This window comes from Chitinophaga sp. (assembly GCF_036569185.1).
In the GTDB taxonomy this organism is placed as follows: Bacteria; Bacteroidota; Bacteroidia; order Chitinophagales; family Chitinophagaceae; genus Chitinophaga.
In genome coordinates this window covers 1-49,173 of sequence record NZ_DATCRD010000183.1, presented here as the reverse complement: position 1 = coordinate 49,173, position 49,173 = coordinate 1, and the positions used below count along the sequence as shown (strand labels likewise).

General features: G+C 46.3%; 33 protein-coding genes. 28 read left to right on the top strand and 5 right to left on the bottom strand.

What is annotated here, in order from left to right:
• The coding region (locus tag VIM72_RS14100; RefSeq protein ID WP_332003462.1) for a glycoside hydrolase family 97 C-terminal domain-containing protein at positions 1-313 on the top strand (313 nt) is incomplete at its 5' end.
• Between the two features lies 1 nt (position 314).
• Here the strand turns inward: VIM72_RS14100 and VIM72_RS14095 are convergent.
• On the bottom strand, positions 315-2,753 hold the full coding sequence (locus VIM72_RS14095; RefSeq protein WP_332003461.1) for an outer membrane beta-barrel protein: 2,439 nt from the start codon (positions 2,751-2,753) through the stop codon (positions 315-317).
• Between the two features lie 180 nt (positions 2,754-2,933).
• On the opposite strand from VIM72_RS14095, the gene VIM72_RS14090 reads away from it, so the two are divergent.
• From VIM72_RS14090 to VIM72_RS14075, 4 genes are all read left to right on the top strand, one after another.
• The gene (locus VIM72_RS14090; RefSeq protein WP_332003460.1) at positions 2,934-3,962 is read left to right on the top strand and encodes a sensor histidine kinase; all 1,029 of its coding nucleotides are present in this window, start codon (positions 2,934-2,936) and stop codon (positions 3,960-3,962) included.
• A gap of 3 nt (positions 3,963-3,965) precedes the next feature.
• Positions 3,966-4,688, top strand: coding sequence for a response regulator transcription factor (locus tag VIM72_RS14085; RefSeq protein ID WP_332003459.1), 723 nt, complete (start codon positions 3,966-3,968; stop codon positions 4,686-4,688).
• Between the two features lie 756 nt (positions 4,689-5,444).
• Positions 5,445-7,853, top strand: a complete 2,409-nt coding sequence (locus VIM72_RS14080; RefSeq protein WP_332003458.1) for a sugar-binding domain-containing protein — start codon at positions 5,445-5,447, stop codon at positions 7,851-7,853.
• Between the two features lie 119 nt (positions 7,854-7,972).
• Positions 7,973-9,901 carry a glycoside hydrolase family 97 protein gene (locus VIM72_RS14075; RefSeq protein WP_332003457.1) on the top strand — a complete coding sequence of 643 codons (1,929 nt, stop codon included), beginning with the start codon at positions 7,973-7,975 and terminating at the stop codon, positions 9,899-9,901.
• Between the two features lie 99 nt (positions 9,902-10,000).
• On the opposite strand, the gene VIM72_RS14070 is transcribed toward VIM72_RS14075, so the two are convergent.
• Entirely contained in the window at positions 10,001-10,366 is a 366-nt protein-coding gene (locus VIM72_RS14070; RefSeq protein WP_332003456.1) for a chorismate mutase, read from the bottom strand.
• Between the two features lie 141 nt (positions 10,367-10,507).
• Between VIM72_RS14070 and VIM72_RS14065 the strand changes: the two genes are divergently transcribed.
• The 19 genes from VIM72_RS14065 to VIM72_RS13975 all read left to right on the top strand — a co-directional run bounded on the left by VIM72_RS14065 (position 10,508) and on the right by VIM72_RS13975 (position 35,835).
• Positions 10,508-11,083, top strand: coding sequence for an RNA polymerase sigma-70 factor (locus VIM72_RS14065; protein WP_332003455.1), 576 nt, complete (start codon positions 10,508-10,510; stop codon positions 11,081-11,083).
• A 42-nt stretch (positions 11,084-11,125) separates the two neighbouring features.
• Positions 11,126-12,268 (top strand): FecR domain-containing protein, encoded by a 1,143-nt coding sequence (locus tag VIM72_RS14060; protein ID WP_332003454.1) that lies wholly within the window; start codon positions 11,126-11,128, stop codon positions 12,266-12,268.
• A gap of 197 nt (positions 12,269-12,465) precedes the next feature.
• On the top strand, positions 12,466-15,801 hold the full coding sequence (locus VIM72_RS14055) for a TonB-dependent receptor (RefSeq protein WP_332003453.1): 3,336 nt from the start codon (positions 12,466-12,468) through the stop codon (positions 15,799-15,801).
• Positions 15,802-15,812: 11 nt separating this feature from the next.
• Positions 15,813-17,462 (top strand): RagB/SusD family nutrient uptake outer membrane protein, encoded by a 1,650-nt coding sequence (locus VIM72_RS14050; protein WP_332003452.1) that lies wholly within the window; start codon positions 15,813-15,815, stop codon positions 17,460-17,462.
• A gap of 93 nt (positions 17,463-17,555) precedes the next feature.
• On the top strand, positions 17,556-18,713 hold the full coding sequence (locus VIM72_RS14045) for a glycoside hydrolase family 130 protein (protein ID WP_332003451.1): 1,158 nt from the start codon (positions 17,556-17,558) through the stop codon (positions 18,711-18,713).
• 552 nt (positions 18,714-19,265) lie between these two features.
• On the top strand, positions 19,266-20,855 hold the full coding sequence (locus VIM72_RS14040; protein ID WP_332003450.1) for a tetratricopeptide repeat-containing sensor histidine kinase: 1,590 nt from the start codon (positions 19,266-19,268) through the stop codon (positions 20,853-20,855).
• Between the two features lie 187 nt (positions 20,856-21,042).
• A complete protein-coding gene (locus tag VIM72_RS14035) occupies positions 21,043-21,597 on the top strand; it encodes a helix-turn-helix transcriptional regulator (RefSeq protein WP_332003449.1) in 555 nt (184 codons plus the stop codon).
• A 77-nt stretch (positions 21,598-21,674) separates the two neighbouring features.
• The gene (locus VIM72_RS14030; RefSeq protein ID WP_332003448.1) at positions 21,675-23,948 is read left to right on the top strand and encodes a heavy metal translocating P-type ATPase; all 2,274 of its coding nucleotides are present in this window, start codon (positions 21,675-21,677) and stop codon (positions 23,946-23,948) included.
• 25 nt (positions 23,949-23,973) lie between these two features.
• Positions 23,974-25,026 carry an iron-sulfur cluster-binding domain-containing protein gene (locus VIM72_RS14025; RefSeq protein WP_332003447.1) on the top strand — a complete coding sequence of 351 codons (1,053 nt, stop codon included), beginning with the start codon at positions 23,974-23,976 and terminating at the stop codon, positions 25,024-25,026.
• A 106-nt stretch (positions 25,027-25,132) separates the two neighbouring features.
• A complete protein-coding gene (locus VIM72_RS14020) occupies positions 25,133-25,345 on the top strand; it encodes a heavy-metal-associated domain-containing protein (protein WP_332003446.1) in 213 nt (70 codons plus the stop codon).
• Between the two features lie 296 nt (positions 25,346-25,641).
• Entirely contained in the window at positions 25,642-27,006 is a 1,365-nt protein-coding gene (locus VIM72_RS14015) for a hypothetical protein (protein ID WP_332003445.1), read from the top strand.
• Between the two features lie 139 nt (positions 27,007-27,145).
• Positions 27,146-27,544 (top strand): HYC_CC_PP family protein, encoded by a 399-nt coding sequence (locus tag VIM72_RS14010; RefSeq protein WP_332003444.1) that lies wholly within the window; start codon positions 27,146-27,148, stop codon positions 27,542-27,544.
• A gap of 163 nt (positions 27,545-27,707) precedes the next feature.
• Positions 27,708-28,997: an efflux RND transporter permease subunit gene (locus VIM72_RS14005; protein ID WP_332003443.1), complete on the top strand. Its 1,290-nt coding sequence runs from the start codon at positions 27,708-27,710 to the stop codon at positions 28,995-28,997.
• 2 nt (positions 28,998-28,999) lie between these two features.
• On the top strand, positions 29,000-30,934 hold the full coding sequence (locus VIM72_RS14000; RefSeq protein ID WP_332003442.1) for an efflux RND transporter permease subunit: 1,935 nt from the start codon (positions 29,000-29,002) through the stop codon (positions 30,932-30,934).
• Positions 30,918-32,171: a TolC family protein gene (locus tag VIM72_RS13995; protein ID WP_332003441.1), complete on the top strand. Its 1,254-nt coding sequence runs from the start codon at positions 30,918-30,920 to the stop codon at positions 32,169-32,171. The genes VIM72_RS14000 and VIM72_RS13995 overlap by 17 nt, the downstream gene beginning before the upstream one ends.
• Positions 32,149-33,348 carry an efflux RND transporter periplasmic adaptor subunit gene (locus VIM72_RS13990; RefSeq protein WP_332003440.1) on the top strand — a complete coding sequence of 400 codons (1,200 nt, stop codon included), beginning with the start codon at positions 32,149-32,151 and terminating at the stop codon, positions 33,346-33,348. The genes VIM72_RS13995 and VIM72_RS13990 overlap by 23 nt, the downstream gene beginning before the upstream one ends.
• A 17-nt stretch (positions 33,349-33,365) precedes the next feature.
• On the top strand, positions 33,366-34,583 hold the full coding sequence (locus VIM72_RS13985; protein ID WP_332003439.1) for an efflux RND transporter periplasmic adaptor subunit: 1,218 nt from the start codon (positions 33,366-33,368) through the stop codon (positions 34,581-34,583).
• A gap of 27 nt (positions 34,584-34,610) precedes the next feature.
• Positions 34,611-35,162: a DUF3347 domain-containing protein gene (locus VIM72_RS13980; RefSeq protein WP_332003438.1), complete on the top strand. Its 552-nt coding sequence runs from the start codon at positions 34,611-34,613 to the stop codon at positions 35,160-35,162.
• A gap of 49 nt (positions 35,163-35,211) precedes the next feature.
• A complete protein-coding gene (locus VIM72_RS13975; RefSeq protein WP_332003437.1) occupies positions 35,212-35,835 on the top strand; it encodes a DUF3347 domain-containing protein in 624 nt (207 codons plus the stop codon).
• Positions 35,836-36,042: 207 nt separating this feature from the next.
• Here VIM72_RS13975 and VIM72_RS13970 read toward each other — a convergent pair whose 3' ends face one another.
• Complete coding sequence (locus tag VIM72_RS13970) at positions 36,043-36,957, bottom strand: hypothetical protein (RefSeq protein WP_332003436.1); 915 nt, start codon at positions 36,955-36,957, stop codon at positions 36,043-36,045.
• A 651-nt stretch (positions 36,958-37,608) separates the two neighbouring features.
• Between VIM72_RS13970 and VIM72_RS13965 the strand changes: the two genes are divergently transcribed.
• From VIM72_RS13965 to VIM72_RS13955, 3 genes are all read left to right on the top strand, one after another.
• Entirely contained in the window at positions 37,609-38,712 is a 1,104-nt protein-coding gene (locus VIM72_RS13965; protein WP_332003435.1) for a glycoside hydrolase family 88/105 protein, read from the top strand.
• 412 nt (positions 38,713-39,124) lie between these two features.
• Entirely contained in the window at positions 39,125-42,415 is a 3,291-nt protein-coding gene (locus VIM72_RS13960; protein ID WP_332003434.1) for a SusC/RagA family TonB-linked outer membrane protein, read from the top strand.
• Positions 42,416-42,425: 10 nt separating this feature from the next.
• Positions 42,426-44,348 (top strand): RagB/SusD family nutrient uptake outer membrane protein, encoded by a 1,923-nt coding sequence (locus VIM72_RS13955; protein WP_332003433.1) that lies wholly within the window; start codon positions 42,426-42,428, stop codon positions 44,346-44,348.
• A gap of 91 nt (positions 44,349-44,439) precedes the next feature.
• On the opposite strand, the gene VIM72_RS13950 is transcribed toward VIM72_RS13955, so the two are convergent.
• Positions 44,440-45,204 (bottom strand): response regulator transcription factor, encoded by a 765-nt coding sequence (locus VIM72_RS13950; RefSeq protein ID WP_332003432.1) that lies wholly within the window; start codon positions 45,202-45,204, stop codon positions 44,440-44,442.
• 1 nt (position 45,205) lies between these two features.
• Positions 45,206-48,391, bottom strand: a complete 3,186-nt coding sequence (locus tag VIM72_RS13945; protein WP_332003431.1) for a ligand-binding sensor domain-containing protein — start codon at positions 48,389-48,391, stop codon at positions 45,206-45,208.
• Positions 48,392-48,642: 251 nt separating this feature from the next.
• On the opposite strand from VIM72_RS13945, the gene VIM72_RS13940 reads away from it, so the two are divergent.
• Positions 48,643-48,999 (top strand): hypothetical protein, encoded by a 357-nt coding sequence (locus VIM72_RS13940; protein WP_332003430.1) that lies wholly within the window; start codon positions 48,643-48,645, stop codon positions 48,997-48,999.
• Positions 49,000-49,173 lie beyond the last annotated feature (174 nt).

Genomic DNA, 49,173 nt, shown 5'->3' with positions numbered 1-49,173 from the left:
TTTAAAACAGGTGCCTAACGCCTGGGATGATACCCGGCTGGTAGACGGTTACCCCGGCCAGGATGTTATTATGGCCCGCCGCAAAGGCAGTTCATGGTATCTCGGCGGCATTAACGCCGAAAGAAAAGAGAAGAAAAAAACCATAACACTGGACTTCCTGCCTGAAGGGGTAAAATTCAGGCTGGTGCTGATTGCAGATGGCCAACATGATAAAAGTTTTGTCACCCGGTATATGGTGGTCGATAAATCAGATACGGTAGAAGTGAAACTGCTCCGCTGCGGTGGCTTTGCGGGATATTTAACGCCGATGTAAATTACCGGCTCCTTCTCCGCCGGCCGGGATATTCCGCATGCTCTGCTTTCTTTTCGTCCTCATTTTTATGGACTTTTCCAAACCGCCAGTTAAAGGCAATGGATAAGGACTGGTTATAAAACCGGGTCACCGACTGGCTCTGAAAAGTAGGCGCCGTGGCTATACTGGTTTGTTTTAAATAATTCCGGAAAGGGTTATTGAATGAAAGCGTAATACTTGCCTTTTTCTGCATGATCTCTTTCTGAACAGCCAGGCGGTAGGTATAGTCGGCCGTATTTTTACCCTGCAGGGTAATAAATCCATTGCTGTAATCGCCGGATAATTCAAATATATAACCGCCGGGAACAGTATAGGAAGTGTTGATATTAAAAGAGTGGAACAACCCGCTGTTGCCAATCTGCAACGCGGGGCTTTTAAACCATACCTGGTATAATTCCAGGCCGCCGTTGATGGTCCAGTTATCGTTTACCGCAGTATACACATTGACATTGGCGCCCAAACGCCTGTTGGATGCAATGTTCTGAGGCATGGTCCTGGATATGCCGTTACTGTCCACCGCCACAAGCGATTCTATTGAATTTGAATTGAAGCTGAAGTAAGCGCTGCTGATCAAAGTAAAACCGGATGGCGGGTTGTAGGTGTGCGACACTTCCAGTAAACGCGTAATTTCCGGCCGCAGGCGGGGATTGCCCGTTGTTAAATTACGGGGATCGCTCGCATCCGTATAAGGGTTAAGATCCCATATAAAAGGCCGGCGGATGCGTTCTGTATAATTGAATTTAAGCTCCTGTTCCTCATTTATATTTTTTGCCAACAGGATGCTGGGCACCAGGTTGCTGAAATGAGTGGCAAAAGAGGGCACTGCCCCCCTGAAGCGGGCGCCCAGCCGCGTATACTCATAACGGGCGCCCAGCCGGAACCGCCACCTGCTTTTGGTTTCAAAAGATGTGCTTATATATGCAGCAGCAATATCCTGGAAATAATTCATCGAATCGCTACGCGCCAGGTCCTGCTTCAGATCAGTGCTACCTGGCTGATGGAGGTTATTGAACACGGCATAATTACTGGTTGCATTGTTCTTACTCCAACGCATACCTGTTTCCAGGAAACTCAGACCGCTTTTACTGAGCGGATGGGTATAATCCAGCTGGAAGCTGTAATCCTTTGAGTGTCCTTTATTAGGGCTCAGCTCACGAAAGAAATGCCTGCCATCAGGGCTGAACTGATCCGTGGTATAATCGGACCGGTCTGCCGAACCGCTGATATTTCCCAATAACTGCAGTTCCTGCTTTTTACGTTTAAAATGTTTTATGTAGCTAAGCGCAAGCTCATAGTAGTGATACCCTCCTTTCTGATCTGCAAGCTGGTTGTATTCAGTAGTACTTTTGGCATCCTTATAATAATTATACAGGCTGCTTTTTACGGGCCATTGTTCCCGCCAGTAAGAGAGGGTAGCGCCTATCTTTTGTGATGAATCGGGGCGGTACGCTGTGCCCAGCTCTATACTTGTTCCCCTGGTTTTCTGCGTAATATCAGAACGCTGCATAAGATTACCTGCAGTTTGCCCGTTGAGCAGCAAGCTCCGGTCCAGGTCTGTTTTCCGCCGTTCCTTTTCAAAGCTGCCACTTGCCATGAGCGTCACATCAAATTTTTCCCGCGACAGGTTCAGGCCCAGGCTGGCCGACTGTTCCAGGTTACCTGCGCTCAGGTCCAGGTTGCCGGATGTTTGTTTTACTTTTTTTCTCGTAACGATATTGATCACACCAGCCGCACCTTCTGCTTCATACCTGGCCGAAGGCGCAGTGATCACTTCTATGGACTGTATAGAACTGGCCGGGATCATTTTTAATGCCTCTTTAAGGTTTTTAGCAAAAATGCCGGACGGGATACCGTTGAGTAAAACTTTGATACTGGCATCTCCCCGAAGCTTTACAGCACCATCGGAGCCAACAGTGACCATAGGCGCCTTGCGCAAAACATCCGCCGCCGATCCGCTTTTATTTCCAATATCAGCCGAGGCGTTGTATACCAGTTTATCGCCTTTATTCTGAATCAGCGCTTTGCGGTGCTGTACAACGATCTCGTTTAACTGTTTGCTTTGCCTGGCAAGGATACATTTACCCATATCCTGTTCCGGCACATTCATCTCTATTACCCTGGAATAGGGTGCATAACCGGTATGTGAAATGCTTAGCACATAAGTTCCCTTTAAAGGCGCCGTTAAAGCAAACCGTCCGTCGTTACCGCCAACACTGGTTTTGGCCATGGCGCTGTCTTTATACCGCAACACCACAGTGGCCCGTTCCAGCGGCCTGCCGGAGGTATCCACTATCACCCCTTTTATCTGAAAAGAGGTCTTTTCACCGGAGATAACAGATTGGGCTTTTACAACCAATGAAGTGATAGTAAGTAATAGTAAAACAAAAAATTTTCCAGCCATCAGACATACCGGTTTTTAATATTGAAATTGTATCTGCCGGCAAAGGAAAATGTTTAATTTCCCACCAGAAAAAGAGAATGAGCAAAACCGCTATCCGGATGACGAACGACGTTCGTCATTTGAATTTTTTCTTTCTACCTGAAAAAATGACCTTCGGGTTTCCCGGAAAATATACAGGAGATGGCATATACGATCAATTGGTTCAACAAACGTTACCTGCAGGAAATCGGAATTTTTGCCGCCATGTTTATCCTGACGATGGTGAACCAATGGTTCCAGCTGGATTCATTCATGGCTGTTATAAAAGGACTGGTTTTCTTCGTGGTGCTGTATGCACAGGCAAAATTTCACTGGCATTTTATATTACCGTTGTTCTGGAGCAGGCAATACGGGAAATATGCCATCGCAACACTCTGCGCGTTAATGGCAGGTACACTGGTACTTTTTCCTATAGATTGTTTCTGGATTGAGCCGGATATTTTTCAGCAGGAAAGCATGCCGTCTATTTTACTTTATCATTTCGTGATCAGTATTGCCAGCATAATTACAATTATGTTCCTGTTCCTGGTAAGGCAGCACGCCTCGCAGATCCGGAAAAGAACGGAAGATAAGCTGCTCCTCGCTGAAATGAATATCAGGTTACTGCATGCCCGGTTAAATCCGCATTTTCTTTTCAACATGTTCAATAATCTTTATGGCGTGAGCTTAGCAGAACCGGAACGTGCCCCTGATCTGATTTTGAAATTATCTAACCTGATCAGGTATCAACTTGAAGAAGGGCGTAAGCCACTTGTTTCCCTGAAGGAAGAAATAACGTTTATAGAGAATTATATAGCGATAGAAAAAGAACGGATTGGAAAACGCTGTGAAATTTCTTATACCGTACAGTACGGAGATCAGCAACCGGAGCAGCTTTCCATTGCACCCCTGATCCTTATCACGTTAATTGAAAATGCTTTTAAGCATAGCATTACCGTGGCCCGGAAATGGTATGTACATATACACATCCAGCTGGAACAGCGGACGTTATTGGTGAATATTGTAAATTCCCGGGGGGATAACCCGCCCGGCAGGGATTCTACAGGTATCGGCCTGGCCACCATCCGCGAGCGTCTGAAATTGTTGTATGCAGGAGATTACCGGCTGGATATTTCCCGGGATGAAAGCGAATTCAGGGCCGTTTTAGAGATATTATTAAATCACCGGTAGTTTATGGAACCACTACGTTGCATTATTGTTGATGATGAAGAAGGAGCGCACCTGGTACTTGGTCATTATATAAAAGGTACCAGCAGCCTCGTGTTGACGGGGAACTTTTATAACGCCGCGGACGCGATGGATTTCATGTTTAAGCACCCGGTAGACCTGCTCTTCCTCGACATCAATATGCCGGGCCTTTCAGGGATGGAGATGCTGGAGGCAATGTCACACCCGCCCCTGATAGTGCTAACCACGGCCTACACACAGTATGCGCTGGAAGGATATAAGTACCAGGTGGTAGACTACCTGGTGAAACCTTTTGAATTTGCCAGATTCATGGCGGCGGTAGATAAAGTGTTTACCCGGTATAAGCCGCCGGTTGCCAGCAACGCGGCCTCCCCGGCAGTCCGGCAGGCAAACAATTCCCTGATGCTGAAAGTTGACGCAGGGATCACCAGGATCGCCACCAGTTCCATTTCACATATACAGAGCTATGGTAATTATGTAAAGATATTTACACATGAAAAAATGTACCTGAGCGCATCCACTACAATCGAGATAGAACAACAACTGGACAAACGGTACTTCAGGCGTATACACCGGTCATACATCGTTGCGCTCTCAAGGATACAAAAGCTGGAAGGAACCCAGGTACATTTGGAAAACGGGCTGATACTGCCTGTAGGGAATACCTATAAGCGGGAGCTCCTGGAGCATTTTACCAACAGGAGTTAAGAACGTTGTGAATTACTTCAACGGGATGTGCTTTATAAAAATCGGGATGTATATCCTAAAAACCCCATCCGGCTATGATGACTGCCTACCTGTTACGGTGAATAATCTCTCAATTAACGCGGCTGCTTTGTCAACCTTGTGCACTTCAATAATTCAGCACTGCCTTTATGTCCGGGGAACAGCTGGCCTGTGCATGGCTCCCGGTGCGGCATCAGCCCACCATATGCAGATAGCGGGTACATATAACCGGTAATGATGCCGGCAAAGTAACCACAAACGGTATAAGACTTCCTGTAGCCCCAACAATTATTCATCCGCCCCGCGGAGATATGCAGGCAACTTCACAACACCCTTCTGCGGTAATTGTAACATTTTATACCCTAATTCAAAACATCCGCCCCCCCTGTTTCCAGTGAGACTATATAATTTTGATACATTGTTCCACACTCATAATTCTTCGTTATGAAATCACGAATACTGTTATCCAGTCTTCTCATTAATTATTATAACTGTCATTTTGACACTATTAAAAACAAGACCTGATCAGTAAATTTACTACTGAAGATTCATCCCTGCTAAATAACCTGCCTGTTCCGGCAGGCCCGGCCGGGTGACTTACCGGTGTAGGAAAAACCGGGGCCCGGCGCTCCCGCAAACATTGATGAAACAAAAAATCCTGCTTATTTATTACAGTGATGCCACGAATACAAACCAGCAATATATCCTTTAGCAATCAATTTGATAAACTATAGACAAATGATCCGAACTTTATGCCTTCCGTTACTGGTAGTGATCCTGGCAGTAATAACATGTAAAGCAGAACAGAAGATTCCTTTTGATTTTGACTGGAAATTTGCTTTAAATGATCATCCCGGCGCAGAGCAGGCAGACTTTGACGATTCCCAATGGCGCCTGCTGGACGTTCCCCATGATTATAGTATTGAGCATCCTTTCGATTCCACCTACGCTACAGGAGCAGGCGGAGGCTATACTTACAGCGGCATCGCCTGGTACAGGAAACATTTTAAAACAGCGGCAAATTTCTCCGGCAGGAAGGTTTGGGTATTGTTTGATGGCGTTTACCGCAACAGCGAAGTATGGATCAACGGCCATTACCTGGGCATTCGCCCCTATGGCTACTCTTCTTTTTATTATGATCTCTCGCAATACCTGAACCCGGCAGGACAGGAAAATATCATCGCGGTAAAAGTAAATACCAGCGAGCAGCCCAATTCCAGGTGGTATACCGGCTCTGGTATCTACCGGCATGTATGGCTGGTAACAAAAAACAAGCTGCATATTGATCAATGGGGCGTTTTCGCCCGTACCACGGAAGCAGACAGTAATAATGCCGGGGTAGACCTCTCTATAGATCTGCGCAATGAAAATAATACTGCTCAGTCCTGCACCATAATAACAACATTGACAGATGCCGCCGGTAAAGAAGCCGGAAGAACGGAATCCAATGTGCAGGCCATACCCGGACAACCGCAGAAAATCGAACAACATATCAGTGTCAGCCAACCGGTATTATGGTCTGTAGAACATCCTGCATTATACCAGTTAAAAGTAGAAGTGAAATCAGGCGGAAAGGTGGCCGATAATTATACTACTGCTTTTGGTATAAGAACGGCCCGCTTTGATCCCAATAAAGGATTTTTGTTAAACGGGAAACATGTAAAGCTAAAAGGGGTCAACACTCATCACGACGGAGGGCCACTGGGCGCCGCCGTATTGGATGGCGCCTGGAAACGCCGCCTTGAAATTTTAAAAGGCATGGGCTGTAATGCCCTGCGGATGAGCCACAACCCGCCGTCGCCGGAGTTGCTTGCCTATGCCGACAGCCTGGGTTTTGTGGTGATCGACGAAATATTTGACGAATGGATGGATGGAAAAACAACTGGCGGGTATTCCTCTCAGTTTGCAAACTGGTGGGAGAAGGATGTTGAAAGCTGGATCAGGCGCGACCGGAACCATGCCTCTGTAATTGCCTGGAGTATTGGCAATGAAGTGAGAGAGCAGTATAACAAAGAGAACGCCCTAAAAATAACCGGTATGCTGGTGAATGGTTCACGTAAATATGATAGCACCCGTCCTTTTACCGCAGCCTGTAACGAAATCCGCAACGTCAATTCCTTTGGAATGGGCGAATTACTTGATTTGGTTGGTTACAACTACCAGGAAGCCTGGTATAAAGCCGACCATGAAAAATATCCCAACCGGGTGATCTTTGGTTCCGAAACAGTGATGTATCCCTACCACCCCGGCACCTGCCAGCAATTACGCTCCTACGAACAATGGCTGGAAGGGCAGCAGGAAGACTATGTAGCGGGCGAATTCCTGTGGACAGGGTTTGATTACCTGGGCGAATCAGGTATTGGTGAAGTAGGCAGCGGTTGCGACTTCTGGAAAATATGGCCCAAATGGCCATCCCGTGGCGCTTCCTGTGGCGTGATCGATATGTGCAACTTTCCGAAACCCGGTTACTGGTTCAGGAAAGCGCTCTGGAATGATACCCCCATGGTGCATATCGCCGTGCAAACCGATACCTCCGCCAGGAACAGGGAGCAGTGCTCTTTCTGGAACTGGCCCAAAGTGGAAACCCACTGGAACCATCATAAAAAAGGCGATACCCTGGCAGTGCAGGTATATACCAATGTACCGGAAGTGGAACTGAAACTAAATGGCAGGTCGCTGGGAACCCGTAAATGGAATATTAAAGAGGAAGCCTTCCTGGTATGGGAAGTACCCTATGAACCAGGTAAGCTGGAAGCCATCGGAAAAACCAAAGATGGGAAAACAGTATCCTTTGCGGTTCAAACCGCAGGCGAGCCGGTTAAAATGGCATTGTCGGCTGACAGGAAAGTGCTTACCGCCAACCGGCAGGACCTGAGCTATGTTTCGGTACAGCTGCTGGATGCCCAGGGTATACCCGTGCCTTTTGCCGGTGATAAGATCACTTTTGAAGTAAGCGGCGCAGGCAAACTGGTAGCCGTAGGCAACGGTGACCAGAAAAGTCATACGCCGCTGAAAGGAACACAGATGGAAGCCTGGCAGGGAAAATGTTTAGCCATTATTCAATCTACCAGCAGGAAAGGCGGCATTACCATTACTGCCAGGAGTGGTTCACTTCCTGTGGCAACAGTTACCTTAAAAGCTGAATAAGCAGGTGGTGAGTTCCATGTACTTCGCAATAATTAAATGATAAAACAACTCAATTCCTGCACACCTGTGGATCAAAAAAGGCGTGCAATAGTTATTAAACGTGATTAAACAATAATTTGATGAGAAGAATTACAGTACTGATGGCATTGTGTGTATTGCTTTGCCTGCAGCTATTCGCAGAGAACCGTATATCCAGCCCTGATGGAAAGATCGCAGTGACGGTATTTACAGACAATAACGGCGTTCCCAGGTACTCCGTTACCTATAATAAACTAACTGTGCTGGAGCCTTCGTCCTTAGGAATTGAGCCGGACGGGATCAATTTTTCCAACGGTTTACAATTAGTCAATGTATCTGCTGTCGGCAGTGTGCACGATCAATACAATATGCTGAGCGGTAAAAAACTATCCATTCAGTATGATGCAAAAAAGGCCAGCTTTACATTTCAAAATAAAGACGGCAGGAAATTTTCCGTGATCTTCCAGGTGTCGAACGATGGTATCGCCTTCAGGTATCATTTTTCAGACGGCCAGGATACTAAGATCATCCGTTCCGAAAATACTTCCTTCCAACTCCCTCCTTCCGCCAAAGCCTTTATACAGCCCATTGCCGTTACCCAATCCGGATGGGAAAAAGCAAATCCATCTTATGAAGAGCATTATGACCAGGACGTGCCCGCAGGCACCCCTTCAAAATATGGCGCCGGCTTCATTTACCCGGCACTGTTTAAGGTTAACAATACCTGGCTGCTGATTACCGAAGCCGCAGTGGGGTCCGACTGGTGCGCCACCCGTCTTGATTGTGATGCAGGCAGCCCGGTCTATAAGGTAAAATTCCCTGATCCAAGGGAAGTAGTGTATAAGGATGGCCTATTACCACGGCAGCCAATGAATGGGTTTTCTCCCTGGCGCGTTATCACCATCGGCTCCTTAAAAACCATCGTGGAATCAACATTGGGCACTGATGTTGCCGATCCCTCAGTTATTACCAACACTTCGTATATAAAGCCCGGGAAATCGAGCTGGAGCTGGATTAACAGTAAAGATGATTTTATTGTTTACGATGAGCAGAAGAAATACATTGATTTTGCTGCCTACATGCATTGGCCGTATTGCCTGGTAGATGCAAGCTGGGACCAGAAGATAGGCTATGAAAAGATAAAAGAGCTGGCGGATTATGCCAGGCAAAAAAATATTGGGTTGATCCTTTGGTACAATTCTGCCGGCGACTGGAACACTGTAAAGTACACGCCCAGGAATATCCTTCTTACCAAAGAAGGAAGGGAAAAAGAATTCTCCGCTATAGAGGCAATGGGCATCAAAGGGATTAAGGTTGATTTCTTTGGCGGCGACGGACAATCAATGATAAAGTATTACCACGATATCCTGCAGGATGCAGCCCGTCATCACCTCATGGTTAACTTTCACGGAGCCACATTGCCGAGAGGCCTGGCGCGCACCTATCCCAACCTGGTAACTGCCGAGGCTGTGAGGGGTTTCGAGTACATCACCTTCAGCCAGGAGGATGCGAACCTGGAAGCAAATCATGCCACCATGCTGCCCTTCACCCGGAATGCATTCGACCCGATGGACTTCACGCCCATGAACCTCTACAAAATTCAGTCGGCAAGTATCCGCAAAACCACCGCTGCTTTTGAATTAGCGACCACTGTTGTTTTCCTGTCGGGCATTCAGCATATGGCGGAGTCGCCGGAAGGAATGGAACATGTACCGGAGTTTGTTAAAAATTACCTGCGCACCCTACCTGATACCTGGGATGAAACCCGCTTTATAGATGGCTATCCCGGCAAGCTGGTGGTGATCGCCAGGCGTAAAGGCACTAAATGGTTTATTGCAGGAATGAATGGCGAGCCTGTAGCGAAAAACCTTTCGCTTAATTTATCTTTCCTGAAAAACAAAAAGATAACACTGATTTCAGATGATGATACCAACCTCTTAAAAGAAACAAAAACAGTTATACCTGGTAAAGGCATGCTTCCCGTTGCTATCAATGCAAATGGGGGATTTGTCATAGTAGCAGGGCAATAACAGGAAAGCTCAGCTTATTGCGATGATCAGTTATCTTTAACAGGTAAGGATCATTTCAATAAGCTGGGCTTCTTTATAAATATAATTCCGTAAGCCGCACTAATGTTTATCATCTGAAATCGCCTCTTCCATCCTCAAACTTTCCTTATGAATGGCGTTGAGCATTTCAGTGACAAATTCAGCCGACAGGCCCTCTTTCTTACCAGCCTCAATCCCCTTTTCCAGTACCTTTTGAAAACGGGCAGCCTGTAATGGGGCGATATGGTGTTGCGCTTTGTAAACGCCTATTTCACGGACCACCCTTTCTCTTGCGCCCAGCACCTCGAAAAGCTTTCTATCGAGCGAGTCGATCACCTTCCGTTTGTTTTCCAGGGCAGTATCAATGGCCGGCTGCTGGCCTTTGGCTTTGTTCACCGCGGCGATAGCCGCCAGCGTGATCATGATGACGGGAAACTTATTTTTCATAGCCGGACACACCTCCATTTTAATGCCACTTTTTTTTATCAAACTGCGTTTCGCTGTTTGGTATTCCACCAAAACGTACCCGAATTTTTAAGGGGTAGAAATTTTTTATCTATTTTTAGCACAGCCAAAGCATGCACTATATTGCCAGAGAACTTCCCACATACTGAGAAAGATATTTTCCAACAGATTGCTGACGGCGATCATGAAGCCTTTACCCGGTTGGCGGATCAGTATTGGAATAACCTGTATGGGCAGGCGATGGCTTACCTGAAAGACTCTCACAAAGCCCAGGATGTAGTCCAGGAAGTATTTCTGACGATCTGGAAAAACCGCAGCTCCCTCTCAGGCATAGAACGGCCGCAGCACTATTTATATACAATGGCCAAAAACAGGATACTGAGTGAATTCAGGAAGAAGCTGATGATCCCGATCCCTGACCATATTGAACAGCTGCAACCGGCAGCCGATTCACCGGCAGATGAACGGCTGGCCACCAAACAACTCCGGGAGCTGGTACAGGCGGCGGTAGACCAGATGCCTCCCCAACGCCGGGCTGTTTTTGAGCTGAGCCGGCAGGAAGGGCTAAAGTATGAAGAGATTGCAGCGCGACTGGGAATTTCCCGGGAAACGGTGAAAGGGCATATGATAAAGGCCCTGGCACAGGTACGAACCTTTATGCGGCATGCGTTGCGATTCCTGTTCCAGATTTTTTTTTAAACGGACCAACCCTCTTTTTACATTGATGCGTCTTTATAGTATATGCACATCGAAGAATTCAAGGATCTACTGGAAAAATACCTGGATGACAGGATCTCGCCGGAAGAGCGCCAGCGGCTGACGGTTGCGCTGGAAGACCCGGCCTGTGCGCAGCTACTGGACGAAACGGTCTACGGGGAACTGGTGGCAGGAGCCTATGAAGGAACACCGGATGAAGGGATCAGGCAACTGATCATGCAGCGTCTCCACCAGGAAACGGCTCCTGTACGCACCATCAGGCCCCGGCGTTATCAATGGGCTGCCGCAGCCGCCATACTTGCTCTCATAGCCGGGGCATATTTATGGCTGCAACGGCCGGCCAAACACCCGGCAGTGCAGCCGCCTGTCGCCCATATAATACCAGGCTCCAACAAGGCCATCCTGACCTTATCAGATGGATCTGCCATCACATTGGACAGCACCGGCAACCAGGTGATCAGGCAGGGCGCAACCGCTATCCATCAACAGGGCGGCCAGTTAAAATATGATGCCCAAAGCGCCCCCGCCGCCGTTGAATATAATACGCTGGCAACTCCCCGGGGCAGCCAGTTCCGGGTCATGCTCCCGGACGGCACGCAGGTGTGGCTGAACGCAGCTTCCACACTGCGTTACCCCACGGCTTTTACAGGTCCGGAAAGACTTGTAGAGGTGAACGGGGAGGCTTATTTTGAAGTAGCGGGCAATGCTGCCCGGCCATTCAAAGTAAAGATTAAAGATGCGGAGGTACTGGTGCTGGGAACAAGTTTTAATGTGAATGCCTATGCCGATGAACCCATCACACAAACTACGTTACTGCAAGGCTCCATTAAATTATCTGCCAATAACAACCAGGTATTACTTAAACCCGGGCAACAGGCTACTTTGGCGACTGATAAAGCGTTCCACATCAATGAAATAAATCCCAACGATGCTATTGCCTGGAAAAACGGCTATTTCCTTTTTAAGAATGAGAGCATCGAAAGCGTTATGAGAACCATCGCACGCTGGTATGATGTAGACGTTACCTACCAGGGCGATGTAAAGCAGCAGCGTCTTGGCGGAACCGTTTCCCGTTACGAAAAACTGGAAGATCTATTAAAGACCATCGAATTAACCAAAAGCTTAAAATTTAAAATTGAGGGAAGGAGGGTAACCATTATGCCGTAACATCTTTACGCTGCATTGCTATTACTTAAAGCCCCGTGTGGCGCGCGACGCACCGGGCCCAAGCCTCAGTGGCACCTGTCATGGAATAGCTAACTAACATGCCAGCCAGTTTATAAAACCAAACATTTATTTGTACGATATCCCAAATACATATCTGTGCAGGGGTATCCTATGCGCTCTTTAAATATTCCTCAGTTATGAAACTTACACTAGTGCTATTACTTGCAACCGTATTGCAGGTCAGAGCGGCAACATACGCTCAATCGATTAATCTGAAAGTTAAAAATGCATCCCTCGAAGAAATATTTACACAGATAAGGTTGCAAACGGGGTTTAACTTTTTATACAATCCCAGTGTACTGGAGGAAACCAGGAAAGTTTCCGTCACAGTTACCAATGCCTCGCTGAAAGCAGTGCTGGATCAATGTTTCAAAGACCAGCCCGTAGTATACGTGATCACTCAGAACAACGTAGTGATCAGCCGCAAGACCCCGGTACCGGAAACACATGCCGCACCCGTGGCAGACATCAGGATAACCGGGCAGGTAAACGACAGTAAAGGCTCGCCTGTTCCCGGGGTATCGGTCACCGTTAAAGGCGCCGCCACCGGCGCCATTGCAGATGGCGATGGTAAGTACAGCATTTTAGTGCCGGATAGATCTGCCATCCTGGTATTCCGCTCGGTTGGCTTTATCAGCCAGGAAATAGCGGTGAATGATCAAACGGTGATCAATGTAACCCTGGCAGAAAAGCCATCGGCTTTGAACGAGGTGATCGTGGTGGGTTATGGTTCACAAAAGAAAGCGGATGTTACCGGCTCTATCGCCTCTATAGATGAAGAAGCGCTGAAAAGCGTGCCGGCAAGCAACCTGGTAAGCGCGCTGCAAAGCCAGGCGCCGGGGCTCGACATACAAAAAGCCGGCGGTAACAGTCACCCGGGGGCCACTCCCTCCATCTCTATCCGGGGGCAGCGTTCCCTGGGCGCCACCAACGACGTATTGTATGTTGTAGACGGCATACCCTTCAACGGCACCTATATTAATGACCTTAACCAGGATGATGTAGTAGCCGTGCAAATATTAAAAGACGCTTCCGCTACTGCTATTTATGGTTCAAGAGGCGCCAACGGAGTCATACTGATCACCACCAAACGGGGCAAAACAGGTGCGCCGGTAGTTACTTACAGTGGTTATGCCGGCGTGGTAAGCCCGCTTGGTTACTATGATGTGATGGATCCCAAAGCCTATGAAACCTACAAAAAATGGGGCTATTACAATGCAAACAATCCGAATACCATTGGTACTCCCAATCCATATAATGGAATAGATGATCCTAAGTTCTATACAGATGGGATCACCTTCCTGCCTGCTGAACTGGCCGGTATAAAAAACGGCACTGCTACCGACTGGCAAAAGCTGATTTTTAAGAACGGGTTTAAAACCAATCACCAGCTGGGCTTGTCCGGCGGTACAGCCTCCACCAAATATGCGGTTTCCGCTGGTTTTTATGACGAAACCGGTTTGTTTCCCGGTCAATCGTTCAGGCGTTATAGCTTCAAAGCAAGTATTGACCAGCAACTGGGAAAAATATTTAAAGTGGGCATCAGCTCGATGAATACGGTGAGTAAAATTAACGGGGAAAGCATCAACCCGGTGGCCCAGGCGCTTACATCCAGCCCGCTTACCGTTCCCTACGACGAAAAAGGCAACCTCATTCCATTCCCGGGAGGCGGCTCCTTAACTTATAATCCCCTGGCCAACCTGAAGCCTGGCGCAGTGGTCCAGAAACGTTCCCGGTATAATACCTTTACCACTGCATATGCAGAAGCACAGATTACGCCGCACCTTAAATACCGTTTTAACGGGGGCGTGGAAATTACTCCGGAAACTTATGGCGAGTTTTATGGCAGCGCCACTTATCAGAACCTGAGCGGTCCTTCCACTGCAAAAAATACCAATTACGATTACTATGATTATACGCTGGAAAACCTGCTGGTGTATGAAAATACGTTTGCCAAAAATCATCACTTAACGGCTACCGGCCTGTTTAGCTACCAGGAGGATTATAAATCATCTACCACCTTCAGCTACAACAATATCCTGGCAGATTATATCCAGTATTTCAACCCTGCACTGGGCGCCAATCTCAAAGGAGAGGGCAGTTATTCGAAGTTCAACATCGTTTCCTTTATGGGACGTATTAACTACGACTATAACAGCAAATACCTGTTAACCCTCACCATGAGATCCGACGGTTCTTCTACGCTGGCGCCGGGGAATAAGTATCATGTGTTCCCATCGGCAGCCGTTGGCTGGAACATCACCCGGGAAGATTTCATGAAAAACATTCCAGCCATATCAAACCTGAAGTTGCGCGCCGGCTACGGAACAGTAGGAAATGCGGCCGTAAATCCTTACCAGACACTGGGGGGACTGGCATCCATCAATTACAATTACGGTTCCTCCAACGTTACCGGCACTTATCCTAATAATGTGCCCAATCCCAACCTGGGCTGGGAATACACAGCAACGCTGAACATGGCCGTCGACTTCAGCCTGTTTAACGACCGCCTCAGCGGATCAGTGGATGTTTATCAGCAACGCACCAGCGATCTTATTCTTCCACAAAACCTGCCCATTACAACGGGCTATACTTCACAGTTCCTTGCCAACGTAGGTAAAACCGAAAACAAAGGGCTGGAGATCAATATTGCTTCTGTCAATATCAGGGCCGCAAGCCGGAAAGATTTTGGCTGGACCACCAATTTCAATATCACCTTTAACCGCAATAAAATTACCGCGTTGCAAAACGGCGTCACCCAGGACATCGGTAATAACCGGTTTGTAGGCGCTCCTATTAATGCGCTTTATAACTATGTACGGCTGGGTATCTGGCAAAATACAGCAGCCGATTCGGCCCTGGCCAGGAAGCTGAACCTCACGATGCTGGGATCGGGTTCTGTGATCGGTACCATAAAAGTAGCAGACCTGAATGGCGATGGTGTAATTAACTCGAACGACCGTACGATTGTGGGCTCACGGCAGCCAAAATTTTTCGGTGGCTTCACCAACCGCTTTAGTTATCGTGGCCTGGATCTGACCGTGGTAGCTACCTACCGCGTGGGAGGCACACAGATCGCTTACTGGCTTCAGCCCGGCAGTAACGTAAATGCACTAAACGGGAAGATGAATAACCTGAACATTAATTACTGGACCCCTTATAATAACGAAAACACCTATCCTAAACCTAATTTTAACGTAGGCTCGCCCACCTATGGCGACCTCCTGGGTTATTATGATGCCACTTATCTTAAAATAAGGACGATCAATCTTGGCTACACGTTGCCGCCTCAGATGATCCGTAAACTCGGTATACAGGCGCTCCGGGTGTATAGCAGTTTGAATGACGCCATCATTTTATTCTCCCCGCTGCACAACCGGTTTCCAGGTGTAGACCCCGAATCCGCAGGCACCCTGGGCGTAGATACACCGCCGAATAAATCGATACTGTTTGGTTTAAATGTTACATTTTAATTTCTATCACGATGAGATCTATTATATATAAATCCATTCCACTGGCAGCTATTGCTTTTTTAAGTCTGAGCTGTAACAAACAATTGATTGAAGAGCCTCATTCAGGGCTGATTCCACAATATTTCAATACTGCACAGGGCTTTCAGTCGGGCCTGGATGCCGCGTATGCCGGTAACCGGAATATATGGGGAACTGAAAACTTTATGACCATGACCGTGCCCGGCACCGATGAATTCAAATCCGGCGGCGGCGGTAATAATGATTTCAATATTTATTCCAGCAGCTTCGACGCCAGCAGCGGCTGGGTGTCTGGCATCTGGAATGCCTGTTACACCTTCATCAACAACTGCAATGGTATCATTGACAACGGACCGGTGGTAACCGGCCTTGATCCTAACACTGTGAAGCAGAAAGTGGCTGAAGCAAAATTCCTGCGCGCCAATTACTATTTCCTGCTGGTCCGTTTCTGGGGCCCTGTTACGCTTAACACCCATTTTATCACAGAGCCCAGCACCAGCGCTACCAGGGCGCCTCTTGCGGATGTTTACAACTTTATTATCCAGGATTTAAAAGACGCCATTGCCGGATTGCCACCAAGTCCTGTGCAAAACGGCGTATTGCCAGGTAAAGCCACTGCGGCGGCGGCATCGCACCTGCTGGCAAAAGTATATCTCACCAGGGCTTACTCTGATGCTAAACAATCCGATGATTTCCAGAATGCCTATGCTACTGCAAAAGGCCTGATCGATAACAGCGCAGGCTTAGGTCTTGGCCTGCTGCCTGATTTTGCTTCCGTATATGCCGAGGGCAACGAGGGCAGCAAGGAAGTGCTGTGGAGTGTACAACATACTACCAATCTTACCTATAACAACAACAGCAGCGAATTAAATTTTCACTATGTAATGGGATATGAAAACTTCCCCGGCCTGGTTCGCTCTATGGCCTATGGGCGCCCGTTTGCGCGTGTACAGCCCACCCGCTGGATGAGCGACACCTGCTTTGCTGATAAAACAAACGATACCAGGTATTATAAAACGTTCCAGTCGGTATGGCTATCCAATTCCGCCGATAAAATCCCGAAAGTAAATGGTGTTCCCAAATATGCGCTTGGCGACACCGCTATTTTTATGCCCGGAGTTGATGTGAGCGATGCGGAGATTAACGCAACACGCTACCTGCTGGTACCGCCCCGGAAGTATACCCTGCAGTTATTTCCGACCATGCTCAAATACCAGGATACTAAAAGGGCGGGTATTAATGATCCATCAGTAAGACCGGTAATTGCCTACCGCCTGGCAGAAACTTACCTGCTGGCGGCGGAAGCAGCTTTCAATATTGGCGACAACGCCAGCGCCGCCCTATATATTAATGCGGTACGTGCGCGGGCCGCATTTCCCACCGGGAATGCAGCAGCCATGGCTATTACGCCAGCTGATGTAACGCTGGATTATATCCTGGACGAAAGAGCGCGTGAGTTAGCCGGAGAACAAACCCGCTGGCTGGACCTGGTGAGAACAAAGAAACTGATAGAGCGTGTAAAATTACATAACCCGGATGCCGGGGTGAATATTAAAGACAAGCATCTGCTGCGGCCAATACCTCAAAGCCAGATAGACCGGACCATTACCGGTGATAAGTACCCGCAGAATGCCGGTTACTGACCAGGTATTTTGCATGTCCGCGGATCGCTTACAGATCCGCGGACCATTTTCTCTTATACCGGCCTTTGATTCAAAAAGTATAAAGACTCAATCATGATCAAAAGATATTTCAGCAGCATTCTTTTCCTATCGTTTTTTATTGTTCAGGTAACATTTGCACAGTCGGCCTCTCCCCTGCCGGATTGGGCTTTGGGAGGTTTTGTAAGACCACCCGGGAAGAATCCTATCATTTCACCGGACACCACTACCGAGTTCACCGACCCGATGAGCAAGTCGGTCATAAAATGGGAGATCAACGATACCTTTAACCCCGGAGCTGCTGTTAAAGAAGGTAAAATAGTGGTGCTTTACCGGGCGGAAGATAACACCGGTATAAAGATCGGTAGCCGTACATCACGCCTTGGCTATGCCGAAAGCAAGGACGGACTGCATTTCAAACGGAAAAAAGAACCTGTTTTTTTCCCGGCGGAGGATGATCAAAAAGCATTTGACTGGCCTGGTGGCTGTGAAGATCCGCGAATAGCCATCACTGAAGATGGTACTTATGTGATGCTGTATACCCAGTGGAACCGTAAGGTACCGCGTTTGGCGGCAGCCACGTCAAAAGACCTGGTGCATTGGACCAAGCACGGGCCTGTTTTCCAGGACGCCTATAACGGTAAGTTCTTCAACATGGCAACCAAATCAGCCTCCATTCTCACGCAGGTGAAGGGTAATAAGCAGGTGATTGCCAGGGTAAACGGGCAGTACTTCATGTATTGGGGCGAGCGGCATGTGTATGCAGCCACCTCAACCAATCTTACCGACTGGCGCCCTTTAGTTGACGATAAAGGCGAATTGCTGATCCTGGCCTCTCCCCGAAAAGATTATTTTGATAGCGATATGACCGAATGCGGCCCTCCTGCCCTGCTTACCGATAAGGGCATTGTGCTGTTATACAATGGCCGGAACAGTAACACCAAAGGCGATAAACGTTTGGCGGCAGGCACCTACAGCGCCGGCCAGATGTTGTTTGACAAAAACGACCCCACCAAACTGATAGCGCGGCTCGATGAGCCATTTTTCAGGCCCCGTGAAGCTTTCGAGAAACGGGGACAGTATGCAAGCGGAACTGTTTTTATAGAAGGGCTGGTATGGTTTAAACAGAAATGGCACCTCTATTACGGCTGTGCCGACTCCAGGGTGGGAGTAGCCATTTATGACCCAAAACACCCGGCAGACCCTGATCCTGTGGAGGATACCGGCCGTTAAGGATACTTATAAACAGGTGCTCCCCCTGAAGGGGAGCGCCGTTCTAAACATGGTTGGCGAAGGTGGCCGTCCGGCCACATCAGGTTTTCCATTTGGCAGATTTATTTGTATATTGTTGACAAGCATAATCCCTTATAGCTTATGGCAATGAGCTGAATTTATACAGGGCCTGTCCGGTAACCTGCCCTTGAATTTATTATGTTTATCAATTAATACCAGAATATCAAAACGGCAATATCCATATCCTGTCGCTACTTTGACCTAAAGTATATGTTTAAACAGAAATTGATTATTCATATTATCTGGGTACAGTTATGCTGTCTCTCTCTAAACATAGTTCATGCTCAATCAACGCTTATTAAACAAAAAAAGGAAGAATGGCCTTTTATTAAAGACAGCATCGCGTTGATCGATAATCTGAATCAGATTGGATTGCTATATCATTTAAAAGATCTTGACAGCAGCTTCTATTATGCGATGAAAGCCAAGCGTATTGCGAGCAGACTGCATTATCGTAAAGGGATAACTGATGCAGATAACGTTATTGCGACAATGCTTTTGCTGAAAGGTTTGTTTAAAGAATCGTTGGAATTATATAGTAAGGTACTAATTGCCTACCAGGCGCAGTCTGACTCAGCTAATGCAGGGCAGGTACTGAGCAATATAGCCACTGCCTATAAAACGATGGGAGACACTAAAAAAGCTGTAATATTTTCCCGGTACGCCCTTCAGGCAGTCGCCCATTTGAAGCAGGATAGTATTGTGAGCTTGCTATATATCAATTATTGTATCAATAATCCGTCCCTTTCTGCAGACAGCGTAGGATATTATCTCCACAAATCCAGGGAAATCGCAGACCGCTACAAAGATGAGGCGATGATGGTTTTGTCAATGCAGGAACAAGCTGACTATATGCTTAAACAGGGGCAAAGACAGGAAGCGCTGCCCCTGATTAGTGAGTCCCTGTCCAGGTCTGTGAGCACCGGGATGGAATATTTTGAGATAAATGCATATGGGCTGTATGCCAATTATTACAACGATATACCGGATAGTGTTGTTCATTATTATAAGCAAGCCTACCAACTGATAGAGGAAATGGGGTTTTCCAGTGTTAAAGTTCCGGTATTAAAAGCAATATTGGAATTTACCAGGTTATCCAGCAATAAAGCAGATACCAGCCATATACAACATCTGATCTCATCGGTACTGACTACGGAGAACGAAAATCTGAAGAAGTTCATCGGGGATTATGTCAGGTATACCGCAATAGAAGATGACAACAAATTTCTGGAAATCAGCAACCGGAATAAACAAACCAAAATATGGTTGCTGATGGCAGCATTTAGCGTCACCTTCGTATTATTAGCTTTAATACTATGGCAGTTCCGGACCACCCGTTTGTTAAACGGGCGAATATCTGAAAAGAACAATCACATGCAAAAAGCGCTCAATTCACTGGAACAGAGCCAAACTGATAATACCCGGATGATGAAGATCGTTGCCCATGACCTGCGTAATCCGATTGGCGCATCACTTTCTCTTGCAGACCTGATGCTGGCGGATCCGGGCCGGTCAATGGAAGACAAGAATATGCTTGAAATGATGAGGACCTCATGTGAGCATTCACTGGAGCTGGTCAGTGACCTGTTGCAGATACATAACCGTGCGGAAGAGTTAAAGAGGGAATCAGTGGATATCCGGAATTTGCTGCATTACTGCGTAGAATTGCTACATTTTAAAGCAGCGGCGAAAGCACAGCAGATCCAGTTGCAGGCAGAGCCTGCGATAGTGTATGTAAGCAGGGAAAAAATATGGAGGGTGGTGAGTAACCTGATTACCAATGCGATCAAATTCAGCGCTACAGGCGCAGAAATTTTAGTACGCCTGCAAGTTAAGCCGGATATAATTATCATTTCGGTAGCAGATAATGGCATTGGCATCCCCCCGGAGATGAAGGAAGAGATATTTGATATGTTCACACGGGCTAAAAGGAAAGGTACAGCCGGGGAGCACTCCTTCGGACTGGGATTGGCTATCTCAAAGCAGATCGTAGAAGCGCACAATGGCCGCATCTGGTATGAAAGTGATCCGGGTAAAGGAACCACTTTTTTTGTGGAACTACCTGTAAACATTATAATTTGATCCTGCAAGATAGTAACACAGGTAATTCAACCAGAGGAAGCATTTTATCACCCGCCAACCACTGCTGATAATTATGTAAATCTTCCCCATAATTGTATAACAGCATCTCTCATGGCTTACCTAATCTTTGCATAAGTTCAAATAACCAGGTCTTATGCTGAATAATTATAGGATTTTAATAAAAGGAATGGTCTGCGACAGATGTATCCTGGCCATCCGGGAAGTGTTCCGGGAGCTGGATATCGCCGTGGTGAACATCCGTCTCGGAGAAGTTACTACTATATCCGCTTTATCGGCCCCGGATATTGCCATGCTCAGTAAAAAACTGGCAGCGCTGGGGTTTACGCTGCTGGAAGACAAAAAGACCAGGCTTGTACGCGATATAAAATCACTGATTGAACAAGTGTATTCAGGCAATTATGATTTCCCTGATAATTTCCGTTTCTCCGACCTGGTAGTAAGCAAGCTGCATAAAGACTATAATACCGCGAGCAGTATTTTTTCAGCCGCTGAAGATGTGACCCTGGAAAAATACATCATGGAATACCGGATAGAAAAAACCAAGGAGCTATTGGTTTATACCGATGAAACCCTGGCAGATATTGCATTTAAATTAGGATTCAGCAGCGCAGCGCATTTATCGCGCCAGTTTAAATCCACTACAGGCCTGAATCCCTCGTATTTCAAAAATATCCGCAAAACCAAGCTATCCCTTTCCCATGGTCAGGATCCCCGGTCTTAAAATTATATACAATTCACAGGTAATAGTATAACATCCCAGCCTCCCGCCCGGTGTAGCTTTGTAAAAAATCAGGAAATATGTCTACAGCTATATCAGCACAGCAGGAAACAACTGCTGTCAGAAAGAAAAAAACAGCAAGTATAAAAGAAACCTTTCCCGTATTGGAAATGACGTGTGCAGCCTGCGCTGTAAGCGTGGAATCGATGTTGAAATCAGTGCCCGGTGTAGAAGACGCCGGTGTTAATTTTGCCAATCAAACCGCCTGGGTACAATATAACCATGAAAGCGTTACACCTGAAGACCTGCAAAATGCTATCCGCTCTATAGGTTATGATCTGCTGATTGAAAAAGAAAACCAGGAAGAAGTTAAAGAAGAAGCCCGGCGAAGGCATTACCAGGAAATAAAAAGAAGAACGGTCTGGTCATCCGTACTATCGCTGCCGGTGGTCATCATTGGTATGTTCTTTATGAATATGCCATATGGCAACTGGATCATGATGGCATTGGCCACCCCGGTGGTGTTCGTCCTGGGCCGCAGCTTTTTTGTGAATGCCTGGAAGCAGGCCAGGCACAGGAAAGCCAATATGGATACACTGGTAGCGCTCAGTACCGGCATAGCCTGGCTTTTCAGTGCATTTAATACCATATATCCCCAGTTTTGGCACCAGCGTGGTTTGCATCCGCATGTTTACTTTGAGGCCGCTGCCGTTGTAATCGCCTTCATCTCACTGGGTAAACTACTGGAAGAGAAAGCCAAATCCAATACTTCTTCTGCCATAAAAAAACTCATCGGGCTGCAACCTAAAACAGTGTTGCTGGTTGGCCCCGGCGGCAATACCAGTGAAGTGCCCATTGCGGCCGTTAAAGCAGGCGACCTGCTGCTGGTAAAACCCGGTGAAAAGATCCCTGTAGATGGTAAGCTGGCTGCCGGCGAATCTTATGTAGATGAAAGCATGATCACAGGCGAGCCGGTACCTGTTGCCAAGAAAGAAGGCGATAGCGTGTTTGCAGGTACCATCAACCAGAAAGGCAGTTTCCGTTTTATTGCAGAAAAAGTAGGTACAGATACACTCCTGGCGCAGATCATCAAAATGGTGCAGGAAGCCCAGGGCAGTAAGGCCCCGGTACAGAAACTGGTAGACAGGATCGCCGGGATATTCGTGCCCGTAGTAATTGGCATTGCTATCCTGACTTTTATTTCCTGGATGGTATTGGGTGGAGATAATGCTTTTACCCATGCCTTACTGACTTCCGTTACCGTGCTGGTTATAGCCTGCCCCTGCGCGCTTGGCCTGGCTACGCCCACAGCCATTATGGTGGGCGTGGGCAAAGGAGCGGAAAACAACATTCTTATTAAGGATGCAGAAAGCCTGGAGCTTGCGCATAAGGTAGATGCTGTGATACTGGATAAAACCGGTACCATTACCGAAGGCAAACCGCTAGTTACCGACATCAACTGGAACAGCGTAGAAACAGATCAACAGGTACTGCAATCTGTATTATTTGCGCTGGAATACCAGTCGGAACATCCGCTGGCAGAAGCTGTAACAGGATACTTATCGGCCGCCGGCATAGGACCGGTAGCGTTAAAAGGTTTTGAAAGTATTACCGGGCAAGGCGTAACAGGCACTTATAACGGGCAGACCTATTTTGTGGGTAATAAACGTTTACTGGAAGCAAACCATATTATTATAAACAACAGGTTGGCCGCACAGGCAGCGGGTTTACAGGAAGAAGCCAAAACAGTTATTTATTTTGCTGATACCAAAGAACTGCTTGCCATTATTGCTATTGCAGATAAAATAAAAGAAACTTCGAGGCAGGCTATCCAGTCATTACAACGTGATGGAATTGCAGTATATATGCTTACAGGCGATAATGAGCATACTGCCGCAGCCGTAGCAAGAGAGATAGGCATAGCCACCTATAAAGCGGAGGTATTGCCCTCCTATAAGGCAGCCTTTGTAAAAGAGCTGCAGCAGGCCGGCAAAGTAGTAGCCATGGTGGGCGACGGTATTAACGATTCCCAGGCCCTGGCCCAGGCCGATGTAAGCATTGCGATGGGCAAAGGCTCCGATATAGCCATGGACGTTGCTAAAATGACGCTGATCACTTCCGATCTTAACAGCATTCCAAAAGCGCTCAGGCTTTCTACCAAAACGGTGAGCACCATTAAACAGAATCTTTTCTGGGCCTTTATATACAATGTGATCGGTATCCCCATTGCCGCCGGTGTATTATTCCCGGTAAACGGGTTCCTGCTGGATCCCATGATTGCCGGCGCCGCCATGGCCCTCAGCTCTGTGAGCGTAGTGAGCAACAGCCTGCGACTGAAAGCGGCAAAGTTATAATACGGAAAATAAAAATGTACGAAGAATGAGTTCACAGATATGGAGCACTGCAGCAATTATCCATGAAACCAATAATGTTGTAACGATAGTATTTAATACAAACGGGCATCCTTTTCAATATAAAGCAGGGCAGTTCATTAATATTACACTTGAAATCAATGGCGCCCCTGTTACCCGGTCTTATTCCCTAAGCTCATTGCCTGACAAAGATGCCAGGCCATCTATAACTGTTAAAAAAGTGCCGGGAGGCCTGATGAGCAGTTATATTACTGATAACGCCAGCCGGATTCAGTATTGGCAGGTATCAGGCCCCTTTGGTTCATTTACGCCAGCGCAGGACACTTACCATAAAGATCATGTTGTACTACTGGCCGGCGGCAGCGGTATTTCACCGCTGTTTTCCATAGCCCGTTCAATCATCCACCGATCCCAACATACTGCCGTTACGCTTATTTATTCCAGTCGCACCAAAGAAGAGATCATTTTCCGCAAAACGATGGAAGAATGGGCGGCCCGGCATCAGGGGCGGGTAAATATCCACCATGCTATATCGCAGGCAGAAGATACTGATGCTACATCTCCTGACTTCATTAAAGGAAGGATCAATAAACTCGTTGCGAGGAAACTTATCAAATTAATTGTAGGAGATGCGATGGACACTGCTCATTACTTTCTCTGCGGGCCTGTTGAATTAATGAAGATGTATAGGGATATGCTCACCAGTCAGCAGGTACAGGACGATAACATTTACATGGAGTGGTTTGCGCCGGAGCAGGAAGCAGGCGATACTTCCATACCGGAAAATATGCAGGAAGTATTGCTGCATTTTTTTGAACAGTCCAACCTGCTGGAGGTGCATCCCGGGAAATCTATCCTGGCGGCCGCTCTCGAGGATAAAATCCCGCTCCCCTACTCCTGCAAATCAGGTACCTGTGGAATATGCGCTGCCAGGCTAACATCCGGGAAGGTGAGCATGGTCTGCAATTATGCACTGAGGAAACCGGACCTGGAAGCGGGGCTTATCCTGCTTTGCCAGAGCTATCCGCTAACCAACGATGTAACCGTGGAAATTGACTGATAATAATTATATAAAAGTTACAGGCAATAGTATAAGATGCAACATCCGTACCCGCAGTAACTTTACATCATCAAATCAAAATAATTTAACTTTTAAAGAAATAAACATGGAAACAGTTCAGTTCAAAACAAATATTAAATGTTCAGGTTGTATCGCTGCCGTTACGCCGGTATTAAATGAAGTAGCTGGTCAGGATAACTGGGAAGTAGATCTTCTCAGCCCGGATAAATTATTGGTCGTTTCTACAGATAAGGCAGGAAAAGAGCAAATACAGCAGGCCATCGAAAAGGCAGGGTATAAAGCAGAAGCAGTAGCCTAAATTAATACCGTCATTATTTTAAACACACAGCCCGGTAGTTAATCAGCAAAAACAGTGGATCAATTTTCTGTTCACTGCTGGTTAACTACCGGGCTATTTATATCCTTACCAATCTCAGCTATTATAACATCCCACTTCGTAGATAGCCTTCCCCTTTTTACTATGCCCAATAAGCTGCCACATACATTCTTGCGGGTTTTAATTTCCTTTCAACCAGGCCATTACAGCCGGACCGCTGCATTAATGACCAGTGCTGGTATGATATTTATGACAGCTGTCAGATAATACCCCGGAATATGAAGAAGCTCATACTATCTGTAACCATACTGCTGTTAGTAGCGCTTGTTGTGCATGCGCAACATGAACATCATATGAACAAAAAAGATACAGGCAGATCAGGTAAGCCGATAAAAGATAGTGCAATGCAGGAAGAAGGAGATATCCCGATGAGCCATGCTTTTTCGCTTCATCTGCCTATGAACAGGAATGGCTCCGGCACCGGTTGGCTGCCGGATGCTTCTCCAATGTACGGCTATATGCTGCATTCAAAAAAGTGGATGTATATGGTACATGGCAACCTGTTCCTGCGGTACACCAACCAGGATGCGGGCAATAAAGGAAGCAGGGGCAACAGCAGGCTGGATGCACCCAACTGGTTTATGCTGATGGCGCAGCGTAAGGTGGGCAGCAAAGGGTTGTTTCATTATAATGTGATGATTTCCCTCGACAGGCTTACGGAAGGCGGCGCAGGATACCCGTTGTTATTCCAGTCCGGCGAAAGCTGGCATAACAAGCCGTTGGTGGACAGGCAGCATCCGCATGACCTTTTTTCTGAGCTGTCTGTCAGTTATACCTACGCTTTTTCCAGGAAAGTGGATGCGTTTATTTACTTTGGTTATCCCGGGGAGCCGGCCATTGGCTCTGTGGCATTTATGCACCGGCCCTCTGCGCTTTCAAATCCTGATGCCCCCATCAGTCATCACTGGAATGATGGCACCCATATCACTTTCGGGGTGGCTACACTTGGCGTAAGATTAGACAGGTTCAAGCTGGAAGGCTCTCTTTTTACCGGCAGGGAGCCGGATGAGAACAGGTATGATTTCGACAAAATGCGGTTCGATTCCTGGAGCGGCCGATTATCATACAATCCTTCACAGCACTGGGCTTTCCAGGTTTCGCACGGGTATATCAAAAGCCCCGAGTTATTGCACCCGGATGAAAACGTTAACCGTACCACTGCTTCTGCTGTTTTCAGCCTGCCGCTGGAAAATGACCGCTGGGTGAATGTAACAACGCTATGGGGACTGAATAAAACTACCGGTCATAACGGCGAGAATGCCGTGTTGCTGGAAGGTGCTTTACGTTTGAAAAAGACGGAGGTATATACCCGGTACGAATGGGTGCAGAAATCAGTGGAAGAACTGGACCTTGACCCGGTGAAGTATGGAGAAGAAACCATTTTTCCGGTGAATGCGCTTACTGCCGGCATCAGCTATGATCTGCTGAATATAGCAAAAACGCGGCTTGCTTTGGGCGGACAGTTCAGTGTGTTCTTTAATGAGCGTTCGCTGTACGGGTTGTATGGAAAAAATCCTATGGCTTTGGAGGTTTACCTGAGACTTTATCCAGGGTTGATGAAAATGAATATGCAACATAAATAATACCTGATATGAAAACACATTCCGGGAACCTGATAAAAGCTAAGGAAACTGCCCTTGTTTCCATCTCCCATTAAAATATAAAACAAACACAAAATTATATAACATTCAATGGAGGAGTTACCCCTATTTTTACCACGAAATGAAAAAGGCACTTGCACTCATATTAGCACTTCTTTATGTAAGCTCCTCTACCGGCGCCACCTTCCATATGCATTACTGTATGGGCAAGCTGGTGGAAGTGATGCTATGGCATGGGGAAGCAAAAAAATGCAGCAAGTGCGTTGCTAAACCCTGCCAGGCATGCGCCAAAAAATGTTGCAGGGATGAACATAAAACGGTGAAGCTGGAAAAAGACCAGAAAGCCGCTGAATATGCCTTTCATTTTATCCAGGTGGCAGCAGTGGCTGCTCCCCTTTCCTTTTTTGAGCTTCTACAGGTATATGCAGCTTCTTTGATGGTGGAATACCCCACCGGTAATGCGCCGCCCCGAAGCAGCAAAGTGCCGCCCCATATCCTCCATTGTACCCTCCTTATCTGATTCCTGCCCCGGTTTACTACCCGGTAATTACCTGATCTTTTTGGCAACATAGCCAGCGCTATGGCTTATGCTGTACTGCCTCCCGCAGTAACGGCTGTCTCATGCCAGAAATACAACAATATACAATAGCTGCGGCTGCAGCTGATTACAGAAAAGAACAGATATGGTACATCGTATTATAGAATGGTCATTACGCAACCGGTTTATCGTACTGGTGATGGCGGCAGCTATGTTTGCCTGGGGAATTTTTGCAGTAAAGAAAAACCCTATTGACGCCATCCCCGATCTCTCCGAAAACCAGGTAATTGTATTTACAGAATGGATGGGCCGTGGCCCTCAACTGATCGAAGACCAGGTCACCTATCCGCTGGTGACTAATTTACAGGGGCTTCCCAAAATCAAGTATGTACGTGGTACTTCCATGTTTGGCATGAGCTTCATCTACATCATCTTTAATGATAACGTAGATATTTACTGGGCCAGGGAAAGAGTACTGGAGAGACTAAGTACCATTTCCAGGACATTGCCAACCGGGGTTACACCGCAACTGGGGCCTGATGGCACCGGCGTAGGACATATCCTCTGGTATACGCTGGATGCACCGGGTATGGACCTGGGAGAACAGCGCGCCCTGCAGGACTGGTACATAAAATTCGCCCTGCAGAATGTAGAAGGGGTGAGTGAAATAGCCTCCTTTGGCGGTTTTCAAAAGCAATACCAGGTTACCGTAGATCCTAACAAACTGCTTTATTATAAGCTCTCCGTAGCAGAAGTGATCAACGCCATCCGTGCAAATAACAATGAATCCGGCGGGCGGAAATTTGAGCTGAGCGACATAGGCTATATCATTAAAACATCCGGTTACCTGAAGTCGGTTGCTGAGATAGAAAACATTCCCGTTAAAACACAGAACAGTATACCTATCCGTGTGGCCGATGTGGCCGCAGTACAAATGACGGGAGAAACCAGGCTGGGCATTTTCGACCAGGACGGGCAGGGCGAGCGTGTAGGCGGCATCGTTGTAATGCGTTATGGTGAAAATGCAGCAGCCGTAATAGATAAAGTGAAAGCAAAAATGGAGGAGGTAGCCAAAGGATTTCCACAGGGAGTAAAGTTTGATATTGTGTACGACCGGGGCGAGCTTATCAAGGAATCTGTAGACTCCATCAAACATACGCTTATAGAGGAGATGATAGTGGTATCTGTTGTGGTGATCATCTTCCTGTTCCACTGGCGAAGCGCGCTTAGCATTATTATCCAGATCCCCATCACGCTGGCAGCCAGCTTTATACTCCTGAACGCCTTTGGGATTTCTTCCAACATTATGTCGCTGACCGGTATTGCACTGGCCATTGGCGTTATTGTAGACAACGGCATCATCATGAGCGAAAATGCCTATAAACACCTGGCAGAGCGGTATGCGCAGTGGCAGGATGAGCAAAAAAACAAGTAACTATGAACTGGCTGAAGAATATATTTAAGAAAACGCCGCAATGGATATCAGAAGAAGAGCGGTTAAAGATCATTGAACAATCCAGCAAACAGGTATCCCGGGGGGTATTTTTTGCAACGGTCATTATCATTACCTCGTTCCTGCCGGTATTTATGCTTAGCGGCCAGGAAGGTAAGCTGTTTCACCCGCTCGCCTATACGAAAACTTTTATCATGATCGTGGATGCGTTTTTGGTGATAACGCTTGCACCCGTGCTCATCTCTTTCTTTATGAAAGGCAGGTTCAGGCCGGATCATGATAACCCCGTAAACCGGGTGCTGGAGAAAATTTATGAGCCCATTATAAAAGGCGTACTGAAATGGCGTAAAACAACCATCGCTATTAATGTGATCGCACTGGTTATTACCATCCCTTTGCTGAAAAGCCTGGGGAGTGAGTTTATGCCGCCGCTGGATGAACAAAGCATATTATTTATGCCGGTTACCTTACCGGACGTTTCAAACGGGGAAGCCAAGCGTATTTTACAGGTACAGGACAAGATCATCAAATCCGTTCCTGAAGTAGATAAGGTACTGGGGAAAGCCGGGCGGGCCAGCACTGCTACCGATAACTCGCCCATCAGTATGATTGAAACCATCATTATGCTGAAGCCCAAATCCCAATGGCGGGAAGGCAAAACCAAGAAAGACATCATCAATGAACTGGATAGCAAGCTGCAGATACCCGGCGTTGTAAACGGCTGGACCCAGCCTATTATCAACCGTATCAATATGCTGGCCACCGGTATTCGTACAGATGTTGGGGTAAAGGTATATGGTCAGCATCTCGATACTATTGCGGCAGTATCCGAGCGGGTGAAAAAAGCCCTGGAAGGCACTCCCGGTATTATGGACCTGTATGTGGAACCGGTTACAGGCGGCAAGTATTTAAATGTGGATGTTCGCCGGCAGGACCTGGCGCGTTATGGTTTGAACGTAGACGACGTGAACCAGACCGTGGAATCTGCACTGGGTGGCGCTCCCATCGGCAACACCGTGGAAGGCCGGCAACGTTTCTCCATCAGCGTGAGGTTAGCCCAGGACTACAGGAATAGCGTGGAGCGCATTAAACGTATACCGGTGATGTCGCCCACGTTTGGTGAAGTGCCTTTGTCGTCTGTAGCCGATGTGAAATTTGTAGATGGGCCACCCATGATCTCCTCTGAAAACGCGATGCTGCGCGGCGCTGTATTATTCAATGTACGCGGGCGCGATCTGGGCGGCACTGTGAGCGAAGCCATAGAAAAGATGAGTAAGGCTAAAGGCATTCTCCCTCAAGGATATTACCTGGAATGGAGCGGGCAGTATGAAAACCTGATCCGTGGCCAGCAAACACTGATGTGGATTGCCCCCATCGTGCTCATCATCATTTTCTTCTCCCTGTATTTTGCATTTAATTCTGTAAGGGAAGCATTCCTGAGCCTCATTACCGTGCCTTTTGCATTGATTGGCGGCGCCTATATGATCTATTGCTGGGGAGTGAACCTTTCTGTTGCAGTAGCGGTAGGTTTTATCGCGTTGTTTGGCATAGCCGTGGAAACGGGGATCGTGATGGTGATTTACCTGAACGATGCCATGCAGCAGCTGGTAAAGCAGAAAGGCAATTCTTCAGCAACAATTACTAAAGAGGACCTGCAACTGGCCGTTATTCACGGGGCTGCGAAGCGCTTACGGCCCAAACTCATGACCGTATGCGTATCCCTGTTTGGATTGGTGCCTGTTCTATGGGCCACCGGCGTAGGTACAGATGTGATGCAACCAATTGTACTGCCTATGATTGGCGGTGTGCTTACTTCTTCCACACATATTTTACTGGTAACGCCGCTGATCTTTTTACTGTCGAAGGAATATGAATTACGCAAGTACGGAAAAATAGAGATTCATGAAGTACATCACTAAATATATACTGATCATAACGTTCTGGGCGCCGTTAAAACTGGCGGCCCAACAAACGCCGGTATTACCGCTGGATACCATTCTGCAAAGAGTGGATAAAAATAATATCCTGTTACAAACATACGGTCTGAAAGCAGAAAGTTATAAATACAGTGCAGATGCAGCCACCGCCTGGATGGCGCCCATGGTTGGCGTGGGCACATTTATGACGCCATATCCCGGGCAAACGATCATGGACAACAGGGATAAAGGCAGCCTGATGCTGCAACTGGAACAGGATATACCTAACCCGGCCAAGCTGAATGCCAGGAAAAAATACATCGCTTCCCAGGGAAATATTGAGCGGGCCACGAGGGATATCACGCTGAATGACCTGAAGGCGCAGGCTAAACGCCTGTACTTTAACTGGATCATTGCTCAACAGCGTATTGCTGTATTAGAGGAGAATGAGAAGATCATGATAACGATGAAGAAGATCGAAGAAGTGCGCTATCCATACAATCAATCTCAGCTCAGCGGCGTATTTAAAGCCAATGCAAAGATTGAGGATAACCATAACATGATCCGTATGCAGGAAGGTACCATTGCAAAAGCCCGGTCCTGGCTCAACAGCCTGATGAACGCACCGGGCAGCCAGGTATTTGATATAGACACTGCTTACCAGCCGGTATTTGAACCAGCCTTCTCTTATGATACCGCTTCTCTTGCTACTGCAAGAAAGGATGTAATAAAAATGGATGAAAACATCCGCTCCATGCAGCTGAATATTGAAAGCATGAAACGGGAAAAGAAACCTGATTTCAAAGCAAGGTTTGATCACATGTATCCGCTCGATAAAATGATGCCCAATGCTTTCAGCGCCATGGGTATGATCAGTATCCCGATTGCGCCCTGGTCGTCCAGGATGTATAAATCAGGCATCAAAGCCATGCAGTATAATGTGCAGGCCATGGAAAAGGAAAGAGCCGCTATGCTGCAGGAAACACAGGGAATGCTGTATGGTATGCAGTATGAAATACAGTCTATGCAAAAGCGCATTAAAGCGATGGAAGAAAAAATCATTCCTGCACTACGGCAAACCCTGGATGCCAACTTCCTGAATTACCAGGAAAACAAACTGGCTTTATCTAATGTGATCGACTCCTGGGAAGCACTCACCATGATGCAGTCTGATGTACTGGATGAGAAATTAAAACTCTATGAAATGATAGTGGATTATGAGAAACAGTTATATCGTTAAAATGTTACCCGGTATGCTCCTGGTTTTATCCGGACTGGCTGCCTGTAAAAATAAAACAGGTAAAACTGATCATGCCGGGCATAATGAGCTGGCGATGGACAGCAGTATGGCCAGCCTTACAAAACCGGTGAATGCACAGGTGCTCGCCACCATTCCCGCTATCAGCGCAGAAAGCGGTATGCGGATCTATGCTTCGGAAGTAAATGGGGTTGTTACTTATGATACCCGTAATCAGACCAGTATCTCCAGCCGGGTTGGAGGACGCGTAGAGCGGTTGCTGATAAAATATAATTATCAGCCGGTAAAAAAAGGACAGTTGATCATGGAAGTATACTCCCCGGGCCTGGCGGCAGCCCAACGGGAACTCCTATACGTAGCGCATAGCAGCCCGGATATGCTGCCCGGGGCAAGGCAGCGGTTACAGCTGCTTGGCATGCAGCCGGGCCAGATTGACCAGGTGCTGAGAACAGGCAATGTCCTTTACCGCATCCCTGTTTACAGCAACAGCGATGGTTATATACTGGAAAAATCAGCAGTTGGTACGGCTGTCGCGCTCCCGGCTTCAGCGCCTGCCCCTGGCGGTGATGGTATGGCAGGCATGGGAGCCGGCGCCTCCACGACCGCAACATCCCCGGCTCCGGCTGCACCTGCGGCTACTCCTGTACTTCTGCGTGAAGGCCAGTATGTAAACGCCGGGCAATCGCTTTTTACCATTTACCAGGCCCAATCCCTGGTGGCTGAATTTGCCTTTCCATCCCGGTTAGCAGCCGGCATTAAACCCGGGCAGCCATTATTATTCTACCCCACAACCGATGACAATGCCATGCAGGCTGGCGCCATCGGTTTAATTGAGCCGGTATTCCGGGGGGGAGTGAACTTTACGCTGGCAAGGGTATACCTGGCCGATGATCATTTCCAGGTGGGACAACTACTGTATGCAAATGTTCCAATTGTGTATACCAACGGCTGGTGGCTGCCTAAAAAAGCGGTATGGCGGCTGGGTAATAAATCGATGCTGTTCAGAAGGGAGAAGGATGTATATGTTCCCGTTGCAGTAGAAACGGGCGTAGTGGCTAAAGATATGATACAGGTAACCACCAACATCGGCGACTGGAAAGTAGCCTCCAACGCTGCTTACCTGGTGGATAGCGAGAGCTTCATTAAAATCAATAACTAAACTGCAACAATAGCAATATGGAAAGAAAAAGTTTTTTAAAAGCAGTTGCGTTTGTTTCGCTTACGCCGGCAGTATTACTGGCTGCCTGTAAGGAAGCAGGTAAAAAAACAATGGCAGATGAAAAGAAGCAAACCTATACCTGCCCTATGCACCCGCAAATAGTGCAGGATAAGCCAGGCGCCTGCCCCATATGTGGTATGGACCTGGTACCATTTGATAAAAATAATAAAGAAGCTTCTCTTACCCTGGGAGAAAGCCAGATAGCATTGGCTAACATCACTACTACGGTAATCGGCGCTGGTGCATTATCCAACTTCAGGCAGCTGAATGGGCGACTGGTAACAGATCCGGAAAAGTCTGCTGTTATTTCCAGCAGGGTACCTGGAAGGATAGAAGCGCTGTATGTAAAAGAAACCGGTGTGAAGGTGAGCAAAGGTCAGCCTTTGTATAAAATATACTCTGAGCAATTGGCTTCCCTTCAGCAGGAATACCTGCTGGCAGTGGCACAGGTAAAGCAATTCCCGGATGATGCCCGTTTCCGGCAGATCGAAAAAGCGGCCCGGCAAAAACTGGCACTGTATGATCAGTCGGACGCCGATATCAACCAGTTGATACAAGCTCAAAAGGTGCATCCTTATGTCACCTATCCGGCTACTGTTAGCGGCGTGGTTTCGGCACTTACAGCCGCTGAGGGGCAATATGTACCGGAAGGTGGCGCCGTGATGCAGCTGGATGGCTATAGCCAGCTATGGGTGGAAGCCGATCTGTATCCCGCAGAAGCAGCTGCTATCCGTGTTGGACAATCTGTGAAAGTCATTATTGCCGGATGGGAAAATGAGCCGCAGCAAATGACCGTACAATTTATCAATCCGGCATTGCAGAGCGGCAGCCAGCTGATGCAGGTGCGGGGAAGTATTCCTAACCCCGATAACCGCTGGCAACCCGGTTTGCAGGCAAATATACTATTGCCCGTTACAAGCAAAGGCGATGTACTGAGCTTACCGGTAGATGCAGTTATCAGGGATGGTAAAGGCGCTCATGTGTGGATCGGAAAAGCCCGTGGAAAATTTGAGCCCCGTATGGTAAAAACAGGTATGGAAAATTTTGATGTAGTAGAAATTACAGATGGATTACACGCGGGCGATACCGTAGTTGTAACCGGGGCTTACCTGCTGTATTCCGAATATATCCTTAAAAAAGGCGCCGACCCAATGGCCGGTATGCCTGGAATGTAATTTCACCAATATAAAAATCCAAGACCAATGAAACAATTCACAAAAGTAGCCGTAGCTCCGGTATTTGCATGGATGTTCCTCGCCGCATGCAACACCGGCAAGACAAACAAAGAAAACAGTACTGCCGGTTCCGTTAATCAGCAGCAGCCGGCTGCAACCGAGGCTGCACCGGGTGTCCGGCTGAAAGATGATAAGCTGAACGCAGTATACGAGCACTATGCCCTCCTGACAACAGCATTGATAAAAGGAGATGTTAAAGAAGCCCGCCTTGCGGGAAATGCTATTGCAACAGGCGCCAGGGAAATACCAGGCGGCGAATCTATCGGCTTACATGCATCAAAAATCACCGCTACGGCTGATGTGGAAGCTCAGCGGGCGGCCTATTCAGCATTAAGCAATGACTTCATCTCCCTGGCAAAAAAATCCGGTCTTACTAACGGCCGGCTCTATATTGATTTCTGCCCCATGGCGATGAATGATAAAGGAGCTTATTGGATAAGCGGAGATAAATCTATACAGAATCCTTATTTCGGTGAAAAGATGATGACCTGCGGAGAAGTAAAGGAAACCATTCAATAACGCTTAATACAACCTGCATAAATTTCTTTAAACATCAAAAAACAGAAAAATGAAAAGGATCATTATCGGCGCTTTAGCGATGGCCACCATTACTTTTGCTGCCTGCAACAGCAGTCATCCATCTCATGAAGGCCATGAACACGACAGTTCCGCCATAGCAGGCGAAGCCGTGCAACAGGAAGCTGCAGCAGTAAAGCCTCAGTTTACAAATGTAGATCCTGCCACTGCAGCATCTTTAAAACTGGTAGTAGATCATTACCTGCATATTAAAAACGCATTGGCTGGAGATAATGCCAGCGAAGCCGCCAATGGCGGCAAAGGAATGGCAGCAGCCATGGAAAAAGTGGATAAGGCAGTAATGACATCCGAACAGCAGCAACTATATACCGAAAATGAAGATGATCTGAAAGAGCATGCAGGGCACATCAGCAAAAACGGAAATAATATTGAGCACCAGCGTGAGCACTTTGCACAGATGAGCGAAGATGTATATGCGCTTGTAAAATCTTTTGGTGGCGGTCAGGCGCTGTACCATGATCACTGCCCTATGTACAACAATAACAAAGGCGCCTTGTGGCTGAGTGAATCAAAAGAAATAAAGAACCCCTATTTCGGCAGCGAAATGGCTACCTGCGGAGCTGTTAAGGAGGTAATGGCGCCTTCGGCGCTTTAGATTGTCCTGGTGCTGGATTACGCTGATTATACTGATTAGCTGGATTTTATTTATTTTTTAGAGAGATAAGGGGAGATAAAACGTAATTATATGCTTTTATCGCGCTTCATTATTTTTATAAAAATCAAAAATCAAATTAATCAGTATAATCCGCGTAATCCAGCACCAGGACAATTTCTGCGCCGAAGGCGCAGGCTGTCATCAAAATTACGCTATGGTTTCTATTATTGCTGTTATATCGCCTATACTTTTGTTACCGGTTGATACAGCCGTACAACGAAGCCTGAACCTGTTATCCAAAGACGCTTCCTGTTTAAGATACAATGTTACTGTTTCCCCCGAAAGCCCCAGGTTATCGGCCAACAATGTCATTTCCCTTACACAGAGTTTCAACAGGTGGTTTCCTGTAACATGATGAATATAGGCTGTGGCCAGGTCCAGCAGGGAATTCATCAGGATAGCCACTGGCAGGGCAGGCAACTGCGGGAAGTGCCCGGCGCAATTAGTATCCTGAATTTTGCCCAAAGAAGCAGAAGCCGACGGACCGGAAAATGACAGATCAAAAAGCGGGTTTTTCTGATAATAGGGATTTTTTTGCCCGAAGACCGGTACCTCTCTGTATAAGTCGACATAGAAGCGCTCAAAAAGGGTGTGGTGCAGCACATGAAAGGTCGCATCTATTCCACAGATGAGTTGATTTTGGTTGTCCAGTAAACATGCTTTTATTGTGGCTTTTCTTTTGCTGAAAAAAGTACATTCTGCTGTTGCTATCAGTTCGCTTGCTGCATAATACTCCCTTTCCATGGATCTTCTATATGTTCCTGCATGTGCCAGGTAATAATGTTTTTGTTTTACCGGGTTTACCAATGCGCAACATACTGACCCCAGTATAGCAAGGTGCCGGCAGGCTTCAGCCGCACTTACAGGAAGGATTTCATGCCCCACAGGCTGCTCGGGTCTTATTCTGGCAGTTGCAAAATTATTGGCGTCTGCACTTACATCCTGCAAGGCATAATAAGGCTCATGAACATCTATTAATTGAAAGATATCTTCTTTTGATAGTTTTCTGACAGCACCTTTTGTTTCGTCCAACGCGATCGCTTTGAATTGGATCTCCATCATATCAGTGCTTTTAATTATTTGCAGGCTTTCCATAGATTTATATGCTTAGATTTGATTTATCGGGTTAAACAGATTACAGATCGGGTACGACAGGGTGGATCCCTGATGGAATGTAGCTTTAGCGAGGGAAGCATATTACAGTTATTAAATGGTTATTCTGAGTGCAGCAGACTACAGCTGATGGTGCCCATGCGGCTGCCAACAACCGGCAGGCTTCTGAGCAGTTATTACTATCGTTGCATATAGCGCTGCATCTTCTAAAATTAACCAGATTATCCTTAAAAAAACAACCCGCAAATTAAAATGGTCATAATGAACAAAATGAATAGATGCTATAATTGCCGTTAACCTTTTAAAACTTCAGAGAGTAATAAATACCTGCATTGAGCACAGCACTCGTTTATGCTGCTCCCCATACCAATCCCCCTTCCCGTTTTTCGGATCAAATCGACAAAAAACTGAACAAAATTTAAAAAGGATATTTTATTTCTTCGCAGAATTCCTGTCCCGGAACTGATACTTCTGAGGCCGCTAATACGGTTGGGGAGATCCCGGTAAACACCGGTAAAACCGCGCATGAAAGTATTGGTACAGTTGCTATCGTATTAAAAATATTCATTAAAATTTAAATAAGTTCTACAAAAAAGCGTTATGAGTAAATTATTTTTATCGTTGCTGGCTATTATATCTTTTCAGTTCCTGTTTGCCCAGCAAAATCTTCTGACCCAATTTCCAAAGGGAGCTACCCCTACCGACGTGGGCAAAAGGCTGGCCTACCATTTCGTAGATGGCAGACATGAACTCTATGCCGGGAAGTACATTCACTATGCCGAAGTTTGCGCCTGGAATGGCGCTTTGGACTATGCTGTAAAAACAAAAGACCAAAAACTCATCCAGCTTTTGCGGGATAAATTTGAGCCGCTCTTCGGCCTGGAAAAAGCATTGCTGCCTCCTATGAATCATGTGGACTATAATATGTTTGGCAGCATTGCCCTGAAACTCTACCAGGTAACAAAAGATGAACGTTATAAGAAAATAGGACTGGCCTATGCCGATTCACAGTGGGAAGTGCCAAAGGATGCCAAGCCCGATGAAAAAGCCTGGGCGGAGAAAGGATATTCCTGGCAAACCCGTTTATGGATCGACGATATGTACATGATCACCGTGGTGCAAAACGAAGCCTATAAAGTAACCGGCGACCGTAAATATATTGACAGGGCCGCAAAAGAAATGGTGCTTTACCTCAATGAGCTGCAACGCCCTAACGGGCTCTTCTACCACGCTCCTGATGTTCCGTACTACTGGGCAAGAGGAGCCGGCTGGATGGCTGTAGGTATGCCCAACCTGCTTCGTGACCTGCCTGAAGATCATAAAGACCGCCCACGTATTATGGAAGGCTATCTTACAATGATGAAAAGCCTGAAAGAACACCAAAGACCCAATGGAATGTGGAACCAGCTGATTGACGAAGCAGGCTTCTGGGCGGAAACCTCCGGCACCGCTATGTTTACCTACGCATTTATTACAGGTGTTCAGCAAGGTTGGTTAAATGCGGCGGAGTATGCTCCGGCAGCACGGAAAGCATGGACCGCAATGGTTTCGTATATCGATGCACGTAATAACGTAACCGAAGTTTGTGTTGGCACAGGCAAAAAGAACGATAAACAATATTATCACGACCGTCCACGTAATGCGGGCGACCTTCACGGGCAGGCACCCTACCTGTGGTGCGCCACTGCACTTTTAGGTAAATAACCGGATCATTTCAGGCTAAGCCTTTGGTGGCTGTAACACCAGCAGCTTAGCCTGGAAACCTGTTTCCCTTTACCTGTGATTTAATAGCTTCCCCTTGCGCTCCCTTACTTTGGAATAATTCGACAAAAAGTTGAATAAAACGTACGAAAAAAGAACTTTTACTTCGTACTGCAATGTAAGATTAATGATTCCACAAAGACAGACCACGTAAATCAGGTGTGTAGTATGCTGTTAGCTTTGAAAAGCTTTTAATGCAGTTTTCCGCTACTCAAAGGAAAAAGGCGTGTCCACTTATGAAGAAGCATTACATCAGCCAATCATGAACCATCCGCTCATTAATGGGCAGAACGGTATCCCATCTGTATAACCAAAACATGCTATTATAAATTTCACTGCGATAACGATTATCATTATGGAAAAAAACTATACAAAAACCAGGAAGACCCAGCCCTCTTCTTTGTGCCCGAGGTGCCTGCTGCCTGGATTACTCGGGTCTTTATTATTTTTACTGTTCCCCTTTTTTACCCATGCACAGCTTCAAACGGTAACGGGCAGGGTTACAGACTCCCTGGGTAACGGGATACCTGGCGTTACAATTGCCGCCAAGGGAACAACAGTAATTGCAAAAACGGACGCCTCGGGTAATTTTAGCATCCAGGCAGGCAAAGGAGTGCCCCTGAGAGCGTCGCACGTAAGCTATATCAGCAGGGAACTCACACCAGATGGAAAACCCCTGGTTATTATACTGCAACAAGCTACCAACGACCTGAACAATGTGGTGGTGATTGGTTATGGTACCATGAAGAAAAAAGATCTCACCGGGGCAATCACTTCTATCCGCCCGGGCAAGATTGCAGACGAGAACCCTAAAACAGTGCAAGACATCATACGCGGAACACCCGGTGTGAGTGTAGGTTTTGACCCATCTGCAAAAGGAGGAGGCACCATACGGATCAGAGGGCAGCGTTCGGTTTATACAGATGGCGGGCATAATGATCCGCTGCTGATCCTCGACGGGATGATTTTCTATGGAGAATTATCTGAAATTAATCCTGACGATATTGAGCAGATCGATATCCTTAAAGATGCCTCTGCTGCTGCAATTTATGGAGCAAAGTCGGCAAACGGGGTACTGATCATCACTACAAAAAAAGGTAAGAAAGGAAAGCCCACCATCAACCTGACCACCAATTTCGGGCTTTCTGATATGGCTGCCAACAGGAAAGTTTTTGGTCCGGAGGGTTATATGCAATACCGGCAGGACTGGTATACGGCTGCTACCTACGGCGTCAATTCAGCAACAGGCGCTTATGAGCCTTATATAGCAGAGTCGGCAACAGCAGGTAAACTGGGATATTATGAAAAGCCTACTGATGAAATGCTGAAAAAATACGGTATCACCATTGATGAATGGAGAGCTTATTCCACCAACACCATTAACGCATCCGATAACGAAATATGGGCAAAACGGCTGGGGCTTCAATTTACCACCCTGGATAATTATCTGAAAGGCAAAACCTTTGACTGGTATGATCATAGCTTCCGTACCGGTTTTAACCAGGATTATAACCTCAGCGTTTCCGGCGCCAGTGATAAAATAAATTATTACTTGTCTGCCGGTTATTTGTCAAACCAGGGAGTAGTAATAGGTGATAATTACAGGGCGGTACGCTCCAATTTAAAAGTAGAGGGTAAAGTTACTGATTGGCTGGATATCAGCGCCAATGTGAATTTTCAGGACCGTTCCGATGGAAATATTGCCGTTAACTGGGGATCGCAGATCATCAACAACAGTCCCTTTGCCTCTTACAGGGATGAGGATGGCAACCTGGAAATACATCCTATGGGCGATGAAATGACTGCCAGCAAAGGATACAACTTCGATTTCAACAAACAGTATATGAAACTGGAAAGAGGCTATACTGTGCTGAACACCATTCTTTCCGCGAAAGTAAAACTGCCTTTTAATATCACTTACTCCTTTAATGTTTCTCCCAGGTACCAGTGGTATTATAACCGCTATTTCGAATCCTCAGAGCATCCCGATTGGTTGCCTATTAATCATGGTGTGGACAGGAACTGGGGAAAACGTTTCGACTGGTCTTTGAACAATACCATCACCTGGGAAAAAACCTTTGCCCAAAAGCATAAGGTAAATGTAACCCTGGCCCAGGAGGCAGAAGAACGGAAATATTGGAGCGATGTTATTAATGCACGTAACATTCTCCCAAGTGATGCCCTGGGATTCCATGAAACTTCCACCGGCGATAAACTTAACAGTAGTTTTAATACAGACGACTCCCATGAAACAGCTGATGGTATGCTTGGCCGCGTGTTCTATTCATATGATGACCGTTATATGCTAACAGCCTCTGTACGCCGTGATGGCTATTCTGCATTTGGTACTTCCAACCCCCGGGCTACCTTCTTTTCAGCAGCCCTGGCCTGGACATTTACCAATGAACAGTTCTTTAAATGGAATGTATTGAGCAACGGTAAATTGCGTTTGTCGTACGGGCAAAATGGGAACAGGTCGCTGGCCAATCCCTATATCGCACTGGCCAATCTTGCCAATGGCGCAACCACCCAGGGATACGTAGATGCCAGTGGCAATTATATCCAGTACTACTATCTGAGAATCGACCGTATGGCAAATCCTCATTTGCAATGGGAAAAAACCACTGCATATAATATAGGGCTGGATCTCGCTTTCTTAAATAACCGGATCACTACTACGCTCGACTACTATTACATGCCCACTACCAATATGATCATGAGTCAGTCGCTGCCTGATTTCTCGGGATTCACCAGTATCACTACCAATTTAGGGGAAGTACAAAATAAGGGTTTCGAGATTTCAATCAACACACAAAATATAAAAACGCCCGATTTCAGCTGGAATACCACCTTTGGATTTTCGAAATATAAAAACACGATCAAACATCTTTACTACCGGTATGAGGATGTATTGGATGCAAATGGAAATGTAGTGGCTACCAAAGAATCTGATGATATATCCAACGGATGGTTCATAGGGCAACCCGCCAGCGCTATCTGGAACTACCGCGTAACAGGAATATGGCAGGTGAACGAAGCGGCTGAAGCTGCCAGATATGGCCAGCGTCCCGGTGATCCTAAAGTAGCTAACACTTACACGGCAGATGATATTAAAAACAGCGACGGAACCACAAAGCCGGTGTATAATAATAATGACAAGGAATTCCTGGGGCAGACCACTCCCCCCATTATGTGGTCGTTGCGAAATGATTTCACCTATAAGAACTTCAATTTTTCCTTCAATATCTATTCTTACTGGGGGCATAAGAGCCTGAGCACTTCTTACCTGAACCAGGATAATAGTGTTTCGCTGGTGACGTACAATGCCAACACATACGACAAAAAATACTGGACGCTTGATAAGCCGGACGATTTTTTTGGACGGCTGGATGCGAGAGGCCCTTCCGGGGTTGCCGCCCCCAACAGGGTATTTGACCGTTCCTTTATCAGGCTTGATAATGTAACAATTGGTTATAAAATGCCGCAAAGAATTATTTCACGGGCAGGGATCGAAAACCTGAAATTATATGCTACGGTGCGCAATGTGGCTGTCTGGAAAAAAGATAAAAACTGGAATTACTGGGACATAGAAACCGGTGATATGGCGCCGAGAATATACACGCTTGGATTAAACCTGACATTCTAAACTTCTACGCATGAAAAATAACTATATAATAAAAACTTTCTTCGTGGTGATTGCATCAACAGTGATCGCCTCCTGTAGTAAGAAATATCTTAAACCTGATCCTTTGTCTTTTTATGAACCGGAAGCTACTTTCACCACCAGATCGGGACTGGATGCTGCCATAGCCATGTGCGACAAGCATTTGAGAAGTTACTGGAGCTACATTACAACAAGGGATATTTCCGTGCCGATCAACACCGAGTATATGTTATCTGATATGGCGGTATCCGGGAAAACAGATGATGGAAATATTTTTGCAGATGTGGCCACCCGCCTTACTCCAACCGACGGGATGTATACGAATGATGTAAACATGATGAGTTACTTCTGGGGAGAAACTTATAATGGTATTAAGTATGCCAATACAATCACCTCGTTTATTGATAAAGTTCCCGGGCTGGATGAAGCTACGAAGCGCGAATACATTGGCAGGGCCTATTTCCACAGGTCGTTCCGTTATCTTGCCTTATGTTTTCAGTTTAACAACGTGCCCCTGATCACCCGGATTCCATCTTCCCCAAAACAAAACTATAAGAGCACCAGCCGTGAAGCCATTTTAGAAATGATCACCAAAAATATGGAAGATGCGGTGCAATGGGTGCCGGATCAGTCTGCGATGGCTTATATAGGAATGATCAATAAAGGCGCCTGCCGGCAGTTATTGATCAAATGTTACCTGGCTACCGGTCAATGGGATAAAGCCATTGCGCAGGCCGATACCCTGATCAATAATTCAGGCTATTCATTAATGACGACTACATTTGGTACGTTTGAAAGCCCTATGGAAAGTACCTGGCACATTACGCGGAACGTGATATGGGACCTTCACCGTCCTGTGAACAAATGTATCCTGGCAAATAAAGAAGCCATTCTTGCAATGCCTAACCGCGACAATACAGATGCTGCTATAAAAATGCGCACAATGCGGAACTGGGGCCCGATGTGGAATATTTCCACATTGGTTTCGCCTGCAGGAAAATTTATGCAATGCTATGCTTCATCAAGCGGGTCCTACCGGGCCAACCTGGATTATAACTCAGCCGTGGGCCGTGGTATAGCCATGATCAGCCCCACCTATTTTGCACAACATGATCTCTGGAATGTTAACGGGCTTAATGATACGGCTGATCTGCGGCACAACAGCCGCGTAGGCAACTGGGCAAGAATGGATTCTATGAAATATAATGATCCTTCAGATGCATTGTATTTCGGCAAAAACCTGAGACTTTATAATGGCAACAAAATTTTGTGCTCTGATACCGTGCGTAACTGGTTCGATTGGCCGCACTATAAAGTTTTTGTAAATGATCCTGATCATATTGGCAATCCTGCAAGTAATAATAACAGGGGTGGGTCGGCCGACTGGTACTGTTATCGTCTTGCCGAAACCTACCTGCTTCGCGCCGAGGCGCAGTTTTATAAAGGGAATATGGCCGCCGCAGCAGCGGATGTAAATATTGTGAGACAAAGAGCAAAATGCCAGCAATTATACGCCACTGTTACTATCGGCGACATTGCCAACGAACGCGCCCGTGAATTATGGATGGAAGAATGGCGGCATATGGAGCTAAGCCGTATGTCGTACAGCCTGGCTTTAAGCGGTAAACCGGACGAATGGGGCAATAGCTATAGTGTGAATACGCTGTCGGACAACAATTACTGGTATCAGCGTATACAGCATTACAGCAACTATTACAACAAAAACAAAATAACAGTGAAGGGCAGATCCTATACCATAGCGCCACATAACATTTATTGGCCAATTCCCCAGTCTGCCATCGATGCAAACCTGTATGGAAAACTGCGTCAGAATCCTGGCTATAACGGCTATGCGCCCGGTGTAGAGATGTGGACCAATTGGAAAAATGCCGTTGATGATGAAGACAAAAATTAAGCCGATGCCAATAGCAGCCTTATAAATAGCCAGGCGAAGCAGGAGCTTCGCCTGGCTATTTTTTACAGGTGAGCGAAGATACACAACATGCTTATTCCCTTGGTAATGAATCAAAATATTCCAGGGGCGACATTTTAAAATACTTCTGAAAATTACGGCTGAAAAGGCTTTGAGAGCTGTAACCTATCATCTTTGAAATTTCATACAATGAAAACTCATTCATGGCAATTAAACTGGCCGCTTTTTTAAGACGTGTGATGTCAATTAATTCTTTTGGAGATAATGAAGATAAGGATTTTATTTTCCGGTATAGTGTAGTTCGGCTCATAAACATATGCCCCGCAAGCATGTCAATATCAATATTCGGGTCTTTAATATTTGCTTTGATGTATTCATCCAGTTTCTTTAAAAAAGCTTCATCTGTTTTTGAATGCGCCATTACCCTTACATCCTCAAAAGGCGAACTGGCAAAATGCTCCTTTATTTTACGGCGATTTTTAAGCAGGTTGGCAATCTGCACCTGCAGCAATTCTGATGAAAATGGCTTTTGTATGTAAGCGTCCGCTCCTACTTCCAGTCCTTCGATGTGCGCCTTATACGTGTTCTTGGAAGTTAATAAAATGATGGGAATATGGCAGTATTCAACATTGGACTTAATCAGCCTGCACAGCTCAAACCCGTCAATTCCCGGCATCATAATGTCCGATATGATGAGGTGAATGATTTCTCTACCCAAAACGGCCTGTGCAATTTCACCGTTGGAGGCAAGGTGCAACTGGTAGGAATCTCTCAAAACTACAGATAAGAACTCCAGGATATCTTCATTGTCATCAATAATAAGAATACTTTCGGTCATACTACTTTATCTTTTTCCAACTGCTCAATTGAAACTCAAATTTCTGGTGTATGGGCAATTGCAGTTCAAATATAACTAAATCAGTTTCGCCGGAAATCAATCGCAACGACCCGTTATGCAGCTCTGTGAGCGACTTGGCCAGCGATAGTCCTATACCGGTCCCCGGCGTATCATTTCCCCGTACCCTTACAAAGGGCTCAAATATCTGGTCTTTAAACTCTTCTGGTATGCCTTTGCCATCATTGTTAAACCTGATCGTAAAATATTCATCGGTGTCTTTCACTGTGCTTATATTAACCGTAGCCCGGGTAGCTGCGTATTTAACAGCATTTGACACTATGTTGGTGCATATTTTAATAAGCGCCTCCCTGTCTACAAAAGCCATAAAATTTTTTTCCGGTAATGTTACATCCAGGTTAATATTGTTAGCGGCTGCCTGTCCTTTAAAACTCGTTACCAGGTCGGTGATCAGCCCGACGATATCTGTTTTTACAAAATTCAGGCTGAACTGGTCTGCTTCCGTTTTCCTGAAGTCGAGCAGCTGGCTGGCCAGCTCTTTCAGACGACGGGTGTTTCTTTCAGCTATTTCAAGGCTTTTCCTGACATCGGGCTCCTTGTCGAATTTCCTGCTCAACCACTCTATAGGGCCTGCTATAAGCGTAAGCGGGGTTTGTATTTCATGGGTAATATTGGTAAAAAATTCGATCTTGGCCTGGTAAATTTCTTTCTCCTTTTCGTGCTCAAACAGTTGCAGCTTTTGTAAATTCTTATGTTCAAGATATCTACGGTATAAACGGTCTGTGATGAATATAATAGTGCCTAAAAGCAGCAGGTATAAAATATAAGCAAAGTTACTTTTCCAGAATGGCGGGAGAATTTTGATAACCAGTCGCCGTTCCTTCCCCGTCCAGCTTCCGGTGTTGCTTTCCGCCTGTACAACAAATTCATAAGTGCCGTGGGTGAGATCGGTAAAATAGGCTTTGCGGTTAGTGTTGAGATAGGTCCATGGTTGGTCAATACCTTTCATCAGGTATTTGTACCGCGTTGCTCTGGGCGATGAAAAGTTCAACGCGGCAAATTCGATACTAAAATTGTTCTGATCGTAGTTTAATACAATCGTGTCTGTGTATAAAACAGACCTGGAAAGTGGGCTGTTATGCCCTCCGGGCACGGCTTCTACATTATTAACCTGGAAGCCTGTAATATAGGTTGGCGGGCTTGGTTCCTTCTGGTTAACCAGGGCGGGATCAAAAGCGATCATTCCTTTAACAGAGCCGAAGTACATTTTATTATCGGTATGTTTATACGCCGAGTTATAGTTGAACTGGTCCGTTATTAATCCATTGGCCTGTGTGTACACTTTCACCTGTTCCGTTTGCAGGTCAAAACAAATAAGGCCTTTGGAAGAGCTGATCCACAAATGTTTTGAATTATCTTCCAGGATGCTGTACAATACGTTACTGGGCAGTCCGTTTGCGGTTGTATATCTTTGGATGGCTTTCCGGTCGCGGTTCAGTTTTATAAGCCCGGAGCCGGTGGTGGCAAACCATAGCGCGTGATTACTGTCTTCAAAAATATTGTACACAGGAAATTCGTTAATGGTCTTTCCCTTAGTGGTATCGCCAAAACGTAAATTCCCGTGCCGGCCGGTTTCCGGGTTATAATAAAATGCGCCTTCCTTTACACTGCCGGTCCAGATATTTCCTTCTGAGTCTTCAAATATATCGTAAATGTAGGTGTTGTAAGGTATCTGGCTGATACGCCTAAATGTTTTGTGTGGTATATCGAACTCAAATAACCCGGCATTACGATATGCGGTACCTACCAGCAGTTTATTGTTTTTTGTCCGGTAGATGGAGATTACGAAATCGCTTACCCTTCCGTTCTTATCTCGAATAAGTTTAAACCGGTCTGTAACCAGACCTGTGCGCATATCCATTACTTCCATCCCCTGTAAAAAAGGGCCGATAAATAACTGGTTTCCCCAGGAAAGCAGGCCATGTATATTAGGATAAGATACGCTTCCTTTTTTGCCGGTGGCTGTATAGTTGGTAAATAGCCCTGTTTTTAAATCCAGCCTGTTAATACCTGCGTCTTCAGTGCCGATCCACAGGTGGTTGCTGCTATCAGCACATATCTCTCTTACCGCATTTCCCGAAATAGCGTTAGCATCCGGCACCGGATAATATTTTTCAAATCGTGCATTGGTCTTTGAATAATAATTTAACCCGCCAAAAAAAGTACCGGCCCACATACCGCCCTGGTTATCCCTGCATACTGTATAAACGGCATTATCCGCCAGGGCGTAAGGATCACCTGGCCGTTTTTGCAGGTGTATGCTTTTGTTGGCGGCCAGGTCGTAAATATAAATACCTGACTCCGTAGCAATCCAGTACTGGCCATCGTTACCTGCTGCAATGTCGCGAACAAATATGTCTTTATCTTTCTCATCGTTCAATGATAATGATCTGATGCTGCCGGTTTTGGTATGATAACTTTTCAGTCCCTGCTTAAAACAACCTATCAGTAGTTCATCATTATGGATGGGATATATTTTGCTGATAGACCGGGCATTTGCAGGCAAACTTTTATCCACAATCCTTATCCTGGCTCCAGGCTTTTTCTGCGGGTCATAGATATGAATATTACCATCACTATCTCCCACCCATAAATTCCTATTTGAATCCAATGCAATACAGGATGCCTTTACTTTTAAGTCCTCTACCCTGTTCTCTGCCTGTATGTATTTGTACAGGGAAAACCGGATGAGAAACCACAGGTTATTGTCATTGTCTACTACCAGATTGTTTGTATATTCTTTGGGAATGATTTCCAGCTCGGTGAGCACTTCTTTGTAAGGGTTATATTTAAAAAGACCTTTGCCGGTAGCTATCCAGATCATCCTGTTTTTATCTTCGGCTATGCAATTGATAACATCATTTCCCAGGCTGCCGAATTTATCGTTATTATTTTTATAGGCCTTAAAAGAGTACCCGTCGAAACGGTTTAACCCACCACGGGTTCCAACCCATATCAAACCTGTGCTATCCTGTATTACAGCCGTTACTGCATTATGCACCAACCCATCGTCTACCTGGTAGTGCTTAAAATAATATTGCCCATAACATGAAGAAATGGCAACCTGTAACAGTAAACCCAGCAAAATAATATAACGGGAGAATTTCATAACTCTGGGGCCAAATATAAATAATGATATCAAAATCCTACAGGCTTTTAAATAAAATTGTATCAGCGGCCGGAGCGGGTGCGATTCGTTAAAAGGCTGTACTGTAGTAGGAAATCACCAGGCAGCACATGATTACTTTATCTATAATGATACAAATTATCGACAATATGATACAAATTGATGAAACGGTTAAAGAAAGTCTCATTAACTTTTAGAAAGTTTCACCACATTAACCTTCTAAAAATTATCTTATGACCAAAAGGACTCTACTTTTGACCGCTGCCATCCTCCTTAGCTGCGGTTTTGGCATGAAAGCAAATTCCGCGTTCAGACAACCAGTATCTGTACCTCTTCTGCATGCCCCTGCTTTTGCATGGAACTTTATTTATGCCTTCGGCGGTGGCCCCATACCCGGCTTAAGCTGGTCAGGCAATTACTTGTATGTTTCTTCAGGAAATTACATTGTATATTCCGCGAATGGCTATGGATTCCTTTCTCCATCCAACCCGGTTTACTGTAATGCAGCAGACAATGCAAACACCTATGTAGAGGTTTCTGTAAGCGGCGGTAGCGGCAGCCCTTCGTATTATGATTTCCAGGAGTACTAGGCAAAAGGAACAGCGCTTTGAAAAAGGCGCTGTTTTTATTCCAGTAGTTTATCTTATGAGAGTTTACAACCTGTATTAACAGGTTTGCCTTAATAGCATTTAACGTATCAGCGTGATCTGGTTAACCGTACATTTTTTATCTTCCAGTTGTTCTTTTAGCTGGATAATAATATC

Bases quoted from the DNA above. Each gene is read 5' to 3' on its own strand.
- VIM72_RS13945 (WP_332003431.1), bottom strand. From the start codon at position 48,391: ATGAAATTCTCCCGTTATATTATTTTGCTGGGTTTACTGTTACAGGTT.
- VIM72_RS13965 (WP_332003435.1), top strand. From the start codon at position 37,609: ATGAGTAAATTATTTTTATCGTTGCTGGCTATTATATCTTTTCAGTTC.
- VIM72_RS14050 (WP_332003452.1), top strand. From the start codon at position 15,813: ATGAGATCTATTATATATAAATCCATTCCACTGGCAGCTATTGCTTTT.
- VIM72_RS14040 (WP_332003450.1), top strand. From the start codon at position 19,266: ATGCTTTTGCTGAAAGGTTTGTTTAAAGAATCGTTGGAATTATATAGT.
- VIM72_RS14035 (WP_332003449.1), top strand. From the start codon at position 21,043: ATGGTCTGCGACAGATGTATCCTGGCCATCCGGGAAGTGTTCCGGGAG.
- VIM72_RS14055 (WP_332003453.1), top strand. From the start codon at position 12,466: ATGAAACTTACACTAGTGCTATTACTTGCAACCGTATTGCAGGTCAGA.
- VIM72_RS13955 (WP_332003433.1), top strand. From the start codon at position 42,426: ATGAAAAATAACTATATAATAAAAACTTTCTTCGTGGTGATTGCATCA.
- VIM72_RS14025 (WP_332003447.1), top strand. From the start codon at position 23,974: ATGAGTTCACAGATATGGAGCACTGCAGCAATTATCCATGAAACCAAT.
- VIM72_RS13980 (WP_332003438.1), top strand. From the start codon at position 34,611: ATGAAACAATTCACAAAAGTAGCCGTAGCTCCGGTATTTGCATGGATG.
- VIM72_RS14090 (WP_332003460.1), top strand. From the start codon at position 2,934: ATGGCATATACGATCAATTGGTTCAACAAACGTTACCTGCAGGAAATC.
- VIM72_RS13975 (WP_332003437.1), top strand. From the start codon at position 35,212: ATGAAAAGGATCATTATCGGCGCTTTAGCGATGGCCACCATTACTTTT.
- VIM72_RS13960 (WP_332003434.1), top strand. From the start codon at position 39,125: ATGGAAAAAAACTATACAAAAACCAGGAAGACCCAGCCCTCTTCTTTG.
- VIM72_RS14070 (WP_332003456.1), bottom strand. From the start codon at position 10,366: ATGAAAAATAAGTTTCCCGTCATCATGATCACGCTGGCGGCTATCGCC.
- VIM72_RS14075 (WP_332003457.1), top strand. From the start codon at position 7,973: ATGAGAAGAATTACAGTACTGATGGCATTGTGTGTATTGCTTTGCCTG.
- VIM72_RS13950 (WP_332003432.1), bottom strand. From the start codon at position 45,204: ATGACCGAAAGTATTCTTATTATTGATGACAATGAAGATATCCTGGAG.
- VIM72_RS13970 (WP_332003436.1), bottom strand. From the start codon at position 36,957: ATGATGGAGATCCAATTCAAAGCGATCGCGTTGGACGAAACAAAAGGT.
- VIM72_RS14095 (WP_332003461.1), bottom strand. From the start codon at position 2,753: ATGGCTGGAAAATTTTTTGTTTTACTATTACTTACTATCACTTCATTG.
- VIM72_RS14085 (WP_332003459.1), top strand. From the start codon at position 3,966: ATGGAACCACTACGTTGCATTATTGTTGATGATGAAGAAGGAGCGCAC.
- VIM72_RS13940 (WP_332003430.1), top strand. From the start codon at position 48,643: ATGACCAAAAGGACTCTACTTTTGACCGCTGCCATCCTCCTTAGCTGC.
- VIM72_RS14060 (WP_332003454.1), top strand. From the start codon at position 11,126: ATGCACATCGAAGAATTCAAGGATCTACTGGAAAAATACCTGGATGAC.
- VIM72_RS14080 (WP_332003458.1), top strand. From the start codon at position 5,445: ATGATCCGAACTTTATGCCTTCCGTTACTGGTAGTGATCCTGGCAGTA.
- VIM72_RS14000 (WP_332003442.1), top strand. From the start codon at position 29,000: ATGAACTGGCTGAAGAATATATTTAAGAAAACGCCGCAATGGATATCA.
- VIM72_RS14005 (WP_332003443.1), top strand. From the start codon at position 27,708: ATGGTACATCGTATTATAGAATGGTCATTACGCAACCGGTTTATCGTA.
- VIM72_RS14010 (WP_332003444.1), top strand. From the start codon at position 27,146: ATGAAAAAGGCACTTGCACTCATATTAGCACTTCTTTATGTAAGCTCC.
- VIM72_RS14030 (WP_332003448.1), top strand. From the start codon at position 21,675: ATGTCTACAGCTATATCAGCACAGCAGGAAACAACTGCTGTCAGAAAG.
- VIM72_RS14045 (WP_332003451.1), top strand. From the start codon at position 17,556: ATGATCAAAAGATATTTCAGCAGCATTCTTTTCCTATCGTTTTTTATT.
- VIM72_RS13995 (WP_332003441.1), top strand. From the start codon at position 30,918: ATGAAGTACATCACTAAATATATACTGATCATAACGTTCTGGGCGCCG.
- VIM72_RS14015 (WP_332003445.1), top strand. From the start codon at position 25,642: ATGAAGAAGCTCATACTATCTGTAACCATACTGCTGTTAGTAGCGCTT.
- VIM72_RS13990 (WP_332003440.1), top strand. From the start codon at position 32,149: ATGAGAAACAGTTATATCGTTAAAATGTTACCCGGTATGCTCCTGGTT.
- VIM72_RS13985 (WP_332003439.1), top strand. From the start codon at position 33,366: ATGGAAAGAAAAAGTTTTTTAAAAGCAGTTGCGTTTGTTTCGCTTACG.
- VIM72_RS14020 (WP_332003446.1), top strand. From the start codon at position 25,133: ATGGAAACAGTTCAGTTCAAAACAAATATTAAATGTTCAGGTTGTATC.